General features: G+C 71.9%; 52 protein-coding genes and 3 pseudogenes (1 of these 55 only partly in view). 28 read left to right on the top strand and 27 right to left on the bottom strand.

Annotated features, from left to right (window positions below; all coding sequences use genetic code 11):
* The coding region annotated (locus tag GPJ59_RS03910) for an alpha-amylase family glycosyl hydrolase (RefSeq protein WP_219664932.1) crosses the window boundary (this coding region is incomplete at its 3' end): on the bottom strand, nt 1-693 show 693 of its 1,276 nt. The annotated region extends 583 nt beyond the left edge of the window.
* A gap of 244 nt (nt 694-937) precedes the next feature.
* On the opposite strand from GPJ59_RS03910, the gene GPJ59_RS03905 reads away from it, so the two are divergent.
* The 5 genes from GPJ59_RS03905 to GPJ59_RS03885 all read left to right on the top strand — a co-directional run bounded on the left by GPJ59_RS03905 (nt 938) and on the right by GPJ59_RS03885 (nt 6,974).
* Complete coding sequence (locus GPJ59_RS03905; RefSeq protein WP_219664931.1) at nt 938-2,212, top strand: extracellular solute-binding protein; 1,275 nt, start codon at nt 938-940, stop codon at nt 2,210-2,212.
* An 8-nt stretch (nt 2,213-2,220) separates the two neighbouring features.
* Complete coding sequence (locus GPJ59_RS03900) at nt 2,221-3,216, top strand: carbohydrate ABC transporter permease (RefSeq protein ID WP_219664930.1); 996 nt, start codon at nt 2,221-2,223, stop codon at nt 3,214-3,216.
* A 14-nt stretch (nt 3,217-3,230) separates the two neighbouring features.
* Nucleotides 3,231-4,118, top strand: coding sequence for a sugar ABC transporter permease (locus GPJ59_RS03895; RefSeq protein ID WP_219664939.1), 888 nt, complete (start codon nt 3,231-3,233; stop codon nt 4,116-4,118).
* 175 nt (nt 4,119-4,293) lie between these two features.
* On the top strand, nt 4,294-5,961 hold the full coding sequence (locus GPJ59_RS03890) for a glycoside hydrolase family 13 protein (protein ID WP_219664929.1): 1,668 nt from the start codon (nt 4,294-4,296) through the stop codon (nt 5,959-5,961).
* Complete coding sequence (locus GPJ59_RS03885; protein ID WP_308120113.1) at nt 5,958-6,974, top strand: LacI family DNA-binding transcriptional regulator; 1,017 nt, start codon at nt 5,958-5,960, stop codon at nt 6,972-6,974. The genes GPJ59_RS03890 and GPJ59_RS03885 overlap by 4 nt, the downstream gene beginning before the upstream one ends.
* 43 nt (nt 6,975-7,017) lie before the next feature.
* On the opposite strand, the gene GPJ59_RS03880 is transcribed toward GPJ59_RS03885, so the two are convergent.
* The 3 genes from GPJ59_RS03880 to GPJ59_RS03870 all read right to left on the bottom strand — a co-directional run bounded on the left by GPJ59_RS03880 (nt 7,018) and on the right by GPJ59_RS03870 (nt 8,720).
* Complete coding sequence (locus GPJ59_RS03880; RefSeq protein WP_219664927.1) at nt 7,018-7,716, bottom strand: DUF2278 family protein; 699 nt, start codon at nt 7,714-7,716, stop codon at nt 7,018-7,020.
* Between the two features lie 140 nt (nt 7,717-7,856).
* Nucleotides 7,857-8,183 carry a helix-turn-helix domain-containing protein gene (locus GPJ59_RS03875; protein ID WP_308120112.1) on the bottom strand — a complete coding sequence of 109 codons (327 nt, stop codon included), beginning with the start codon at nt 8,181-8,183 and terminating at the stop codon, nt 7,857-7,859.
* Between the two features lie 15 nt (nt 8,184-8,198).
* Nucleotides 8,199-8,720 carry a DUF6879 family protein gene (locus GPJ59_RS03870; RefSeq protein ID WP_219664926.1) on the bottom strand — a complete coding sequence of 174 codons (522 nt, stop codon included), beginning with the start codon at nt 8,718-8,720 and terminating at the stop codon, nt 8,199-8,201.
* A gap of 231 nt (nt 8,721-8,951) precedes the next feature.
* Between GPJ59_RS03870 and GPJ59_RS03865 the strand changes: the two genes are divergently transcribed.
* From GPJ59_RS03865 to GPJ59_RS03855, 3 genes are all read left to right on the top strand, one after another.
* Entirely contained in the window at nt 8,952-9,692 is a 741-nt protein-coding gene (locus GPJ59_RS03865) for a VOC family protein (protein WP_219664925.1), read from the top strand.
* 188 nt (nt 9,693-9,880) lie between these two features.
* On the top strand, nt 9,881-11,161 hold the full coding sequence (locus GPJ59_RS03860; RefSeq protein ID WP_219664924.1) for an MFS transporter: 1,281 nt from the start codon (nt 9,881-9,883) through the stop codon (nt 11,159-11,161).
* 186 nt (nt 11,162-11,347) lie between these two features.
* Entirely contained in the window at nt 11,348-11,689 is a 342-nt protein-coding gene (locus GPJ59_RS03855) for a hypothetical protein (protein WP_219664940.1), read from the top strand.
* Here GPJ59_RS03855 and GPJ59_RS03850 read toward each other — a convergent pair.
* From GPJ59_RS03850 to GPJ59_RS03840, 3 genes and pseudogenes are all read right to left on the bottom strand, one after another.
* A pseudogene (locus GPJ59_RS03850) lies at nt 11,680-12,021 on the bottom strand (transposase); the annotation flags it as partial. The gene GPJ59_RS03855 and the pseudogene GPJ59_RS03850 sit on opposite strands and share 10 nt — an antisense overlap.
* Before the next feature lie 522 nt (nt 12,022-12,543).
* Nucleotides 12,544-12,825, bottom strand: coding sequence for a hypothetical protein (locus GPJ59_RS03845; protein ID WP_219664923.1), 282 nt, complete (start codon nt 12,823-12,825; stop codon nt 12,544-12,546).
* Nucleotides 12,826-12,917: 92 nt separating this feature from the next.
* The gene (locus tag GPJ59_RS03840; RefSeq protein ID WP_219664922.1) at nt 12,918-13,508 is read right to left on the bottom strand and encodes a hypothetical protein; all 591 of its coding nucleotides are present in this window, start codon (nt 13,506-13,508) and stop codon (nt 12,918-12,920) included.
* A gap of 220 nt (nt 13,509-13,728) precedes the next feature.
* Between GPJ59_RS03840 and GPJ59_RS03835 the strand changes: the two genes are divergently transcribed.
* The 7 genes and pseudogenes from GPJ59_RS03835 to GPJ59_RS03805 all read left to right on the top strand — a co-directional run bounded on the left by GPJ59_RS03835 (nt 13,729) and on the right by GPJ59_RS03805 (nt 18,836).
* The gene (locus GPJ59_RS03835; protein ID WP_219664921.1) at nt 13,729-15,030 is read left to right on the top strand and encodes a M48 family metallopeptidase; all 1,302 of its coding nucleotides are present in this window, start codon (nt 13,729-13,731) and stop codon (nt 15,028-15,030) included.
* Nucleotides 15,031-15,320: 290 nt separating this feature from the next.
* Nucleotides 15,321-15,584: a hypothetical protein gene (locus GPJ59_RS03830; protein ID WP_219664920.1), complete on the top strand. Its 264-nt coding sequence runs from the start codon at nt 15,321-15,323 to the stop codon at nt 15,582-15,584.
* Nucleotides 15,556-16,083, top strand: a complete 528-nt coding sequence (locus GPJ59_RS03825; protein WP_219664919.1) for a DUF6879 family protein — start codon at nt 15,556-15,558, stop codon at nt 16,081-16,083. Before GPJ59_RS03830 ends, GPJ59_RS03825 begins: the two co-directional genes overlap by 29 nt.
* Nucleotides 16,084-16,107: 24 nt before the next feature.
* A pseudogene (locus tag GPJ59_RS03820) lies at nt 16,108-16,509 on the top strand (helix-turn-helix domain-containing protein); the annotation flags it as partial.
* 314 nt (nt 16,510-16,823) lie between these two features.
* Nucleotides 16,824-17,222: a hypothetical protein gene (locus GPJ59_RS03815; protein WP_219664918.1), complete on the top strand. Its 399-nt coding sequence runs from the start codon at nt 16,824-16,826 to the stop codon at nt 17,220-17,222.
* A 368-nt stretch (nt 17,223-17,590) separates the two neighbouring features.
* A complete protein-coding gene (locus tag GPJ59_RS03810) occupies nt 17,591-18,316 on the top strand; it encodes a protein kinase domain-containing protein (protein ID WP_258023812.1) in 726 nt (241 codons plus the stop codon).
* Nucleotides 18,317-18,347: 31 nt separating this feature from the next.
* Nucleotides 18,348-18,836, top strand: coding sequence for a GNAT family N-acetyltransferase (locus GPJ59_RS03805; protein WP_219664917.1), 489 nt, complete (start codon nt 18,348-18,350; stop codon nt 18,834-18,836).
* Nucleotides 18,837-18,898: 62 nt separating this feature from the next.
* Here GPJ59_RS03805 and GPJ59_RS03800 read toward each other — a convergent pair whose 3' ends face one another.
* Together GPJ59_RS03800 and GPJ59_RS03795 are read right to left on the bottom strand one after the other, a co-directional pair.
* The gene (locus GPJ59_RS03800; RefSeq protein WP_219664916.1) at nt 18,899-19,162 is read right to left on the bottom strand and encodes a DUF397 domain-containing protein; all 264 of its coding nucleotides are present in this window, start codon (nt 19,160-19,162) and stop codon (nt 18,899-18,901) included.
* Nucleotides 19,159-20,010, bottom strand: a complete 852-nt coding sequence (locus tag GPJ59_RS03795; RefSeq protein ID WP_219664938.1) for a helix-turn-helix domain-containing protein — start codon at nt 20,008-20,010, stop codon at nt 19,159-19,161. The genes GPJ59_RS03800 and GPJ59_RS03795 overlap by 4 nt, the downstream gene beginning before the upstream one ends.
* A 111-nt stretch (nt 20,011-20,121) precedes the next feature.
* Between GPJ59_RS03795 and GPJ59_RS03790 the strand changes: the two genes are divergently transcribed.
* A complete protein-coding gene (locus GPJ59_RS03790) occupies nt 20,122-20,586 on the top strand; it encodes an ATP-binding protein (protein ID WP_219664915.1) in 465 nt (154 codons plus the stop codon).
* Between the two features lie 207 nt (nt 20,587-20,793).
* Nucleotides 20,794-21,693, top strand: coding sequence for a zeta toxin family protein (locus GPJ59_RS03785; protein WP_219664914.1), 900 nt, complete (start codon nt 20,794-20,796; stop codon nt 21,691-21,693).
* 16 nt (nt 21,694-21,709) lie between these two features.
* Here GPJ59_RS03785 and GPJ59_RS03780 read toward each other — a convergent pair whose 3' ends face one another.
* A complete protein-coding gene (locus tag GPJ59_RS03780) occupies nt 21,710-22,360 on the bottom strand; it encodes a DUF11 domain-containing protein (protein WP_219664913.1) in 651 nt (216 codons plus the stop codon).
* Nucleotides 22,361-22,663: 303 nt separating this feature from the next.
* On the opposite strand from GPJ59_RS03780, the gene GPJ59_RS03775 reads away from it, so the two are divergent.
* On the top strand, nt 22,664-23,224 hold the full coding sequence (locus GPJ59_RS03775; protein ID WP_219664912.1) for a GNAT family N-acetyltransferase: 561 nt from the start codon (nt 22,664-22,666) through the stop codon (nt 23,222-23,224).
* A gap of 20 nt (nt 23,225-23,244) precedes the next feature.
* Here GPJ59_RS03775 and GPJ59_RS03770 read toward each other — a convergent pair whose 3' ends face one another.
* Nucleotides 23,245-24,594, bottom strand: a complete 1,350-nt coding sequence (locus tag GPJ59_RS03770) for an SMI1/KNR4 family protein (protein ID WP_219664911.1) — start codon at nt 24,592-24,594, stop codon at nt 23,245-23,247.
* A 260-nt stretch (nt 24,595-24,854) separates the two neighbouring features.
* Here GPJ59_RS03770 and GPJ59_RS03765 point away from each other — a divergent pair, with 260 nt between their 5' ends.
* The 3 genes from GPJ59_RS03765 (at nt 24,855) to pulA (ending at nt 32,790) form a co-directional block, all read left to right on the top strand.
* Complete coding sequence (locus tag GPJ59_RS03765; protein WP_219664910.1) at nt 24,855-25,322, top strand: hypothetical protein; 468 nt, start codon at nt 24,855-24,857, stop codon at nt 25,320-25,322.
* Nucleotides 25,323-25,507: 185 nt separating this feature from the next.
* Nucleotides 25,508-27,268, top strand: a complete 1,761-nt coding sequence (locus GPJ59_RS03760; protein ID WP_219664909.1) for a carbohydrate-binding module family 20 domain-containing protein — start codon at nt 25,508-25,510, stop codon at nt 27,266-27,268.
* A gap of 101 nt (nt 27,269-27,369) precedes the next feature.
* The gene (pulA, locus tag GPJ59_RS03755) at nt 27,370-32,790 is read left to right on the top strand and encodes a pullulanase-type alpha-1,6-glucosidase (protein ID WP_219664908.1); all 5,421 of its coding nucleotides are present in this window, start codon (nt 27,370-27,372) and stop codon (nt 32,788-32,790) included.
* A gap of 32 nt (nt 32,791-32,822) precedes the next feature.
* Here the strand turns inward: pulA and GPJ59_RS03750 are convergent, their stop codons facing one another.
* The gene (locus GPJ59_RS03750; protein WP_308120111.1) at nt 32,823-33,359 is read right to left on the bottom strand and encodes a GNAT family N-acetyltransferase; all 537 of its coding nucleotides are present in this window, start codon (nt 33,357-33,359) and stop codon (nt 32,823-32,825) included.
* Nucleotides 33,360-33,369: 10 nt separating this feature from the next.
* Nucleotides 33,370-34,131, bottom strand: a complete 762-nt coding sequence (locus tag GPJ59_RS03745) for a TetR/AcrR family transcriptional regulator (RefSeq protein ID WP_219664907.1) — start codon at nt 34,129-34,131, stop codon at nt 33,370-33,372.
* 235 nt (nt 34,132-34,366) lie between these two features.
* Here GPJ59_RS03745 and GPJ59_RS03740 point away from each other — a divergent pair, with 235 nt between their 5' ends.
* Nucleotides 34,367-34,705: a hypothetical protein gene (locus GPJ59_RS03740; protein ID WP_219664906.1), complete on the top strand. Its 339-nt coding sequence runs from the start codon at nt 34,367-34,369 to the stop codon at nt 34,703-34,705.
* 24 nt (nt 34,706-34,729) lie between these two features.
* Here the strand turns inward: GPJ59_RS03740 and GPJ59_RS03735 are convergent, their stop codons facing one another.
* The 5 genes from GPJ59_RS03735 to GPJ59_RS03715 form a co-directional block, all read right to left on the bottom strand.
* Complete coding sequence (locus tag GPJ59_RS03735; protein WP_374200778.1) at nt 34,730-35,794, bottom strand: PDR/VanB family oxidoreductase; 1,065 nt, start codon at nt 35,792-35,794, stop codon at nt 34,730-34,732.
* A gap of 41 nt (nt 35,795-35,835) precedes the next feature.
* A complete protein-coding gene (locus GPJ59_RS03730; protein ID WP_219664905.1) occupies nt 35,836-36,777 on the bottom strand; it encodes a metal-dependent hydrolase in 942 nt (313 codons plus the stop codon).
* A 157-nt stretch (nt 36,778-36,934) separates the two neighbouring features.
* The gene (locus tag GPJ59_RS03725; RefSeq protein WP_219664935.1) at nt 36,935-38,923 is read right to left on the bottom strand and encodes a hypothetical protein; all 1,989 of its coding nucleotides are present in this window, start codon (nt 38,921-38,923) and stop codon (nt 36,935-36,937) included.
* Nucleotides 38,924-39,076: 153 nt separating this feature from the next.
* The gene (locus tag GPJ59_RS03720) at nt 39,077-39,871 is read right to left on the bottom strand and encodes a tyrosine-protein phosphatase (RefSeq protein WP_219664904.1); all 795 of its coding nucleotides are present in this window, start codon (nt 39,869-39,871) and stop codon (nt 39,077-39,079) included.
* A gap of 53 nt (nt 39,872-39,924) precedes the next feature.
* Complete coding sequence (locus GPJ59_RS03715; protein WP_219664903.1) at nt 39,925-40,545, bottom strand: rhomboid-like protein; 621 nt, start codon at nt 40,543-40,545, stop codon at nt 39,925-39,927.
* A gap of 87 nt (nt 40,546-40,632) precedes the next feature.
* Here GPJ59_RS03715 and GPJ59_RS03710 point away from each other — a divergent pair, with 87 nt between their 5' ends.
* Together GPJ59_RS03710 and GPJ59_RS03705 are read left to right on the top strand one after the other, a co-directional pair.
* Complete coding sequence (locus GPJ59_RS03710; RefSeq protein ID WP_219664902.1) at nt 40,633-41,613, top strand: hypothetical protein; 981 nt, start codon at nt 40,633-40,635, stop codon at nt 41,611-41,613.
* A 63-nt stretch (nt 41,614-41,676) separates the two neighbouring features.
* Nucleotides 41,677-43,221, top strand: coding sequence for a PepSY-associated TM helix domain-containing protein (locus GPJ59_RS03705; RefSeq protein ID WP_219664901.1), 1,545 nt, complete (start codon nt 41,677-41,679; stop codon nt 43,219-43,221).
* 76 nt (nt 43,222-43,297) lie between these two features.
* Here the strand turns inward: GPJ59_RS03705 and GPJ59_RS03700 are convergent, their stop codons facing one another.
* Entirely contained in the window at nt 43,298-43,978 is a 681-nt protein-coding gene (locus GPJ59_RS03700) for a winged helix-turn-helix domain-containing protein (RefSeq protein WP_219664900.1), read from the bottom strand.
* 734 nt (nt 43,979-44,712) lie between these two features.
* Nucleotides 44,713-45,744, bottom strand: a complete 1,032-nt coding sequence (glnII, locus tag GPJ59_RS03695; protein ID WP_219664899.1) for a glutamine synthetase — start codon at nt 45,742-45,744, stop codon at nt 44,713-44,715.
* Nucleotides 45,745-45,994: 250 nt separating this feature from the next.
* On the opposite strand from glnII, the gene GPJ59_RS03690 reads away from it, so the two are divergent.
* Complete coding sequence (locus tag GPJ59_RS03690) at nt 45,995-47,005, top strand: Gfo/Idh/MocA family protein (protein WP_219664934.1); 1,011 nt, start codon at nt 45,995-45,997, stop codon at nt 47,003-47,005.
* Nucleotides 47,006-47,085: 80 nt separating this feature from the next.
* On the opposite strand, the gene GPJ59_RS03685 is transcribed toward GPJ59_RS03690, so the two are convergent.
* From GPJ59_RS03685 to GPJ59_RS37085, 4 genes are read right to left on the bottom strand one after another with little or no spacing between them, the layout of a single operon-like run.
* A complete protein-coding gene (locus GPJ59_RS03685; protein WP_219664898.1) occupies nt 47,086-47,940 on the bottom strand; it encodes a hypothetical protein in 855 nt (284 codons plus the stop codon).
* The gene (locus GPJ59_RS03680; protein ID WP_219664897.1) at nt 47,921-48,814 is read right to left on the bottom strand and encodes an aldo/keto reductase; all 894 of its coding nucleotides are present in this window, start codon (nt 48,812-48,814) and stop codon (nt 47,921-47,923) included. The genes GPJ59_RS03685 and GPJ59_RS03680 overlap by 20 nt, the downstream gene beginning before the upstream one ends.
* Nucleotides 48,811-49,995: a cupin domain-containing protein gene (locus GPJ59_RS03675; RefSeq protein ID WP_219664896.1), complete on the bottom strand. Its 1,185-nt coding sequence runs from the start codon at nt 49,993-49,995 to the stop codon at nt 48,811-48,813. The genes GPJ59_RS03680 and GPJ59_RS03675 overlap by 4 nt, the downstream gene beginning before the upstream one ends.
* 19 nt (nt 49,996-50,014) lie before the next feature.
* Nucleotides 50,015-50,146 carry a hypothetical protein gene (locus tag GPJ59_RS37085; protein WP_258023810.1) on the bottom strand — a complete coding sequence of 44 codons (132 nt, stop codon included), beginning with the start codon at nt 50,144-50,146 and terminating at the stop codon, nt 50,015-50,017.
* Between the two features lie 330 nt (nt 50,147-50,476).
* On the opposite strand from GPJ59_RS37085, the pseudogene GPJ59_RS37080 reads away from it, so the two are divergent.
* A pseudogene (locus GPJ59_RS37080) lies at nt 50,477-50,638 on the top strand (helix-turn-helix domain-containing protein); the annotation flags it as partial.
* 966 nt (nt 50,639-51,604) lie between these two features.
* Nucleotides 51,605-52,426, top strand: coding sequence for a class I SAM-dependent methyltransferase (locus tag GPJ59_RS03665; RefSeq protein ID WP_219664895.1), 822 nt, complete (start codon nt 51,605-51,607; stop codon nt 52,424-52,426).
* Nucleotides 52,427-52,587: 161 nt separating this feature from the next.
* Here GPJ59_RS03665 and GPJ59_RS03660 read toward each other — a convergent pair whose 3' ends face one another.
* Genes GPJ59_RS03660 through GPJ59_RS03650 form a run of 3 tightly spaced genes read right to left on the bottom strand, consistent with a single transcriptional unit; the run spans nt 52,588 to nt 55,369 of the window.
* Nucleotides 52,588-53,196: a hypothetical protein gene (locus tag GPJ59_RS03660; protein ID WP_308120109.1), complete on the bottom strand. Its 609-nt coding sequence runs from the start codon at nt 53,194-53,196 to the stop codon at nt 52,588-52,590.
* A gap of 51 nt (nt 53,197-53,247) precedes the next feature.
* Nucleotides 53,248-54,894, bottom strand: coding sequence for a MocR-like pyridoxine biosynthesis transcription factor PdxR (pdxR, locus tag GPJ59_RS03655; protein WP_219664894.1), 1,647 nt, complete (start codon nt 54,892-54,894; stop codon nt 53,248-53,250).
* Nucleotides 54,895-54,904: 10 nt separating this feature from the next.
* Nucleotides 54,905-55,369, bottom strand: a complete 465-nt coding sequence (locus tag GPJ59_RS03650; RefSeq protein ID WP_219664893.1) for a MarR family transcriptional regulator — start codon at nt 55,367-55,369, stop codon at nt 54,905-54,907.
* A 66-nt stretch (nt 55,370-55,435) separates the two neighbouring features.
* On the opposite strand from GPJ59_RS03650, the gene GPJ59_RS03645 reads away from it, so the two are divergent.
* A partial coding sequence (locus GPJ59_RS03645) for an alpha/beta fold hydrolase (protein ID WP_219664892.1) occupies nt 55,436-55,986 on the top strand: 551 nt, incomplete at its 3' end.

Below are 55,986 nucleotides of genomic sequence, written 5' to 3'. Positions count from 1 at the left end.
CGCCTTGACCATGCCGTGCGCCACGTCGATCCGGAAGCCGTCCACGCCCAGGTCCAGCCAGAACCGCAGCACGGAGGCGAACTCCTCGCGCACCTCCTCGTGCTCCCAGTTCAGGTCGGGCTGCTCGGGCGCGAACAGGTGCAGGTACCAGTCCCCGTCCGGGACCCGGGTCCAGGCCGGGCCGCCGAAGACCGACTCCCAGTCGTTGGGCGGGAGCGCCCCGCCGGCCCCGCGGCCCGGGCGGAAGTGGTAGCGGTCGCGCCGCCCCGGGTCGGCCAGCGCCTCCTGGAACCACGGGTGCCGGTCCGAGGTGTGGTTGGGCACCACGTCCACGATCACCCGCAGCCCCAGCGCGTGCGCGGCCCGGACCAGCTCGTCCGCGTCGGACAGGTCGCCGAAGACCGGGTCCACGGCCCGGTAGTCCGCGACGTCGTAGCCGCCGTCCGCCTGCGGGGAGACGTAGAAGGGGGTGAGCCAGACCGCGTCCACGCCGAGCCGGGCCAGGTGCGGCAGGCGCTCCCGGATGCCGCGCAGGTCCCCGATGCCGTCGCCGTCGCTGTCGGCGAAGGAGCGGACGTAGACCTGGTAGATGACGGCATCGCGCCACCAGCCGGCACCGTTTGCTGTCGTCTTGCTGGAAGCGCTTGCAAGACGGGAGGGGGTGGCCGGGGAGGCGGTCAGCTCATGGGTCATAACGGGGTCAACGCCGCTTCCCACCCCCGGGTTGCGGGCCTGACCACCCGAAGAAGGCTCGAACAGAGTCCGGGAAGCCGTTCCGGATGAAGCAAGCTGCGGCAACCTTACGGACACGTGGATGTAACGATCCCCCGTCCTTGCAGAAAATTGCCGCAAGGCCTTTCGGATGGCTTTCAGCCTTGTTACGTTCCTGGCAACTCGGGACCGCGAGGGCGCGGCCGGGATCGACGAAGGAGTTCATATGCGGCGTGGCATAGCGGCCACCGCGCTGGTCGCGGCCCTGGCGCTCGCGGCGACGGCTTGCGGCGGTGACAAGAACGACGGTGGCGGCAGCACTGACGCCGGCGGCGAGCTCTCCGGCACGGTCACCTGGTGGGACACCTCCAACGACACGGAGAAGGCGACCTTCCAGAAGATCGCCGAGTCGTTCCAGGCGAAGCACCCCAAGGTCACCGTCAAGTACGTCAACGTCCCGTACGGCGACGCGCAGAACAAGGTCAAGAACGCGTTCAGCAGCGGCGCCGACGCCCCCGACGTCATCCGCGCCGACGTCGGCTGGGTCGCCGACTTCGCCTCCCTCGGCTACCTGGACAAGGTCCCCGCCGAGACCGCGAAGAAGGTCGACGCCGAGTTCCTGCCCTCCGCGGCGGCCAGCGGCAAGTACGAGAACCAGATGTACGCCGTCCCGCAGGTCATCGACACCCTCGGCCTCTTCTACAACAAGAAGATGCTCGCCGACGCCGGTGTCCAGCCCCCCACCACCCTGGAGGAGCTGAAGACGGCCAGCGCCAAGATCAAGGAGAAGACCGGCAAGACCGGCCTGTACCTCCGCGGCGACGACTCCTACTGGTTCCTCCCGCTGATCTACGGCGAGGGCGGCGACCTGGTCGACGCCAAGAACAAGACCGTCACGGTCGACGGCCCGGCCGGCGTCAAGGCCTTCAAGGCCGCCCGTGACCTGGTCGCCTCCGGCGCCGCCGTCACCAACTCCACCGACGGCTACCAGAACATGCAGACCGCCTTCAAGACCGGCCAGGTCGCGATGATGATCAACGGTCCGTGGGCGATCAAGGACACCTACGCCGGCGAGCAGTTCGCCGACAAGGCCAACCTGGGCGTCGCCCCGGTCCCGGCCGGCTCCGCCAAGGCCGGCGGCCCGCAGGGCGGCCACGACCTCGCCGTCTACGCCGGTTCCAAGAACCGCGCCGCCGCGCACGCCTTCGTCGAGTACCTGTCCTCGCAGGAGGTCCAGGTGCAGGCCGCCAAGGAGCTCAGCCTGCTCCCGACCCGGACCGCCGCCTACGAGCAGCCCGACGTCAAGTCGAACCAGATGGTCCAGTTCTTCAAGCCGGCCGTCGACAAGGCCGTCGAGCGGGCCTGGATCCCGGAGAACGGCTCCCTCTTCGACCCGCTGAAGGTCGAGTACACCAAGGCGGTCACCGGCGCGGCGACCCCTGAGGACGCCGCCAAGTCCGCCGGCGTCGAGTTCCGCAAGATCCTCAAGGGCTGGAAGTAATCACACCGATGGCTGTCCACACCAGCCGGACAGCGGCACAGGCCGCGGGCGACACCAACGTCGCCCGCGGCCGCGGCCGCGGCGGCCTCAAGCACGCGCTCGCCACCCACTGGTACGCCTGGACGATGGTCGCGCCCGTCGCGCTCGTCCTCGGCGTGATCATCGGGTGGCCGCTGGTCCGCGGCATCTACCTGTCGCTGACCGATGCCAACGAGCGCAACGTCGCCCGTACGATCGGCGCCAACACCATCGAGGCGTCGTACGAGTTCGTCGGGCTGGACAACTACACGGCCGTCCTCTCCGACCCCGTGTTCTGGCAGCGGCTGGTGTGGACGGTCGTCTGGACCGTCGTGTGCGTGTCCGTCACCTTCGCCCTCGGGCTCGCGCTGGCGAACATGCTCAACCGCAACTTCCGCGGCCGCGGCTTCTACCGGATGGCCCTCATCCTGCCCTGGGCCGTCCCCGGCTTCGTCTCCGTCTTCGCCTGGCGGTTCCTCTTCAACCGCGACAACGGCATCCTCAACAAGGTCCTCGAAGGCGGCGGCATCGCGGCGGTCCCGTGGCTCGACGACCCGACCTGGGCCAAGCTGTCGGTGATCACCGTCAACGTGTGGCTGGGCGTGCCGTTCATGATGGTCGCCCTGCTCGGCGGCCTGCAGTCCATCCCCGGCGAGCTGTACGAGGCCGCCGAGATGGACGGCGCCGGCGCCTGGCAGCGCTTCCGGCACATCACCCTGCCCGGACTGCGCTCGGTGAGCATGACGGTGATCCTGCTCTCCACCATCTGGACCTTCAACATGTTCCCGGTGATCTTCCTGCTCACCCGGGGCGGACCGGGCGACTCCACCGAGATCCTGGTGACCCAGGCCTTCCGCGAGGCCTTCGTCTCCAGCCCGCGTGACTTCGCCGGCTCCGCGACCTGGGGCGTGCTCATCCTCGCCCTGCTCATGATCTTCGCGCTGGTCTACCGGCGTTCGCTGCGCAAGCAGGGAGAGGTGTGGTGACCGTGGCCACCTCCGTGACCGAGCCCGCCGCCGCGACCGAGCGGGCCGCCGTACGCAAGCCGGGCGCCGTACGCGGGCGGGGCGAGCGCTCCCCGCTGGCCTCCGTCGCCCTGCACGCGACCCTGATCGGCGCCTCCGTGATCGCCGTCTTCCCGGTGCTGTGGGTGCTGCTGACCTCCATCAAGCCCGCGAAGGACGCCATCTCCACGGACTTCGTGAAGGACCCGACCCTGGAGAACTACCGCTACCTGGTGGAGTCGACCTCCTTCTTCACCTGGTTCGCGAACTCCGTGCTGGTCGCCGGCGTCACCACCGTCCTCGGCGTCTTCATCGCCGCCACCACCGGCTACGCCGTCAGCCGGTTCCGGTTCCCCGGCATGAAGCCGCTGATGTGGACGCTGCTGGTGACGCAGATGTTCCCCATGGCCATCCTGATCGTCCCGCTCTACAACCTGATGGGACAGCTCGGGCTGCTCAACCAGCCCGTCGGCCTGATCATCACGTACCTGACCATCGCCGTGCCGTTCTGCGCCTGGATGATGAAGGGCTTCTTCGACACCATCCCGGTCGAGATCGACGAGTCCGGCCGGGTCGACGGCCTGAACCCCTTCGGCACCTTCTGGCGGCTGATCCTGCCCCTGGCCCGCCCGGGCCTGGCGGTCACCGCCTTCTACTCCTTCATCACCGCCTGGGGCGAGGTCGCGTACGCCTCCGCCTTCATGGTCGGTGACGACAACCTGACGCTGGCCGGCGGCCTGCAGACCTTCGTCACGCAGTACACCGCCAACTGGGGTCCGATGACGGCCGCCTCGGTCCTCATCGCGATCCCCGCCGCCATCGTCTTCGTCTTCGCCCAGCGCCACCTGGTCGCCGGGATGACGGCGGGCGCGACCAAGGGCTGACCACCCGCGGCCGCGCCCGCGTACCGCACCTGCGTACCGCTCCCGCGGCCGCGCCCGCGTACCGCACCTGCGCACCGCGCCCGCGTACCGCACCTGCGCACCGCACCCGCGTACCGCTCCCGCGATCTGACCGACGTACGTACGAACCGGTTCGACCGACCTCTTCAAGGACGACATGACCCAGCACCTCACCGACCGCCTCCACACCCCGACCGGGACCCAGCCGGGGGGCTGGTGGAGAGACGCGGTGATCTACCAGGTCTACCCGCGCAGTTTCGCCGACTCCAACGGCGACGGCATGGGCGACCTCGAAGGCATACGGAGTCGGCTGCCCTACCTGAAGGACCTGGGCGTCGACGCTGTCTGGCTCAGCCCGTTCTACGCCTCCCCACAGGCCGACGCGGGCTACGACGTCGCCGACTACCGGGCCATCGACCCCATGTTCGGCACCCTGCACGACGCCGACGCCGTCATCCGCGAGGCGCACGAGCTGGGCCTGCGGATCATCGTCGACCTCGTCCCCAACCACTGCTCCGACCAGCACGAATGGTTCAAGCAGGCACTGCGCGAGGGCCCCGGCACGCCGCTGCGCGAGCGCTTCCACTTCCGCCCCGGCAAGGGCGAGAACGGCGAGCTGCCGCCCAACGACTGGGAGTCGATCTTCGGCGGCCCGGCCTGGACCCGGGTCGAGGACGGCGAGTGGTACCTGCACCTCTTCGCCCCCGAGCAGCCCGACTTCAACTGGGAGCACCCGGCCGTCCAGGACGAGTTCCGCTCGATCCTGCGCTTCTGGCTGGACCTCGGCGCCGACGGCTTCCGCGTCGACGTGGCCCACGGCCTGGTCAAGGCCGCCGGCCTGCCCGACATCGGCGGCAAGGACCAGCTGAAGCTGCTCGGCAACGACGTCATGCCCTTCTTCGACCAGGACGGGGTCCACGAGATCTACCGCGCCTGGCGCCGCATCCTCGACGAGTACGAGGGCCGGCGCGTCCTGGTCGCCGAGGCCTGGACCCCGACCGTCGAGCGCACGGCCAACTACGTGCGCCCCGACGAGATGCACCAGGCCTTCAACTTCCAGTACCTGACCACCGACTGGAACGCGGCCGACCTGCGCGAGGTCATCGACAGCTCGCTGGCCGCGATGCGCCCCGTCGGCGCCCCCACCACCTGGGTGCTGTCCAACCACGACGTCACCCGGCACGCCACCCGCTTCGCCAACCCCGCCGGCCTGGGCACCCAGCTGCGCGAGCAGGGCGACCGCGAGCTGGGCCTGCGGCGGGCCCGGGCGGCGACGATGCTGATGCTCGCGCTGCCCGGATCGGCGTACGTCTACCAGGGCGAGGAGCTCGGCCTGCCCGACGTGACCGACCTGCCGGACGAGGTGCGCCAGGACCCGTCGTTCTTCCGCGCGGCGGGCCAGGACGGCTTCCGCGACGGCTGCCGCGTACCGATCCCGTGGTCCGGCACCGAGGCCCCGTACGGCTTCGGCGACGGCGGCAGCTGGCTGCCGCAGCCCGACTCCTGGGCCGGGCTGAGCGTCGAGGCGCAGACGGGCGACCCGGCCTCCACGCTGGAGATGTACCGCGCGGCGCTGAAGCTGCGGCGCGCCCACCCGGCGCTGGGCGCGGGCGACTCGGTGGAGTGGCTGGAGGCCCCGGAGGGCGTCCTGGCCTTCCGCCGCGGAGACTTCGTCTGCACCGCCAACACGACGGGTGCGCCGGTGGCGTTCCCGGCCGCGGGCGCCCCGGGCACGCCCCTGCTGACGAGCGCGGCCGACGGGCTGGCTGATCTGGGTGTCCTCCCGGCGGACACCACGGTGTGGTGGCAGGTGACGTCGGGGTGACCTCCCCTCTCCGGCTGACGGACATCGCCGCGCAGGCCCAGGTCAGCGAGGCGACGGTCAGCCGTGTGCTCAACGGCAAGTCGGGCGTGGCGGCCGGCACCCGGCACAAGGTGCTGGCCGCCATGGACCTGCTCGGCTACGAGCGCCCGGTCCGGCTGCGCCGCCGCAGCAACGGCCTGGTCGGCCTGCTCATACCGGAGCTGACCAACCCGATCTTCCCGGCGTTCGCCCAGGTCATAGAGCAGGCCCTGGCAGGCCACGGCTACACGCCGGTGCTCTGCACGCAGACCCCGGGCGGCGCCACGGAGGACGAACTGGTCGAGCAGCTGGAGGAGCGGGGCGTCACCGGCATCGTCTTCCTCTCCGGCCTGCACGCCGACGCGGCCGCCGACCCGGCGCGCTACCAGCGCCTGGCGGCCCGTGGGGTTCCGTTCGTCATGATCAACGGCTTCAACGAACACGTGAACGCCCCGTTCGTCTCCCCGGACGACCGCGCGGCGGCCCGCATGGCGGTCCGCCACCTGGCCGACCTCGGCCACGAGCGGATCGGCCTGGCCATCGGCCCGACCCGGTACGTGCCTTCGGCCCGCAAGGCGGAGGGCTTCAAGGCGGCGCTGGCCGAACTGGGTCTGCCCTCCGACGACTCGGACATCCAGCGCACCCTCTTCACGGTCGAGGGCGGCCATGCGGCGGGCGGCGCGCTGGTGGACCGCGGCGTCACCGGCATCGTGTGCGGCAGCGACCCGATGGCGCTGGGCGTCATCCGCGCCGCCCGCGAGCGTGGCCTGCGCGTCCCCGAGGACGTCTCGGTGATCGGCTTCGACGACTCGCCGCTGATCCCGTTCACCGACCCGCCGCTGACGACGGTCCGTCAGCCGGTCCGCGCGATGGCGACGGCGGCGGTCGGCGCCCTGCTGGAGGCGGTGGCCGGCCACCCGGTCCAGCGCACGGAGTTCGTCTTCCAACCGGAACTGGTCGTCCGCGGCTCGACCTCGCACCCTCCGGTCGTCTGAGCTCGGGGATCCCCCGAGACCCCGCCACGGCGCCGGGGCCCTGTCACGGGGCCCCGGCGCCGCCCTGTGTCTCCGAGACGGGATGCCCGGCGGTGTCGGTGTGCCCGGCCTGACTGGAGAACTTGCTCAGGAACACGTCGTAGCGGCCGTCGGGGCGCTGCGTGAGCGTGGCGCCGTCCTGCCAGATCCCGTTCTCCGGCCACCACTGCGAACCGTGCGGGTCGCCCTGGTTCTGGTGGATGTTGTGCATCCCGAGATCGCCCTCGGGGTCGTTGTCGAACGGCTCGCCGAAGACGAGGATGCGCCGCCCCCGCTCCAGGATCGGCTCGAACGCGTGGGCGGCATCGAGGTTGGACCCGGCGTGCCAGGGCCGCGAACCGAACAGATCGAGCAGCCCCTGCAGCCAGGACGGCGGCCGGCGCTGGAACAGCACACCGGACCGGTCCACCAGCGCCGGATGACGCAGATAGTCCAGCGCCCCGGACTCCGGCGCGGCCGCGAGATCGTGGTAGCCGGGCCCGAACGCGACGACCGGCCCGAGATCCACGGGGTCCAGGGTGAACACCTTCCACTGCACGCCCACGTTCGACTTGTGACTGTCGACGTCGACGGCACAGTCGTAGCGCCCCTCGGGCGCATCCACCTCCAGGTTCACGTGGAACCAGCGCCCCTGGTCGTCCGGGTCGTCGCGGTAGTGGCCGTAGAGGGTCCCGGAGAGCACGCCGTAGCGGTCGAAAGGCATGCCTTCAGTGAACCACCGAGCCCCCCGCCAACCCCGTCACACCGCCGACGACGAGGTCCCCCGTCCACAACTCGTACCGATTGCAGTACAAGCCCCCGAACCGCACCCTCCGCCCCCCACCCGCCAGCTCCCACCCCTCCTCACTGAACTGCGCGACCAGCCCACTCCCACACACGAACGCCCGGTTCGCCTGCACGAGAATCCACCGGGCGAGCGTCGATGCCGTGTGCGACCGCACGAAGGTCCTCGTACGCCTCCGGCACTCCGCAGATGGTGACGTACGCGAGGAGGTCCCTGTCGGACTTCGTAGTCTTGCCGTTCTCGATGCGGGATGCCTTGGACTCGCTCCAGCCGGCGCGCGCCGCAAGCGCCCGCGCTGTCAGGCCGGTCGGCTTGCGAAGGTCTCGCAGCCGCCTGCCGAGGGCAGCGCGGGCGTCCTGGACGGCGGATGAAGGGAACGTCTTCACGGGCGGTGGAGGGGTTTACGACGGGTGGTACTCCGCGTGGGGGGTCGCCCGTTCCCAGACCGCTTCGAAGGCGTCGAGGCAGAGCTTGAGGATCGCCGGGTCCTCGGACAGCTCGATCGGGTCCTCGGGGGCCAGCTCGCCGTTTCCGGCGAAGTGCAGGATCAGGGCGAGCTTGCCGTCGAAGACCCAGTAGTCGTTCGCCGGGAGGGGGATGTCGGCCGCGCGGCGGCGAGGGAGCCACCTGATCTCCTCGCCGGCCAGGACGTTCGCGTCGGAGACGTGGTGCTCGAACTTCAGGTAGTCCGACTCGGGTACGGAGAAGACCCGGGCCCGGCGGACGGACGCGCCCCGGGCGGTGGCCTCGCGCACCCAGCGGAGCCAGGGGCGCAGTGCCGGGTCGTTGTCCTCGGGGAGGTCGCGACGGCCCTTCTGCCACTCGATGAAGCTGGGGTCCGACTCCATGTAGCCGTCCCGCATCTCCAGATGGACTGCGCTGTGCTCGGTCGCGGCGAGCAGCTCCTCAAACGACGGGACCATCGGCGCCCTTCACCTCCAGGAAGAATTCGATCGCTGAGGGACAGCCTGCGCCGCAGCTGCCTGCGGGCGCACCGAACTTGCGCAAACTTGCACGCTGAATAGCGCCCTCGGGCACGCTCGCCCGGTGACGTACTTCAGGCCGCCGACGAGGGCGACCATGGCCCGTACCAGGTAGAGCGCGTGTTTAATCGCAGTGGCCCGGGTCGGCGGGCGGCTTTTATGATCTTCGGCATGGCGACACGACTCGTGCAGATCAACATGAAGGCCCACGACGACTCCGCGCTCGGCCGGTTCTGGGCGGAGGTGCTCGGTTGGGGCGTCGACAGCGAGGGACCCGGGGTGACCAACCTCGAACCCGTGGGCTTCGCCTACCCCGACCCCGCGGCCGTCTGCATCGACATCATCGCCCGCCCGGAGCCCAAAACGGTGAAGAACCGGGTGCACGTCGATCTGGCCACCACCTCGACCGCCCATCAGGAGGAGTTGGTCGCGCGCCTGAAGGATCTCGGCGCGACGCTCGCCGACGTGGGGCAGGGCGACGTCCCCTGGACGGTCATGGCCGACCCGGAGGGCAACGAGTTCTGCGTCCTGGAGCCCCGCCCGGTCTACGGGGACACCGGGCCGATCGCCGCGGTGGTGGTCGACTGCGCCGACCCACGGGAGATGGCCCGGTTCTGGGGCGAGGCGATGGACTGGACGCTGCACGAGGTCACCGACGACCACGCGACCATGCGCTCCGCCCAAGGCGTCGGCCCCTACCTGGAGTTCGTCCGCACCCCCGACACCAAGAGCGGGTGGAACCGCGTCCACCTCGACGTCAGCCCCTACCGCGGTGACGACCTGGCCGCAGAGGCAGCCCGACTGCGCGCCCTGGGCGCCACCGACCCCGGTGGTTTCGACCAGTCCGCCATCCACTGGACGATCCTGGCCGACCCCGAGGGCAACGAGTTCTGCCTGCTCAGCCCCCGCTGACCGACCCCGGGGCTGCGGCTCCGCCCGCTCACCGGTCACCGACGAAGACCGGACACGACGTCAGCGCATGCCGCCCCCGGGCCACGAGCGGGTCGCCGTAGGCGCCGGTGCCGCTGCCCATACAGCCCCGGCGCCTACGGCGGCGCTACGGCACTACGGCACTGCAAGCTCGCCATGGAAGAAAGACGATGTCAGACGCGACCCACGACCAAGCAGCCTGGCGCAGGTTCCGACAGTTGTGGGCGTCCACGGCCACGTCGAACCTCGCCGACGGCATGCTGCTGTCCGCCACCCCACTGGTCGCCCTGACCCTCACCCGCGACCCCCTGGCCATCACCACCGTCACCGCCATGCAGTACCTGCCGTGGCTGCTGTTCTCGGTGCCGCTGGGGACGCTGGCTGACCGCGTCGACCGCATGGTCCTGCTCCGCACCGCGAGCACCACCCGGGCCCTGGGCGCCGGGCTGCTGGCCCTGGCCCTGGCCACCGGGCACGTACACATCCTCATGCTGTACGCCTTGTCGTTCCTGTTCGGCCTGGCCGAAACCCTCTACGACAACACCTCCTCGGCCCTGGTGCCCACCCTCGTCAACGACCACCAGCTCGAACGGGCCAACGGCAGGCTCCACGCGACCTACACCGTCGCCAACAGCTTCGCCGGCCCCCCACTGGGCGGCAGCCTCTTCGCCCTCGCGGTCGCCGCCCCCTTCGCCCTGGGCGCAGCCGGCTACGCCGTGGCCGCACTGCTGTTGACCGTGCTCCCCCTCACGCACCGCAAGCGGCGGTCACCCGGCACGACCACGACCACGACCACGACCACGGCCACGACCACCTTCGTGGAAGACCTCAAGGCGGGAGTGCGCGGCTTCACCGGCAACCCCCTGCTCATCAGCCTGTGCGTCCTGTTCGGCATCGGCAACCTGGCGAGCGCGGCCGCCTACGGCCTCGTCTCCCTGACCGTGGTCGAACGTCTCGACGGAAGTCCCGCCACCTTCGGTCTCGCCCTCGCCGGCGGTGCGGTCGGAGCCATCCTCGGCGGCATGTACGGCGACCGCGTCGGCAAGCTCACCCGCACCGGTACGACCCTGCTGTGGACCACCGTGGTGTCCGGCGTGGCGATGGCTGCCCTGGGACTGGCCGACCACGTCGTCGTCCTCAGCGTCCTCATGGCGGTGGACGGGTTCGTCGTGGTGACCCAATCGGTCATTGCCGTGAGCATGCGGGCCCGGCTCATCCCGGACCACATGCTCGGTCGCGTCACCGCCGTCTTCCGCACGCTGTCGACCGGGGCCTCCGCCCTGGGCGCGGTCCTGGGCGGCCTCCTGGCCCGCGCACTCGGGCTGACCTGGCCCTTCCTGATCGTCGGCGCCGTCGTCGTCGCTCTCGGGCCGATCCTGTTCCGCTGGCTCAGCAACGAACGCATCGAGGCAGCGCTCGCCACCAAGGCGCCGGCCTTGGAGAAGGTCTGACGTTCGCGGCGCGCCACCACGCACGCACATACATATGCTCGCCGATGCCACGCGCCTGACCGCGTTCCACAACGCCCTCAGCCTGCCGTTTAACCGTTCTTCCCGCGCCTGCTCGCAGTGCGATGATGTGCTGTGGTCAGTGATGTCGAGTGGGGCCGAATCCGCGCCCAGTTGCGATTTGGGCAGGTGTTCACGGGAACGGTCGTCCTCGTTCCCCGGCCGGGGACGATCGGTGTCGTCGTAGACATCGGGCTTGAGGTGGAGGGCTTCGTCGACGCAATTCTCCTGCCTGAAGAGACAGAGGGTTGGCCAACGGAAGGCGTCGTCACCCAGTTCGAGGTGTGGTGGACGGACCGGCCCCACCAAATACGTCTGAAGCCGCTGGATCCGAACTTCTTGCGTAAGGACTGGCCCGAGTTCCTGACCAGGTGGCGGCCTGGCTGGCCTGCGGAAATCGGCCAACCAGCCGGCCCCGGGCTTGCCGATGGCCTTGAGAGTCTCGGGGCGTTTGACGGTCTGAAGGAGTAGGGCCAGCCCGGAATGAACTGCGACGCCGTCTTCGCGCGGCCGTAGACGTGGCAGAACAGCCGCTCCGCCGAGCACGGCGAGTCCGGACGAAGCCACGGCGACACATCGACCGCCAGGACCAGGCGCCCGCCGTCGAAACGCGGCAGTGACAGCCCGGCCAGCACCGCCCGCAGTCGACCGACGTCGAGCCTGCCGTGGTTCAGGCCGCCATACATCGCTCCGTGCCCACGCCGATGCTCGGGCAACAGAGTCAAGTCCACCAGGGACTTCACCGCACCGTCCGCGCACAGCACCGCGTCCGCCAGCATGATCAGATGAAGGCCGCCCCCCACATCCGACGAATGCCCAGTCGAGCGATCTAGTTCGACGGACGATTCGAGCGCGGCAACATGACCTGCTGCATCCCTACACTGCCGGCTCAGGCTCCGTCCGCAGGTACCGACCCCAGACCTGGGCCTTGCGATAGGGGCCATCCCCGTTGCTGTCGTACTGCGGCGCGTCAAAGGTGACCCAGTACAGAAGCTCGCCACTGAGCGCCTGGGCATGTTCGTTGGGCACGGGTGCACCCATAGCATCGATCGTTCCGGGAAACTCGACCTGCCAAGGGCCGTCCCAGCACGGGTCCCGAACGACCGTGACTCGGGTACCCGGTGCCAATGCACCCGTCGGCCATGTCTGGCTCAAGGGACGACCGAGGATGTGCTCCATGGCCTGGCGATCATCCACATCCGCGGGAACAGAGTCAGAACGGTCTGTCATGCCGCCCACTCTGCCCGCACCACATCAGGAGCGCCAGAAGATAAAGAACAAGCTCAGGCCGTGTATCGAAAGTGGCTGGAGATGCGGAATGTCGTTCAGAGACCGTTGATGGCCTCGGCCAGGTCAGATCCGTAGGAGGCCCAGCAGATCACTGAGCCGTCATCGTCGAGCTGCCCTATGAACCACTCACCGTCGTCCCTCACGAGGCACAACTCGTGGAACGCAAGAATCACGTCGGGCCGGAGCGGTTCGTAGTCGTCCTGACCGGCAACCTCAAGGACTACGAGCCGATCGGAGGAGAGCGAGACGGCGCTGGGGTCTCCGGAGAGAGCGCGCACGCGCTCGATCGTCCATCCGGCGGGGAGTCCTGAGTTCACCGGGGCATGGTCCCAGGAGGCTGCCCGTCACAGCCACTCGTTGATCAAGGACTGCGGTCAGCACGGTTGCCTCGTAGCGGACGGCGAGCTTGTCATAGCGCGCGGCGGCGTTTCCAGTAGGCGACGGTCAGTACGGCGAGGAGCGGGCCCCACAGGACCAGCGGCGCGTAGCAGATGTGGAACCAGACCCCCTCCCAGCCGCCGGCCTCGCCCGGGAAGTCGTCAGGGAGGGCGTCGCCCCGGATCGTCGTGCCCATGAACTGGGTGACGGTAGTGAGGACGGTCCACAGGACGGTGAGGAGAGTGGCCCCGATCGCGGCGGGAACGACCGCCGCCATCGTCGGGACCCGGCGGCCTCCCACCAACGGGAGCCAGCGCGGGAACACCTCGCCCCACCGGGCGATCAGGCCGAACGCCGTGAACGCGAAAGCCTCCGACAGGACCGAGAGGGAGACGACGTACAGCCGCTCGCCGATTCCCCTCCCATGGTCGAAGGCGATGGGGAGCCTCCACAGACTGGACGGCAGGACGGCCAGCACCACGGCAAGGGCGGTGAGTCGCAGACGCCGGGAGACGCCGGCGACGGGCTCGTGGGCGGCCCGCCATGCGCCGCGTAACCGTCCGGGGCGGGCTGCGGGTTCGCCGACGCGCGGGAGTGGCGGGTGTGGCGGGAGTGGATGCATGTGGTCGTCCTCTGTCTCGTCTGTCCTGTCAGGGGCCTGCGTCCACGAAGATCGCAGCCAGGAGGGTTGCCGCACATCGAGCCGTGAGCGGACCCGGCTCCCCCGTACCGCGGAGGAGCCGTCCTACCGCAGGAGGACGGCCGGGCGGTGCCGGGTCCCGCACCGGGCCGGGTACGCTGCCCTGGCCGCGGCCCAGGGGGGACCGCGAGGGAGGGAGATCATGGAGCAGGACCTGGCTGTCCGAGCGCCGGGGGCACAGGCGTGTCCCGAGTGCGGGGAGGCCCTCACGGCCACCGACGAGCGGTTCGTCGTCTGGTGCGCGGCATGTGACTGGAACGTCGACCCCGGCGCCCCGGACCCCGAGCCCGGCCGGCTCGCCGCGGCCCGCCGCCGCCTGGCGCGCCGGCACGGAGAGCAGCTCGCCGCCGCGATGACCGGCGGAGACCCTGGCCGCCCGCGCCGCGCCGCGCCGGCGCTCCTCGCGCTCGGGCTCGCTCTGATCGTGCACGGCGTCACCTTGGCGCTGGTGGTGGCCGGGCTGTTGCTGATCGTGCTCGGCTGGGAGACCGGGATCCAGCCGGTCGAGGGCCTCGTTCTGCTCGTGGTGGCCGTCGGCCTGCGCCCGCGGCTGGGCCGGCTGCCGCAGGACGGGCCCGTGCTGTACCGGGCGGACGCGCCCCAGCTGTTCGAGCTGATCGACGAGGTGGCGGCCGTCACCGGCACCGCCGGCGTGCACGCCGTGGTGGTGTGCGGCGACGTCAACGCCGCTGTGACGGCGTACGGACTGCGCCAGCGCCGGGTGCTGATCCTGGGCCTCGGGCTGTGGGAGATCCTCGGCCCGCGGGAGCGGGTGGCGCTGCTCGGCCACGAGCTCGGGCACTTCGCCAACGGGGACACCCGGCACGGGCTGATCATCAGCGGGGCGCTGCGCTCCCTGGCCCTGTGGGTGAACACGCTGGCCCCGAGTCCCGCGCACACGATCTGGGACTCGCTGTTCAACGTCGTGGCGTATCTGCCGCGCTGCGCCGCGTACGGCTTGCTGGTCCTCCTCGACCAACTGACGCTGCGCGCTGCCCAGCGCGCCGAGTACCAGGCCGATATGAGCGCGGCGCGGGCCGGTTCGACCGAGGGCGCGACGGATCTGATGGACCGGCTGCTCGTCGCGGACTCGGTCCAAGCCCAGCTGCGCCGGGAGTCGGTGGCCGCCCAGATGACGGGCGGAAGCGCCGGCCGGGCCGCGCGGGAGGCCGCGGAGCAAGGCCTGTGGGAGCGGATCGCCGCGCATGCGGCGTCCGTACCCGGGCACGAGTACGAGCGGCTGCTCCGGGTCGCCGCGCGGCGCGGACACAGCGTGGACGACACGCACCCGCCGACGCACCTGCGGCGGCAGTGCCTGGCACTGGGCGAGCCCCGGCCCGCGCAGGTCGCCTACGACGAGGAACGGGCCGCCGCGGTCGCGGCCGAACTGGTTCCGGCCCGGGCGGCGGTGGCCCGCCAGCTCATCCGCGACCTCGCGGGCTGAGGCCGCCCGGGGCCCGGGCGCCCGCCCTGCGCTACCAGCCGCGCCGAGGCGCTCGACGCCCGGCGCGCTCACCATGACCGGCTCCGGGGGCCCGGTGCGGGCTGACCGAACCGCCGTACTACCTCCCGCCCGCGAAGCCGAGGAAGCCGGACCAGGCGGTGGGGACCTACCTCGCCCGGCCGAAGGTCTGCCCGAACATCACCGCCTTCATGTGCTCTTGACCGCCCTTCGGCCCTGCGATTGGTGAGGACGTGCAAAGGAGCGCAACCGGGTGGACAAGGGAGATCGTCATGGCGCCACGGTTCGTCGGGATGGACCCCAATACCCAGGGCGGCGGTTCGCCGACGGTGTGGGTGGACAGCGAGAAGCACGAGCTGGTGATCCAGGGGTGGAAGGCTGACGAGGCCCTCACCGCCGAGATCAGCAGTACGGCCTGGGTGGAGGGACACGACACCGGCATCCCGGACCACGAGACCCTGATCCGCATCCCGGCACGCATGGTGCCGATCCTGAGGAAGGCGTGCGATGACGCAGAACGTGCCGGACTTTGCTGAGCTGCTACGCGGTGCCGAGCACACTGCCGTTCACCTGGAGATGCGCGACGTCTACGCTGTCGGCGACGAAGCCACGGACTTCGAGCAGTTCAAGCACACGGGTACCCACCCCAACGCGGACCCCGCGACAGCAGACTGGAACGGCTGGGTGCCTCTGGTCCGGGAGACCGTCGGACGCGGGGTCGTGATGCGCCGGGCCCGCATCGTCTCCGAGCCGGTCACCGACTACATTCGGTTCGAGCACGCCGGCACCCCTGTGAACCTGGCGGCCGGCGAGCTGGTCCGCTGGCTTCCGCGAAGCCGAGCCTCGAACCTCATGCTGCCGGGAAACGACCTATGGCTGATCGACGACCGTCAGGTGCTGTTTCACTGGTTCACCGGTGACGGCGACTGGGCCGGACACGAATTCAACGAGGACCCCGACGTGGTCAAGATGGTCTCGGCCGCGTTTGAGGCAGTGTGGGAGCGCGGCATCCCTCACGACCAGTACACCGTCTGAGCCGCAGCACCGGACAGCCCGCCCATGCCCAAGTCGCCGTCCTCCAGCGCCCAGGCCGCCCGGGAGGCGGTTGCCGCCCGCCTGCGTGAGCTGATGCAGGACGCGGGGCTCAAAGGCAGTGAGCTGGCTGTCCGGTGCGGGTGGAACGCCGCCAAGACCTCCCGCATCATCAACGCCAAAACCCCGCCATCCGACTTCGACATCCGCCTCTGGTGCGCGGTGTGCGGCGCGGACGACCAAGCAGCCGACCTCATCGCCACCAACCGCGCCGTGGAGTCGATGTACCTGGAGTGGCGCCGTCTCCAGCGCAACGGAATGCGCAAGGTGCAGGAGGACTTCTACACCCTGCACGAGCAGGCACGCCTCTGCCGCACCTACGTCTCCAACGTGGTCCCCGGATTCCTGCAGACCGCCCCGTACATCACCAGAGATCAACATCACCCAGCCACGCGAACTCGCCGACTACGCACGGGCCTTTGCCGACCTGGCGAACATGGCCGTCCACGGCGAACACGCCGCCCGCTTGATCACGTCCGCGATCGAGGCCCTCGGGTGAATCCGTGCAAGGGCATGCAATCTCGTTGAGGGCAAGGCGCGGCGCTCCTTAGCGTGTTGGGTGCCGCTCGGGGCTGAAGGACCGCCGGGCGGGTCCCCCGAAGCAGCGGGCCCGCTGCTGTCGCCGGACCGGTGCGGATACACCACCAACCACCACTCGAAACACCGTCGAGAGGAGCACCACCATGTCCAGCACCACCATCGAGCGTCGCGAACTCGGCCGCTTCCTGGCCATTGCCGGGCGGCGGTTCGAGAACGGGAAGGCCCCGGCCGAGATGCTCTCGCCGGCTGTGGACGCCGCATGGCACCAGATGCTTGACACCCCCGAGTATGAGGCGTTCAGTACCGAGCACGCCGGGACCGTCCTGGGGCACAGCGAGATGAACGGCGCCGGCCCGATCGCCTGGGTCGCCGACTACGAGGAGGCGTACGGGCCGCTGCCCGAGGTCTGGTTCACCGACGCCAAGGGCAACGTGGACGACGCGGCCGTGGTCCGCTACAAGGAGACGGGCACCGTCGTGGCCGAATGGGACTGCGGCCCCACCACCGGAGACGGAGACGACGCCGCGCCGGCCACTCGGTGACCCTCACGCACACCGACGGAGTGTCCCGGCCGACCGCCGGGGCGCTCCGCCTCGTTGAGGCCAGCACCACCAGGCCGCGGTCCATCGACATCACCGCGTACGTCCAGCGGATGACCGCCCACTGTCCCTCCACGCGACCCCCGACCTGGCCGCCGCGCTCGCCGTGGCCGACGACGACGGCCGCGACGTCTTCGAGCACATCCCCAACGACTGGACGGAGATCCGCACATGGGCGAAGCTCTTCCTCCCCCCGATGAAGCCCTCAGCCGGATCAAGGGCCACGTCGGCGAGCCTGCACGGCACGGCTCTTGAGCGACCGGCGCGGCTCGCGCGCATGGAAGATCAAAGGCCCCCGGGGAGCCGTCGCGTTGAAGGCGAACAGCCCCGAGGACGAGACCGCACGCGACAAGACCGCCGAGATGGCACAGGAGGATGACCACCTCGTACGGCTCATTCACGGGGGCGTGCTGAGCCCCGGCTACCGAGTCGACGCCGGAACCTGGGAAGGCGGACGATGGCTCGCGGTGCGCTGGGTCAACGGCGAGCCGCTGTGGAAGGCGTTCGCCCCGGCCAGGGACGGCGACGGACACCACACGCGGCCGCGGCTCCTCGGCATCGCCCGCACGTGGGCCGATTGCCTGGCCCACATGCACGCCGCCGGATGGGCCCATGCCGACGTCCAGCCCACCAATACTCTCGTCATGCCCGACGGCCGCGCGGCGCTCATCGACTACGCCCTTGCCTGCGGCCCCGACGACGGGCCGCGTCTCCCGTACCGAGGAGCGCTCACCCACACCACCGCCCCCGAGATCGCCGCCATCGTCCTCGCCACCTCCGACGACGTGCACATTCAAGCTGAGCCGGCCGCGGATGTCTGGGGGCTGGGCGCGTCCCTGTTCTGGTGCTGGACCGGGCACCGCCCCGTCGACTACAAGGACGATGCGGACCGGATGGAGAAGCTGTGGGCCATCGCGCAGGGCACCACCATCTCCTTGCAAGACACCCGGCCTTGGCCGTTCCCCGAGTTCGAGGACACGATCACTGGTCGTGCCTCTCCCCGGTGCCGGAGGACCGCCCCACCGCCGAGGCCCTGACCGCGTTCCTCACCGCTGCGGACACCACATCGTGACCGCGCTCCGCGCCCTCGCCCTGGCCGACGCTCTGGCCGTCCGCCGGATCTACAGCGGGGCGTCCGTGACGTACCTGATGCGGCCCGAGATGACCGAGCCGGAAGCCGAGCAGTACGTGATCCGGATACAGGAATGGGCGGCAGCCGACCCGATCGTGCAGTACGTCCTTGGCGTGGACGTCGGCGGGGATCTGGTCGGCGTCGTCAAACTCGACCGCCGTCCCAACGCGCATGGAAGGGTGAGCTACGTCTTCCGCGAAGACACCTGGGGACGCGGCTACGCAACGGGGGCCGTGCAGCAGCTCATCACCTTCGCCTTCACCACCGCTGCCTTCGAATCCCTGGGTGCGAAACACCATCCGGACAACCCCGCCTCGGGCAGAGTGCTGACCAAGGCGGGGTTCACGCGCCTCAGGGCCGACGACGGGTTCGTCCACTATCAGCTCGAACATGCCTACCCAGCGGCGGAAGGAAATGTCCCGTGACGTGCCCCCCCCGCGACCGGCCTCGCAGGCCGGTCGCGGAGCGACCGAACCGCCCTACCTGCCTACTCCCGCCCGGCCGCGAAGCCGACGAAGCCGGACCAGGCGGTGGGGGTGAGGGTGAGGTGGGCGTGGGCGGGCCGCTTGGAGTCGCGGACGAGGACCGTTTCGGGGGTCGTAGCCACCTCTACGCAGGCAGGGCCGTCGTTGCTGCTGTAGCTGCTCTTGAACCAGGCGACCTCTACGCAATCGGGGCCGTCGTTGGTGCTGTGGCTGCTCTTGACCCACGCCAGTGCGGAAAGGTCCTCGACTGATGGCTTGATGCTCATGTCTCCCCTAGCACCTTCTCGATGAACGTCAGGGACTCCCGTGGCGTGAGAGCCTGCGCTCGGATCATGCCATAGCGCATCTCCAGGAGCTGAACGTGTTTTGGCTCCGTGATTACGCGGCTGACCAGCTGAACTTCGTTGTGCCCGACCGTTGTTCCATCGTTGAGCCGCATGAGCTGGAGCGACCCAGCAAGACCTGCGTGCTCCTCCACGTTGGTGGGCATGACCTGGATCTCGACGTGCCTTGCGTTTCTGCCGACGTCCAACAGGTGTTCCAACTGTCGGCGCAACACCATCTTGCCCCCGATGGGGCGCCGTAGCACTGCCTCTTCCTGCACTACGTTCAGCAGCGGCGCCGGATGCTGGCGGATAACGTCCTGGCGGGCCATCTGCGCGGAGACGAGCCGTTCGAGCTCGTCCTCCCCGTACGCAGGCCGACGTAGCGCGTACAGTGCGCGGGCGTACTCCTCCGTCTGAAGCAGGCCCGGCACGACGGCATCGGCGTACTCGCCGATCTCGAACGCCTTGGCCTCCAACTTGGCCAGATCCCTGACCTTCTTGGGGTAGCGGGCCTTTTGGACGTCCACCTTCATCGCGGAGATCTTCCCCTTGGCGCCCAAGATCTCGTCCGCCTTGTCCAGGAATTCGGGGCGGGGAATGCGTGTGCCGCGCTCGATCTTGTAGAGCAGTTCCGTGCTGTAACCCATGCGCGCCCCGAACTGTGCGCGGTCGAATCCGCCCGCCTCCCGCCACATTCTCAGCTGCCGTCCGACCGTGGCGATCACCGCCCCGGATTCGTCCTCCGGATCGAGTTCCCAGCTCGACTCGTCCGTGCCGTCTGTGCTCACTTCCACCTCCGAATGGGACCGGCGGGACAGGGCGGGACCGCCCTGGACAAGGGCCGTACACAGCGGCCCGGGCTCTTCTCAGGCTACGCACGGATCGCCACGCTGAGTGATGTGAATCAGGAAATCTCCTTCGTCGCAACTCTCCCCGCCACCCCGCGCGGTGCCCGCCTCGCGCGACAGATGGCGGTGGCCCAACTGGCAGAACGGAAGCTTCCGTTCGAAGACGCGGCGCAGGTCGTCGCCGAACTCGCCGGTAACGCCGTGACGCACGGCCGGGTCCGGGGGAGGGGGTTCCGGCTGGCGATGGGTATGCGGCCCGGCCCTACGCTCCGTATCGAGGTTACCGATACCCGGTCCGAGGCGCTTCCGTCCACGGTGGTGGCAGTTCCGGACGTGGGGGAGGAGTCGGGGCGGGGGTTGTGTCTGGTGTCGGCCCTTGCGGCGCGGTGGGGAACGGACCGAGGGCTTCCGCCTCTCAAAACCGTGTGGGCGGAAATCGACTTGGCATGCCCGATTTCGCCGGATCGAGGTTTCCGCGACCCGGTCGATCGCGTTCCGGTCCGGCGCGACGCATAAGGATTAGATAACCGGGGGAAATGACCTAGCCAACCACCCCCTCCCCTCCGTCACCCGGTCGGGTGAATAAGGGCAACCGGGCTGGCGCATATGACAATTCGGGGTGCAGGATCAGCCTCGACAAAACCCCAGACATGCGAACGGCCCTCGTACGGGACTGGCATCCCGAGCGAGGGCCTCGCCGCAGAGGAAGATCACCACTTCCCCATGGCTGACCAGCAGCTTAGCGCGCCCCGGCGCGCCTCGTACGGCATCCGGCACAACAACCGTGTCCTGCACGGCCGGTACGTCAAGATCAGCAACCTTCTGGCCCAGCACCGCGAGCTGAGCATCACCGCGATCGGGCTCGCCACGCACATCCAGTCGCTGCCGGAGGGCGCCAAGGTGACCATCAAGGTGCTGGCGGAGCGCTTCCCCGAGGGGGAGGTGCGGATCGCGGCCGCGTTGAAGGAGCTGGAGGAGCACGGCTACCTGGCCCGCTACCAGGAGCGGCTGCGCACGGGGCGGGTGGTCAGCCACATCGTCTCGTACAACATCCCGGCCGCCGCCGAGGCGCCTGTGGACGACGATCACCACGACGATGACGACCAGCCTCCGCCGGAGCCGCCGCCTGCGCCGAAGCCGCCCGTCGCGGAACCGCCCGTCGTGGAACCGCCGGCCCCGGATCCGGCCGTGCCTCCCGCGGCGGCGGAGCTGCCGGAGCCCTCCGACTCGGCCACCCCCGAAACGCACGCCGAAGCACAGGACTTGCTGGCCCGGCTGCGGCTGCGCGACCCCCGCCTCCTCCTCTCGGAACGGGACGTGAACCGTCTCGCTCCCGCCGTGGCCACCTGGCTGGAGCGCGGAATCCGGCCGTCCATCGTCAGCGCCACGCTGGCGGGCGGCCTGCCCGTGGAACCCATCCGCGCACCCGCCGCGCTGCTGGCGCACCGGTTGCGGGAGTGGCTGCCGCCGCGGCTCCTGCCTCCACCGGTAGTGGAGGCAGGGCCGTCGGGAGACCGCGTGATTCACCCGTTCGTGAACTGCGAGGGCTGCGAACTCGCTTTCCGCTCCCCGGAACCGGGCTACTGCCGCGACTGCGCGCCGGGCGACTCAGCCGTGGCGTGAGCGGCGCGGCGCTTGCTCAGGGCGTCGCGTTCACCCGGAAGGTCTGGCTGTTGGTGTTGCTGGCGCCGGGGCTCAGGACGTTGTTGTTCGTGTTGATGTTGTTGTAGATCGGGATCAGGCCGCTCAGGTTGATGGGGAGGATGGACGTGCCGTCCCCGTTGCCGCCGTTGCAGTTGGGGCCGGGGATGTCGACGGTGTCACTTGCCGAGTCGCTGAGGCTGCCGTCGTTCTCGCCCACGGTGGCGGTGTTGGTGACCGTGCAAGGAGCGTCCGTGGCCACGCTGACGACCACTTCGAGGGTGTATCCGCCTCCGGGAGGGATTTCGTCGGATTGGCAGTCAACGCTGGTGCCTGCGTTGAGAGAACAAATGATCGCGGCGCCGGTGGTGTTCTCGGTGACGTCTCGTGAGGTGGCTGTAAGCCCTGCGGGGAAAACATCCGTCATGCGTGTCCCGCTCATGAGGGTCGGCTCGTTGCCGGGGTTGCTCACCCTGATGGTGAAGGTCCCCTGTCCGCCCCGGGGGAAGTCCCCCGTGTGGGTCTTCGTGATCTCCAGCTGGGCCACCGCGTACGCCGGGGTGACCCCGACGGCGAACGGCATGGCGATGCCCAGCCCCAGGACGGTGCCGAGGGAGGCGAGGCGCCGCCTCAACGTGTGGATGGTCATGGTGGGTTGCTCCTGTGGTGTGTAGGTCCGCCGGGAGGCACGGCTCCGGCCCGGAAAGGGCGCGGAGCTCGGCTCGCGCAGGACGCCTGCACACACGGGTACGCGGCCGGGACGCTGTGATCACGACCGCCACGCCCATCTCACTCGTTCGCCACGCGCCCAGGTCGCCTTCGGGGACCGTCCGGGCGATCGGAGGCGGTCGTACCGGGCGGCACGGGCGTACGCCGCCCGGCGCACCGTGATCCTTTACGCTTCGACGGCTACGACCATGATCACGATCACGACTGCCAGGGGGACCCCACCATGCTCGAAGGCACCCACGTCCGGCTCCGCGCGCTGCGCGCCGAGGACGCCGAACACCATCTGCGGTGGCGCAACGACCCTGAGGTCGTCCACTGGGCCACCGCCGGTGACCCGTGCTTCGGCCCGGTGACCGCCGAGGCCCTCGGTATCGCCTTCGACTCGATGCTGCGCCTCGTACCGCTGGAGTCGGCCGTCTTCACGGTCGAGGACCGGGCCGACGGCCGTCCGATCGGTATGGCCGACTACCGCGACCTGGACCCGTTCGGCGGCGCGGCCACCGTCGGGATCACCATCGGTGAGCGGGAGTACTGGGGGCGCGGGCACGGCTCCGAGGCCATGCGGCTGCTCGTGGACCACCTCTTCGGCGCGTTCCCCCTGCGGCGGCTGGAACTGGACACGTGGAGCGGCAACGAGCGGGCCGTACGGGCGTTCAGCCGGCTCGGCTTCCGCGAAGAGGGCCGCCGGCGACAGGCCGTCCGGCAGGGGGACACCTTCCACGACCGGGTGCTCTTCGGTCTGCTGCGCGAGGAGTGGACGCACGGGGCCGAAGCCTCGTCCTGAGCGACCAGCACCCCACCGGGTCACCCCGTAGGAGGACCGAGGTCGCCTTCGACGACCGTCACCGTGATCGGGGGGCGGTCCCAGAGGGTGAGGAGTTCGTTGGCGAGGGCCACGACCGGGAGGGGGTCCGGGCGGCGGCCGTGGACGGTGACGGCGGCCGCCGACAGGGTGCGGGGGACGGCGTCGGCGTCGAGCAGGACGCGCCAGTCCTCCGGGCCGAGTGCGAGGTACTCCAAGCCCTTCAGCCGGGAGATCTCCCGGGGGTCGGCGAGCGTGCCGGGGTAGGCGGTGACGGTGCGCAGGCGGGGGAGGCCGAGGACCGGGGCGAGGCTCACCGGCTCGGCCTCCCACCCGCCGACGGACAGGACCTCCAGGTCCGGGTGGACGGCATCCTCGATGCTGTTCGGGCTGCGGATGCCGACGTGGGCCACGGCAGGCGGCTGCTCGCCGACGCGGTCGGAGCGCCATTCGCCGCGCCCGCCCACCACCAGGTCGGTGAGGGAGTCCGCGAGGAGCGCGGCACCGATGAAGTGCTCGTGGTCGATCACGATGATCTGCCCGGTGTGCCCGCCCGGACCCGGCGTCAGGTCGACCGCCAGCCGGTCGCCGCCGCCGTTGTCTCCGAAGACGATCCAGCCGGGCGAGCCGACCAGGCCTTGCACGGCGGCGTCGGGCGGGGTGGTGACGGCGTACATCGCCGCGAACCGCCAGGAGGCGGGCCGGGACGCCGCGTCGGCGACGTACAGGCCGTCCAGGGAGATGAGTTCGCAGCCGACTGCCGCGGACTCCCGTTGGACGGCGTCGTAGGTGTCGTCCCCCCGGTGGTCCCAGCGTGAGCGGGTCACCCGGTAGAGCGCCTTGAGCTCGCCGGGCAACGCGACGCCGAGGCGCGCTTCCGCGGCGGCGATCTCCGCCTCGGTGGCACCGACGGCGTCGGGGAGGCGCTCGCGGAGCGTCCGCTCCAGCAGCGCCGGGTCGGCGGAGGGCGCCGGAAGCGCCCCGGGCGTGGGGTCGGGGAGTCGGCGCCACGGCTCGGCGACCGCACCTTCGACCAGGGTGAGCGAACCCGGGTAGGGGTTGCCGATGCCCGGTTCCACGGCGGGGCTGGAACCGATCACGTGGAGCGCGGTTCTGCCGTCCGGTGCGATCTGCGCCGTGAACGAGACCTCGTCGGCGCCGTGGCTCACGAGCGCGTCCTGCACCCGCTGCACGGCGCGGCGCCCCGGGAGCGGGAGTCGCCCCCTCAGCGGCAGGCTGCACGACCCACGGCCGATCCGACCCGCCACATGCCCGCCCGGGCCGGTCAGGCTCTCCGTGTTGCCGGCCCGGAGGAGCCTCAGCAGCGGCTCCCAGGTCGCGAAGTCGTGCATCGAGGGCGGCGAGGGCGGCGAGGGCAGCGAGGGCAACGATGGCCTCCGGTCGTTCGGTTGATGGCGCCGAGTGCGGACGCGCGCGCCGACGCCGAGTGCGGACGGCGCGAGCGTACGCCGCCGGCACCACCCCGGGCGTGGGGACGGCGTCGACGGCGCCACGTTTCGGGGGAGGCCGAAACGATCGCGGGTGTGTGGGCGGCATTCGAGTATCGGCGTGGCGGGCCGGTCGGGTCCGCCGTCCACAGGAGGGGAACGTCATGCTCAAGAAGTTGCGCCGTGCCGCCACCGGGGCGCTGGCCGTCACCGCGCTCGTCACCGGCGGGCTGCTGGCAACCGCCGGTTCCGCGTCCGCCGCCCACTCGTACGACGACCGGCTCTACCGCGGGGAGAGCCTGTCGCCCGGCGAGTCCATCTCGCGCTTGTCCTGGGACCCGTACATCTCCGGCTACTACCGGTACCGGCTGGTCATGCAGACCGACGGGAACCTGGTGCAGTACAAGACCAACGTCAAGTACGGGTTCACCAAGGTGTGCTGGGCGTCCAACACCAACACCGGGGCGCAGAACCACGCGATCTACCAGGGCGACGGGAACTTCGTCGTCTACACGCCCTGGGGCCAGGCCGTGTGGGCGAGCAACACCATGGGGCTTCCCGGTGAGACCGTCGACATCAACTCCAGCGGTGTCACCTACGTCGGCCACACGCCCATCTCCGGTGCCTGCTGAGTCGATCCGTCCTGGTGCCCGCTGCAACGGCCGGGCCCCTCGCTTCCTCCTTCGGAGCGAGGGGCCCGGCTGCTTTCGCTTGCGGGTCGGAAACAATTCTGCAATCTCTTGCGCAAGGTCTTGCAACAGTTCGGGGTCCCCCCTACCGTCGCCACAATCCCCACCTCTCCGCCAGGAGGACCCCCATGAGCCTCGCTCGCACCACCCGCACCACCCGCACCACCCGCACCGCCCGATCCCCCCGATCCGCGGCCAGAGCCGGGCTCGCCGCCGCCACCCTCCTCGCCGGCACGATCGGTGCCACCGCGACCGCCGCCGCGCCCGCGCTCGCCGTCCCGCCCGGGGAGAAGGACGTCACCGCCGTTCTCTTCGAGTGGAAGTTCGACTCCGTCGCCAGGGCCTGCACCGACACCCTCGGGCCCGCCGGGTACGGGTACGTGCAGGTGTCGCCGCCGCAGGAGCACATACAGGGCTCGCAGTGGTGGACCTCGTACCAGCCCGTCAGCTACAAGATCGCCGGGCGGCTCGGGGACCGGGCCGCCTTCAAGGCCATGATCGACACCTGTCATGCGGCAGGCGTCAAGGTCGTCGCCGACTCCGTCATCAACCACATGGCCGCCGGCGACGGCGTCGGGACCGGCGGGTCCTCGTACACGAAGTACAACTACCCCGGCACCTACTCCGGCGCCGACATGGACGACTGCCGCGCCGAGATCTCCAACTACCAGGACCGTGTCAACGTCCAGAGCTGCGAGCTCGTCCAGCTCGCCGACCTCGACACCGGCGAGGACTACGTGCGCGGGCGGATCGCCGCGTACCTCAACGACCTGCTCTCCCTCGGCGTCGACGGCTTCCGCGTCGACGCCGCCAAGCACATGCCGGCCGCCGACCTCGCCGCCATCAAGTCCCGGCTGACCAAACCCGACGCCTACTGGAAGCAGGAGGCCATCCACGGCGCCGGCGAGGCCGTCGACCCCGCCGAGTACCTCGGCAACGGCGACGTCCAGGAGTTCCGCTACGCCCGCGACCTCAAGCGCGTCTTCCAGAACGAGAACCTCGCCTACCTGAAGAACTTCGGCGAGGGCTGGGGGTACATGGCGTCCGGCAAGTCCGCCGTCTTCGTCGACAACCACGACACCGAGCGCGTCGGCGACACCCTCAACTACAAGAACGGCTCCGCCTACACCCTCGCCGGCGTCTTCATGCTGGCCTGGCCCTACGGCTCGCCCGACGTCCACTCCGGCTACGAGTGGAGCGAGAAGGACGCCGGCCCGCCGAACGGCGGTGCCGTGAACGCCTGCTACAGCGACGGGTGGAAGTGCCAGCACGCCTGGCGCGAGATCTCCTCGATGGTCGCCTTCCGGAACGTGGCCCACGGTCAGGGCGTCACGAACTGGTGGGACAACGGGGCGGACCAGATCGCGTTCGGGCGCGGCGACAAGGCGTACGTCGTGATCAACCACGAGGGCGGGACCCTCAGCCGCACCTTCCAGACCTCCCTCGCCGCCGGCGACTACTGCGACGTACAGAGCGGGCGGGCCGTCTCGGTCAACTCCTCCGGGCAGTTCACGGCGACCGTCGCGCCCGGCACGGCGCTCGCGCTGCACACCGGCGCCCGCACCTGCTCCGGCCCGGCCACCCCGCCCGACACGGCAGCCGGCGCCTCCTTCGCCGTGAACGCCACCACCAGCCTCGGCCAGAACATCCACGTCGTCGGCGACCAGCCCGCCCTCGGCAACTGGAACCCCGCCTCCGCCCCCAAGCTCGACCCGGCCGCCTACCCCGTCTGGAAGCTCGACGTCGCCCTCCCGGCCGGCACCTCCTTCGCCTACAAGTACGTACGCAAGGACGCGGCCGGCAACGTCACCTGGGAGAGCGGCGCCAACCGCACCGCCACCGTCCCCGCGAGCGGCAAGGCCACGCTGAACGACACCTGGCGCAACTGACCCGCGCCCCCCACGACCAGGGCCGCCCGGCACACCCGACCCACGCCGACCGCCGGGCGGCCCTCGCATCTGCATCAACTCTGGCAAGGAGAAGACCTGCCGTGAAACGCCCAGCCCTGCACAGAGCCGCGGGCACCGCCGTCGCCGCCGCACTGGCCGTGACGCTGCTGCCCGCCCTCCCCGCGGCGGCCGCCGACTCCGCGACGCGGCCGCCCGCGCCGCCCTCGGACGCCAAGCTCGCGGCGCAGCCCGCCCGGCACGACTCGACCCGGGAGCAGTTCTACTTCGTGCTCCCGGACCGGTTCGCCAACGGCGATCCGGCCAACGACCGGGGCGGGCTCACCGGCGACCGCCTCGCCACCGGCCTGGACCCCGCCGACAAGGGCTTCTACCAGGGCGGCGACCTCAAGGGGCTGACCGACCGGCTCGACTACATCAAGGGGCTGGGCACCACCGCGATCTGGCTGGCGCCGGTCTTCAAGAACCAGCCCGTGCAGGGCGCCGGGGACCAGGCCTCGGCCGGCTACCACGGCTACTGGATCACCGACTTCACCCAGGTCGACCCGCACTTCGGCAGCAACGCCGACCTGACCCGGCTGATCGACAAGGCCCACGCCAAGGGCATGAAGGTCTTCTTCGACGTCATCACCAACCACACCGCCGATGTGGTGCAGTACCAAGAGAAGTCCTCCGCCTATCTCTCGCAGGGGGCGTTCCCCTACCTGACCAAGGACGGCGTCGCCTTCAGCGACAAGGACTACGCCGACGGCCGCCGGCCCTTCCCCGCCGTCGACCGGGACTCCTTCCCGCGCACCCCCGTCGTGCCCGAGGACAAGAAGAACCTCAAGGTCCCCGCCTGGCTCAACGACCCGACGATGTACCACAACCGCGGCGACTCCACCTTCGCGGGCGAGTCGGGCGAGCAGGGCGACTTCGTCGGCCTGGACGACCTGTGGACCGAGCGTCCCGAGGTCGTCGGCGGGATGGAGAAGATCTACGAGAAGTGGGTCCGGGACTTCCAGATCGACGGCTTCCGGATCGACACCGTCAAGCACGTCAATACCGAGTTCTGGACGCAGTGGGCCACCGCCCTCGACCGGTACGCCGCGCAGCGCGGGCGCCCCGACTTCTTCATGTTCGGCGAGGTGTACTCGGCCGACACCGCCGTCACCTCGCCGTACGTCACCCGCGGCCGGCTCGACGCCACCCTGGACTTCCCGTTCCAGGACGCGATCCGCGCGTACGCCTCCCAGGGCGCCGACGCCTCCCGCCTGGGACGGGTGCTCGCCGACGACTACAAGTACAGCTCCGACCGGGCCAACGCCTACGAGCAGGTGACCTTCCTCGGCAACCACGACATGGGCCGCTTCGGGACCTTCCTGAAGCAGGACCGGTCCGGCGCCCCGGAGGCCGAGCTGCTCGCCCGCTACCGGCTGGCCAACGAGCTGATGTTCCTCACCCGGGGCAACCCGGTCGTCTACTACGGTGACGAGCAGGGCTTCACCGGCGCCGGCGGCGACAAGGACGCCCGCCAGTCCCTCTTCGCCTCCCGCACCGCCGACTACCTCGACGACGACCAGCTGGGCACCGACCGCACCCACGCGAGCGATGCTTACGATCCGGGACACCCGCTCTACCAGCAGATCGCTGCTCTCTCGAAGCTGACCAAGGAACACCCGGCGCTGCGCGACGGCGTCCAGACCGAGCGGCTCGCCGAGGGCTCCGTCTACGCCTTCACCCGCACCGACGCCCCCACCCGCACCGGCGCCCCCACGCGCACCAACAGCCGCTCCCGCACCGAGTACGCGGTCGCCGTCAACAACTCCACCGAGCCCGTCACCGTCGACATCCCCGTCGACAGCGCCACCACCACCGAGTTCCGCCACCTCTACGGCGGCACCGGCGGGGTCCGCGTCACCGGCTCCGGCAAGGTCCGCGTCACCGTCCCCGCCCTCGGCTCCGCCGTGCTGCGCGCCGCCCAGCCGCTGCCCCGCCCCGCCACCGCCCCGGCCCTGACCCTCAAGGCCCCGGCCGCCGGCGCCGCCGGCACCGTCGAGGTCTCCGCGGACGTCACCGGCGGCGGCCTGAACCGGGTCGTCTTCGCCGCCCAGGCCGGCAACGGCCCGTGGCAGGTGCTCGGTTCCGCCGACCACGCCCCGTACAAGGTGACGCAGCACATCACCGCCCCGGCGGGCACCCCGCTGCGCTACAAGGCCGTCGTCGTGGACTCCGCGGGCCGCACCGCCTCCGCGCTCGCCGCCTCCACCGCCGGCCAGGCACCGCCGCCCGACGTACCCACCGCCACCCAGCGGGACTACGCGGTCGTGCACTACCACCGCCCCGACGGCGACTACACCGACTGGCGCCTGTACGCCTGGGGCGACATCGCCGACGGCGAGGCCACCCCGTGGCCGGCCGGCCACGACTTCGTCGGCCGCGACGCCTACGGCGCCTTCGCCTACGTACGCCTCAAGCCCGGCGCGAGCTCCGTCGGCTACCTCGTCATCGACAAGAACGGCACCAAGGACGTCCCCGCCGACCGGACGATCGACGTGACCCGCACCGGCGAGATCTGGCTGGAGCAGGGCCAGGAGGCCGCCCGCACCGAGCGCCCCGCACACCCGCCGCAGGACACCTCCAAGGCCGTCATCCACCACCGGCGCGCGGACGGCGCGTACGACGGCTGGGGCCTGCACGTGTGGACCGGCGCGGCGCAGCCCACCGACTGGTCCAAGCCGCTGATGCCCGCCCGCTTCGACGCGTACGGCGCCGTGTACGAGGTCCCGCTCGCCGCCGGGGCCACCTCGCTGAGCTACATCCTGCACAAGGGCGACCAGAAGGACCTGCCCGCCGACCAGTCCCTCGACCTCAAGGCCGCCGGCCACGAGGTCTGGCTGCTCGCCGGCCAGGACAAGCACCTGCTGCCGCAGCCCGCCGGCTCCGCCGCCGCCCTCGACCTCACCACGTCCAAGGCGGTCTGGCTCGACCGCGACACCGTGGCCTGGAACGCCCCCGAGGCCGCCGCCTCCGTGCAGCTGCTGGCGTCCCGGACCGGTTCGATCACCGCGCAGGACGGCCGGCTCGCCGACGCCGGGGCGACCTGGCTCAGGCTGTCGCCGACCGCGCTGACCGACGCGCAGAAGCAGAAGTTCCCGCACCTGGCCGGCTACCGGGCCTTCACCGTCGACCCGCGCGACCGCGACCGGGTCCGCGAGGCCCTGCGCGGCCAGCTCGTCGCCAGTGCCCGTACCGCCCAGGGCGCCGTCCTGGCCGCCACCGGCGTCCAGCTGGCCGGCGTGCTCGACGACCTGTACCGCACGGACGCCCCGCTCGGACCCGTCTTCGACCGCGGCCGGGTCACCCTGTCCCTCTGGGCGCCCACCGCGCAGAAGGTCGCCCTCGAACTCGACGGCAAGGCCGTGCCCATGCGCCGCGACGACGCGACCGGCGTCTGGTCGGCGCGCGGCGACCGCTCCTGGGCCGGCAAGCCCTACCGCTACGCCGTCACCGTCTGGGCGCCCACCGTCCGGCAGGTGGTCACCAACCTGGTCACCGACCCGTACTCCACCGCCCTGACCACCGATTCGCAGCGCAGCCTCGCCGTGGACCTGTCCGCGCCCGCCCTCCAGCCGCCCGGCTGGCGGGAGCTGAAGAAGCCCGCGGCCGTCCCCTTCACCGCGGCCCAGATCCAGGAGCTGCACGTCCGCGACTTCTCGATCGCGGACCCCACCAGCAAGCACCCCGGCGGGTACCTGGCCTTCACCGACACCGACTCGGCCGGCATGCGCCACCTGCGCTCCCTGGCCGCGAACGGCACCTCGTACGTCCACCTGCTGCCCGCCTTCGACTTCGGCACCGTCCCGGAGAACCCGGCGGACCGCACCGAACCCGCCTGCGACCTGAAGGTCTACGCCCCCGACTCCGAGCAGCAGCAGGCCTGCGTGGCCGCCGCCGCGGCGAAGGACGGCTACAACTGGGGCTACGACCCGCTGCACTACACCGTCCCCGAGGGCTCGTACGCGAGCGACCCGAACGGCACCGCCCGCACGGTCGAGTTCCGCAGGATGGTCCAGTCCCTCAACGGGGCCGGCCTGCGCACCGTCATGGACGTCGTCTACAACCACACCGTCGCCGCCGGCCAGTCGGACAAGTCCGTCCTCGACCGGATCGTGCCCGGCTACTACCAGCGCCTGCTGCCCGACGGCAGCGTCGCCACCTCCACCTGCTGCTCCAACACCGCGCCCGAGAACGCCATGATGGGCCGGCTCGTGGTCGACTCCCTGGTCACCTGGGCCAAGGAGTACAAGGTCGACGGCTTCCGCTTCGACCTGATGGGCCACCACCCCAAGGCCAACATCCTGGCCGTCCGCCAGGCCCTCGACGCGCTCACCCCGGAGAAGGACGGGGTCGACGGGAAGAAGATCATCCTCTACGGCGAGGGCTGGAACTTCGGCGAGGTCGCGAACGACGCCCGCTTCGTCCAGGCCACGCAGGCGAACATGGCCGGCACCGGCATCGCCACCTTCTCCGACCGGGCCCGCGACGCCGTCCGCGGCGGCGGCCCCTTCGACGAGGACCCCCGCGTCCAGGGCTTCGCCTCGGGCCTGTACACCGCGCCCAACGCCAGCCCGGCGAACGGCACCCCCGAGCAGCAGAAGGCCCGCCTCCTGCACGCCCAGGACCTGATCAAGGTGGGCCTGAGCGGCAACCTCGCCGGGTACACGTTCACCGACACCGCCGGCCGGACCGTCAAGGGCTCCGAGGTCGACTACAACGGCGCCCCCGCCGGCTACGCGGCCGCCCCCGGCGACGCGCTCGCCTACGTCGACGCCCACGACAACGAGACCCTCGCCGACGCCCTGGCCTACAAGCTGCCGGCGGGCACCCCGGCCGCCGACCGGGCCCGGATGCAGGTGCTCGCCATGGCCGTCGCCGCCCTCTCGCAGGGCCCGGCCCTGTCCCAGGCGGGCACGGACCTGCTGCGCTCGAAGTCCCTGGACCGCAACTCCTACGACAGCGGCGACTGGTTCAACGCGATCCACTGGGACTGCCGCGCCGGCAACGGCTTCGGCCGGGGCCTGCCGCCCGCCGCCGACAACCGGTCGAAGTGGCCGTACGCCTCGCCGCTGCTCAAGGCCCCCGGCCCGGGCTGCGCCGAGATCACCGCCGCCTCGGCCGCCTACCGCGACCTGCTGCGCATCCGCACCACCGAGCCGGCCTTCTCGCTGGCGACGACGGCCCAGGTGCAGCAGCAGCTGGCCTTCCCGCTGTCCGGGCGGGACGAGACCCTCGGGGTGATCACCATGACCCTGGGCGACCTGGTCGTCGTCTTCAACGCCGGCCCGGCCGCGCAGCAGCAGCGGGTGCCGTCGCTCGCCGGACGGCCGTACGCCCTGCACCCGGTGCAGGCCGGCGGCTCCGACCCGGTCGCGCGGGAGGCGACGTACGAGGCGACCTCCGGCACCTTCACGGTCCCGGCGCGCACGGTGGCGGTCTTCACCGGCCGGCCGGCGGGGAGGTGAGCCTCACACCGGGCCTCGCACCGGGCTGAGCCTTATACGAGGCTGAGCTGGTCCAGCCGCTTCTCCAGCAGGATCACCCCGTAGACCTGCCCGTCCTTCCCCACCTTGTGGGGGAACTCCCCGACCACCCGGTAGCCCGCGTCCTGGTAGTACGCGAGCAACCGGGGGTTGGTGGAGACGCAGTCCAGTCGCGCCCGCTCGCGGCCGGTCCTGGCGATCCGCCGCTCGGCGTGTTCGAGCAGCCGCCGGCCGGCCCCGGCGGGCGCGACGTTGCGTTCGACCATCAGCCGGTGCACGTAGCCGGCCACGGGCGGCTGCACGCCCCAGGCCTCCTCGTCGTTCCACCACAGCTCGTACGCCCCCAGGACGCGACCGTCCTCGTCCGCGGCGAGCCAGACCTCGCCCTCGCGCATCATGCGCCGGAAGTGGCCGGCGTCCTTGTCCCCGGGCTTCCACTGCTCGATCCCGTTGTCGTGCATCCAGCGCGCGGCCCGGTCGAACACCTTCGCCAGCGTCCCGGCGTCCTTGTCCTCGGCCTGCCGGAACACGATCCCCTCGTCAATGATCACGCGGGCATTATCACCGGGCGTCGGCCGCTGTCCCGGGGGCGGGGGCGGGGGCGGGTGCGGGTGCGGGGGCTGGGGCGGGGGCTGGGGCGAACACCGCCAGCCGGGCCACGAGTTCCCCGAACGGGCCGTCGGCGGGCTCCCCGGCGAGCATCCGCGCCACGATCGCCGCCATCTCCTCGTCGTACACGGCGCTCACGGCCGCCAGCGCCGCGAAGTCGTGCACGAGCTGCAACTCCAGCTCGGCGCGCGGAATCCGCCGGCCGTCCAGCCAGATCAGGGCCGTCGACTCGGCCAGCGACACCCACGAGCGCACCACGAGCTCCAGCCGGGCCGGCGGCTTCCCCTCGATGCCCAGGTGCGAGAGGAGCTGCTCGTACGCCGCCTGCCGGACCTCGTCGATCATCGCGTTGGCCCGGCTGGACCCGCCCGCGGGCCCGCCCCGCATCAGCGCGGAGAAACCGGGCCCGTGGTCGTCGACGAACGCGAAGAACCGCCCCATGACCCGCAACAGCCGGGCCCCGAGGGGACCTTCGTGCGGCTCGACGAAACGTTTGGCCAACTCATCGGCGGCCCGCCGCAGCGCGGCCTCGTACAGGCTGAGCTTGCCGGGGAAGTAGTGGTAGACCAGCGGCCGCGATATCCCGGCGGCCGCCGCGATCTCGTCGATCGACACGTCGTCGGGCGACCGCTGGCTGAACAGCTCCAGCGCCACCCTGATCAGCTGCTGGCGCCGTTCCTCGACACCCATCCTGCGCCGCACCCCGGTTGTCATGGCGACACCCTACTTGCAGGTCCGGGATGCGAAGGCGCGGCCGACCGGGCTGGGCTGCGCATATGGCGCACCGTGCGGAACCGGTCACCTTCCGCAGCGTGACGGGCGTGTCAAGCCCCGGGATTCCGTGCGGTGACCGTCGGCGCCCGCCCGGGGCGTAATGGAGTCACCCGGCCGGCGCAGCACGCATGAAGCCCGGCCACCGACCCCACCACAGGAACCAGGAGCCCCACTCATGGCCATGACCAGGAGCATTCGCCTCGTCCCCCTCCTGATCGCCCCGATGGTTGCCGCTGCAGGCGCCTCCCTGTCCACCCCGGCACACGCCGCGCCCAGCACGCCACCCGCCGTCACCGCGGATGAGAACCCCCGTCCCGTGAAGGCCATCGGCAAGGCCAAATTCAAGCCGGTCAAGGCGATCAAGCGCGCCGACACCTTCAGCAGCAAGCTGAAGGGTGCCGAATCGCGCAGCGACTGGGCCCGCTCGTGTCTGCCCGAGCCGCCCCTTGCGCCCGGTGAGCTCGTGGGCGGTGGCGGCGGTAGCGGCGGTGGCAAGAGCGATCCGTGCAAGTGACCCCCGAAGGCCGAAGGCCGGAGGTCAAAGGTCCAGGACCAGGTGGTCCTCCTTCGCTCGGGAGACGCACAGGAGCATGGAGTCCGCGCGTTCGTCGTCGGTCAGCAGGGTGTCGCGGTGGTCCACCTCGCCCGCCAGCACCCGGTGCCGGCACGTGCCGCAGAAGCCCTGTTCGCAGGAGTACGGCGTGTCCGGGAGTGCCGCCCGGACCGCGGCCAGGGTGGTGGTGTCCGCCGGGACCGTGAGGGTGGTGCCGGTGCGTTCGAGCGTGACCGTGAAGGGGCGGGCGGCCGAGGCCGGGGCCGTCGCGATGAAGCGCTCCAGGCGGACCGCCGCCGGGTCCGGGGCGGCCTCGGCGACTGCCGCCATGAGGGGCTCCGGGCCGCAGCAGTAGACCAGGGTGCCCGGGCGGACACCGGACAGGGCCGCCGCCAGGTCGGGCAGGCCGGCCTCGTCCTCCGGGACGAGCGTGACCCGGTCGCCGTACGCCGAGAGTTCGGGGAGGAAGGGCATCGAGGCGCGCGAGCGGCCGCCGTAGAGGAGGGTCCAGTCGGCGCCCGCCGTCGTGGCCGCGCGGAGCATCGGCAGGATCGGGGTGATGCCGATGCCGCCGGCGACGAAGGCGTACGAGGGCGCCGGGCGCAGCTCGAAGCGGTTGCGCGGGGGCCGGATGCGCACCTCCGCGCCCTCGACCAGGTGCTCGTGCACCTCCCGCGAGCCGCCGCGGCCGTCGTCGACGAGCCGGACGGCGATCGTGTAGACCCCGGCCCGGGCCGGGTCGCCGCACAGCGAGTACTGCCGGGTCAGACCCGAGGGGAGCACGACGTCGATGTGGGCGCCCGGGGTCCACGCCGGCAGGTCGCCCGCCTCCAGGGTGAGCTGGACGACGCCGTCGGCCGGTTCGGTGCGCGAGACGATCAGGGCGCGGAGGAGCCGGCGGGGGGAGTAGCCGGAGATCGGGGTTTCGAGGGCGGGCAGCGGCCACAGCGGGGAGGTGCGGATGCGGCGGCGCAGGGCGCGGCGCGCCAGCCAGGCCGCGCCCGCGACCGCCGTCACCTTCAAGGTCGTGGTCGTCAGCGCCCCGGTCAGGGTCCCGGTCAGCGTCCCGTTCAGGGTCGTGGTCGTCCGGGTCACCGGGCCGCGCCTCCGTCCGCGGGGACGACCCCGCCGTTCGCGCCCGGCGAGGTGGCCAGGTACGCCGCCGCCTGCGCCGTCGAACCCTCCTGGGAGGGGTGGTAGGTGCGGGCGAGGTAGGTGGGGATCGACTTCAGCATCGCCGGGGTGGAGGGGAGCACGCCCCGCCGGCCCGCCCGTACGAACTGGCCCACCGACGCCCGGCCGTTCACCAGCGTCGGGTCGTTCTCCATGAAGAAGCGGGCGCCCCGCTGCCACAGGAAGACCAGCGCGGCGAAGGCGGTCGCCCAGGTCCGCGCCCGGCGCCGGTAGCTGCCGTCCACGTGCATGAACAGGTCGAAGGCCACCGACCGGTGCTCGACCTCCTCCGCCCCGTGCCAGCGCAGCAGGTCCAGCATCACCGGGTCGGCGCCCCGCCGGTCCAGCTCCTCGGCGTTCAGCACCCAGTTGCCCAGGAACGCCGTGTAGTGCTCGATCGCCGCGATCATCGCGACCCGCTCCTTGAGCCACCACACCCGGGCCCGGCCCGGCGGCAGGGTGCGGTCGCCCAGCAGCTTCTCGAACAGCCAGTCCACCTGCGCCGTGTACGGGGTCGGGTCCAGGCCGAGCCGCTTCAGGTGCGGCAGGACGTCGTCGTGGGCGGCCGCGTGCATGGCCTCCTGGCCGATGAAGCCGACCACGTCGGCCCGCAGCTGCTCGTCCTTGATGTACGGCAGCACCTGCTTGTACACGTGCACGAACCAGCGCTCACCCGCCGGCAGCAGCAGGTGCAGCACGTTGATGGTGTGCGTGGCGAACGGATCGCCGGGCAGCCAGTGCAGAGGGGTGTCCTCCCAGCCGAAGGACACGTTGCGGGCGTGGAGGGCTGTGTGTTCCGACACCACGGCGGCCGGGGCGGTGCCCTGGGCCGGGGCAGCGGCGGGCGGCTTATTAGACATGGCGTCAATGTACTGAGGGGTACGGCCGTGCAACAGCCCCGTGCAGCAGGCAATGGCAATGGCAATGACTCCCGCTGTGACGTTGCTGGTGCGGCTGCCTCAGCGCAGTACGCCCCGCCTCAGCGCAGAACGCCCCGCCTCAGCGCAGAACGCCGCCTCAGCGCAGAACCCCCGCCTTGCTCCCGTCCGTCAAGGTGCCCGACAGTTCCACCTGGGCGCCCGCCTGGGACTTGACCGCCAGGCGGTGGCCCGGGGCCGAGCCGGTCGCGCCGCCCGTCACCGCCAGTGCCGTGAACTGCGGGCTGCCCCCGGCCAGTACGTACCACTGGCCGCCGCGCGACTTCCACAGCACACCCGCCAGGGCCCGCGGCTCCCGTACGCCGCACGCCGCCGAGCCCTCCGCGCCCGCGGCCTGGGCCGCCACCGCCGCGCCCGGGGCGAGGAACTGTGCCTGCACCCGGTCCGCCGTGCCCCGCCAGGTCTCGGCCCGGGCGCACAGCCAGGACGCCGTGCCGTTGTTCTCCGGCAGCTGCTGCTTCGCGTACGCCCACAGGTTGACGCTGCGCACGCCGTGCGAACGGGCCGACGCCAGCAGGCAGGCGCTCTTCGACCAGTCGCCCAGGGCCGGTTCCGCCACCGCGTCCGGTGCGCCCGAGGTCAGCCGGGCCGGGGTCAGCTCGCCCAGGTCCGTCACGAGCCGGGTGCCGGAGGCGGAGCTGAGCGCCAGCGCGTTCCAGCTCGTGCAGGAGCCGGTGGGGGCCGGGCTCGGGACGGGCGGGGTGAGCCCGTCCGCGGTGAGCTTCAGGGCGGCCGGGCTCTCCGCGGGCGCCAGCAGGTCCCGTACGGCGACGCCCGTCACCCAGGGCGCGGTCAGGTAGCGCACGTTGCCGTCGACCCGGCCGAGCACCAGCGCGCCGGCCGTGTCCGCCGAAGCCCCGTCGGTCCGGGCGAAGTCGAGGGCCGCGCCCCGGGTGCCGGCGGCCGGCTCGGCGTAGCGCACGACCCGCAGGCCGTCGTGCAGGAGCACCACGACCGCCTGGTCGACCCGGCCGGCGTACAGCAGCTGCGGCGGGCCCATCGGCGGGCCGGACGGGGTGCCGGGCGTGGCCGAGACCATCACCGAGGTGCCCGGCCGGGCCCAGACCGCGAGTGCCCGGCGCAGCAGCGCGGTGTCGCCGGCCCGCTCGCCCCGGGTCGGCCAGACGGAGAAGTCGGTACGCGAGGACGTGCGCCAGGCGGCGGGCTCCACCCGGAGCAGCCGTCCGGGATCGAGGGCCTGTTCGGCGGCGGGGTTACGGGCGTACGGCGGGGCCGCGGCGCCGTCGGAGCCCCAGCCCCCGCCGGGCAGTCCCAGCAGCGCCCCGCACACCAGCAGCGCCACCCCCGCGGTCAGGCCGGCCCGGACGTGGCGGCGCCGGCGCAGCAGGTCGGTGGGCCGGGCCTGGAGCACGCACGGGTCGAACTCGGGCGAGCCGAAGAGCGCGTCGTGCGCCGGGTCCCCGGACCCGGCGACGGCCGCCTCGGGGTCCGCCACGCCGGCCTCGGCCAGCACCCTCAGCACCTCGGCCGCGGGCAGCCGTTCCAGGGCGCGCAGCACGCATGCCGCGCGGGCGGGCCCGTCGAGGGTGGCCAGCCACTGGTCCAGGGCGAGCTCCTCGGCCCCGCCGGCCCGGGGGAACAGCCGCAGCCCCCACACCTGCGGCAGGAGCGACGGCAGCTGGGCGCGCCGCGGCAGGGCCCGGAAGGTCAGGGGGACCCCGGCCTCCAGGGCGGAGCGCAGCACGCGCAGCCGGACGTACGCGTACCCGGGATCGGCGCCGCCGCGCGGGGCGGGGACCGGGGGCGACACATGGGCGTCCCGGGTGCTCCGGGTGCCCTTCGGGTCCCGTGTGTCCCGGCTGCCCCGGGTGTCCCGGCCCCCGCGGCCGGCCCGGGCCGCCGGGGGCTGCCCGGACTCGCGGCCGCGGGGGAGGGCCCGCTGGGCCAGCGCGTGCGCGGTGAGCACGCGGCGGTGGCGGCCGAGGGAGGGCGGCAGCACCAGGTAGGCGATCCGCACCAGCCGGGGGTAGTGCTCGACGATCGCGGCCTCGGCCTGTTCGACGTCGAGAGGACGGGTGGCGGTGTCCGGAGCAGTCACGTTCAGCAGAACGAGCGAATGGTCGGATGGTCACCGCCCGGCCGTCACCCGACCGGGCGAACCGGGCGAACCGGGGGCCGGGCGAGTGGGTCGGGTGGGGCGGGTCGGGTGGGGCGGGTCGGTCAGGCGGTCAGGCGGTCGGGCGATCAGGTGGTCGGGCGATCAGGCGATCAGGTGGTCGCGGAGGGCCTCGACCGTCTCGTCGGGGACTCCGAGGCCCTCGCGGACGTACTTCTCCATCGAGCCGAACCGTACGCCGACCTCGTCCAGCGCCGCCCCGAGGTAGTCCGGGAACACGCCCACCAGGGAGAGCGCGATCTCCGGGTCGCCGCCGGACGCGGCGAAGCCCTCGATCAGCGGGGCGAAGGCCTGCCGGACGGCCGGTCCGACCGAGAGGTACTCGGCCGTCAGGGTCTCCTCGTCGGCCCCGAGCAGTGCCAGGACCACGGTCGCGGCCCAGCCCGTGCGGTCCTTGCCCGCAGTGCAGTGGAACAGCACCGGGCCCGACGCCGGATCGGCCAGCTCGGTGAGCAGGGTGCGGTACGCGGCCTGGCCGGAGGCGGAGCTGACGAAGGAGCGGTACGTCTGGCGGAACAGCTCCCGCACCCGCCCGCCGCCCAGCTCCCGCTGAGCCACCACCGGGTCCGCGAGCAGGTCCTTGAGCTGCGCGGCCGCCGGCACCCCGGCCGAGCGCACCCGGTCCGCCAGGACGTCGGACACCAGCACCCGCACGCCCTCCGGGATCCGGTCGGGGTGGTCGGCGCGCTCCGCGGCCGTGCGGAAGTCGATGACCGTCCGTATGCCGAACGCGGCCACGGCGGGGTCCACGGCGAGGTCGAGCCGGTCGAGCTGGCCGGACCGCAGGGCCAGGCCGGGGCGCACGGTCCGCCCGCCCGGGAGCGGGGTGCCGCCGAGGTCGCGGAAATTGGCGACGGTGGTGGAGGGGGTGGCGGTCATCGTGGCGGCTCCAGCGGTGCAGTGTGGTGCGGTTTCGGTGCGTTCGGTACGTATCAGGTGATTTTCCGACGGATCGGGCGGGAAGGGTAATCGGCGGCCGGCCGATCTGCCGCCAGCCGGTCCGCCACCAGCGACAGCCCTACCCCGATGCCCAGGGCCACCAGGTGCCCGGCATCCGTGAAGGTCCGCTCGCGCCGCAGCACCGGCCGCACGGCCAGCGCCAGCAGCCCCACCCGGGCCGCGTTCCGCACCGCCCCGCGCGGCAGGACCGAGGTCAGGGCGCCCAGCACCGCGTTGAACCCGTAGCTGGTGCCCACGTCCAGCGCCCGCCGCGTCTGCGGCCCGGGCCGGCTCGCGCGCAGCGCCCCGTACACGAGCAGCGTGGCGGCGGTGTGCCCCAGCAGGAAGACCCCGGCGGTCCACCAGGCGCCGTACGCGTACTCCGCGTAGCCGAGGACGGCGAGCAGCAGCAGGGCGTAGGGCAGCGGCATGGGCTCCTCGACGACGAAGGCGCTGCTGATCAGCGTCTCCCAGCGGCCGGCCGCGAGATTGTCGACGTTCGTCGAGCAGCTGCGCAGCACCCGCTCGCGCTCCTGCGCGTCCATCCGCTCCAGCGCGTACGCCCCGAGCTGCACCCCGCCGGCATAGGCCGGAGCCAGTAGCAAAGGATTCACCCGATCATGATCGGCCATGGGTTTCGGGCGTGCCGGGAGGGGGTCCGCTCGGGAGGCGGGCGGGGTGGTGCGAACATGGCCGTGGACATGACTACCGCCCCCCGCTCCGCCACCGCCGCCGGCCCTGCCGCGGTCACCGCCATCAGCGCCTCCGCCGCGGCGGCGCCGCTGCGCTGTGCGCGGGCGGCGATGTTCGCGGCTGTGTGCACCGCGCTGGGGGCGTTCGGGCACGCGTACATGTCGGGCCGGGACGTCCCGGCCGGCGGCCTGCTGGCCGCCTTCGGCCTGACCGCGGGGGCCGCCTGGCTGGCGGCCGGCCGGCGACGCGGGACCGCGTCCATCGCCGGGGCGCTGCTGGCCGTCCAAGGGGTGCTGCACCTGGTCTTCGCGGACAGTCAGGGCGCGGGTGTGGGCGTAAGCGCGGGTACGGGTGCCGGCGCGGGTGCCGCGGGCGGTCACGGGGGCGGCGGTCAGGGCGCTCACGGTGGCCACGCGGTGGCCGCCGCCAACCCGTCCGCGTCCGCGGCCCACGCCGGACACCACCCGCACGCGGCCCCAGAGGCCGCGTCGGCGGCCGGGCCCGCGGAAACGGCCGGCGTGGCCGGCCCGGGCGGTGGAGTTGACCTCGGTGGTGCGGCGGCTCCGGGTGGGTCGGCCGACGCCGCCGGCCTCGCGGACCTGGGCGGAACGGCCGATTTCGGCGACCTGGGCGGTTTCGCCGATCTGGCCGGCCTGGCCGATCTCGGGATGGCCGGGCACGGCGGGTTCGGCATGGTCGGGGTGCACCTCCTCGCCGCGCTGTTCTGCGCCTTCTGGCTCGCCCGGGGCGAGAGCGCCGTCTTCCGCCTGGCCCGCGCCCTGCGGGCGCTCGGCGTACGGGTCGTGGGCCGCGTACGGATCCGAGTGGTCGCGGTCCGCCCCGCCCCGCCGCGGGTGCGCCGGAGCCGGCGGTACGAGCCGCCGCGTGCGTTGCGCGGGGCGGTGCACGCCCATGCCGTGGTGCGGCGGGGACCACCGGCCCGGGCGACCGCCCGAGCCACGGCCCCCGGCCGTCCTGCCTGCGCCTGAAAAGGCGAACCGGCGCGACCTGGGGTCGACTTCCCCATGTCTACGCCAACACATAGGACCACCATGGCCATTGACGAAGTACCGGACGCCCGCGTCCCGGACACCGCAGAATCCGGCAATCCCGACACGCCCAGCACCGACACGTCCGGCTCCGACACGCCCAGCTCCGCCGTGGCTTCACCCTCCGCCGCGCCGTCGTCGGCACGCGCCGGCGGCTGGGCCGCGTTGCGCCCCCTGCTGCTGCGGATGCACTTCTACGCGGGCCTCCTCATAGCCCCGCTGCTCTTCCTCGCCGCGGCGACCGGCTTCCTGTACGCCCTGTCGTTCCAGGCGGAGAAGATCCTCTACGCGCACGAGCTGACCGTGGACCGGGTGGGCGGCACGGCCCTGCCGCTCGGCAAGCAGGTCGAGGCCGCCCAGCACGCGGCCCCGGCCGGCGGCAAGGTCGTCGGCGTGTGGCCCGCTCCCGAGGCGGACGCCACCACCCGGGTGATCCTGCAGAGCCCGACCGTCGGGGAGGACGAGAACCTCACCGTCTTCGTCGACCCGTACACCGCCGAGGTGCGCGGGCAGCTCACCACCTCCGGCGACGCCCTGCCGCTGCGGGCCTGGCTGAGCGAGTTCCACGCCAGCCTCCAGCTCGGCGAGTTCGGCCGGATCTACAGCGAGCTCGCCGCCAGCTGGCTGTGGATCGTCGCACTCGGCGGCCTCGCCCTGTGGATCGGGCGCCGGCGCGCCCGCAAGGCCCAGCTGGTCCTGCCCGAGCGCAAGGGCCGGGCCTCCGGGCGGCGCCGGACCCTGTCCTGGCACGGCTCCGTCGGCCTCTGGTCCGCGGCCGGCCTGGTCGTGCTGTCCGCGACCGGCCTGACCTGGTCGACGTACGCCGGCGAGAACATCGGCCGGCTCCAGGACCGGGTCGGCGGGGCCACCCCGTCGGTGTCCGCCACCCTCGGGGGCGGGGCCGGCCACGGCGCCGGAGGCGACGAGCACGCCGGGCACACCATGCCCGACGGCACACAGATGCCGGGCATGCCCGCCACCGCCGACGTCGGCGTGGACAAGGCGGTCGAGGCCGCCCGCGCGGCCGGGGTCACCGACCATGTGCAGGTGACGCTGCCCGCCAAGGGCAAGGGGTACGTGATCAAGGAGCGGGACCGGCAGGTCCCGGTGCACCTGGACTCGGTCGCCGTCGATCCGGCCGACGGGCGGGTCATGGACGAACTCCGCTTCGCCGACTACCCGGTGCTGGCCAAGCTCACCCGCTTCGGTATCGACGTGCACATGGGGCTGATGTTCGGCCTGGTCAACCAGCTGGCCCTGGCCCTGCTGGCGGTCGCGGTGATGTTCCTCGTCGTCTGGGGCTACCGGATGTGGTGGCTGCGCCGGCCGACCAAGGACCGCCTGCTGTCCTTCGGGCGGCCGCAGCCGCGCGGGGCCTGGCGGAAGCTGCCGGTGACGGTGCTGCTGCCGCTGGCCGCGGTGGTGGCCGTGGTGGGCTGGTTCGTGCCGCTGCTCGGCATCAGCCTGCTGGCGTTCGTCGCCGTCGACGTGGTGCTGGGCGCGGTGGCGGTCCGGCGCGGCCGCGGCGCGACTGCTGAGGCGCGTTAGCCGGCGTACGAGGCGTAGGCGTCACAGGTGCGGGTGGGCCCGCGCTCCGTTCCCGGAGCGCGGGCCCGCTTGTTCGTCAGGGGGCGTACTTGTAACCCACCCTGCGCACGGTCTGGATGGTGCCGCGGTGGCGGGCGCCGAGCTTGCGGCGCAGCCGGGCGATGTGGACGTCCACGGTTCGGCCGTCGCCGACGTGGCCGTAGCCCCAGACGGTGGTGACCAGCTGGTCCCGGCTGTGCACCCGGTGCGGGTGGGCCACGAGGTGGGCCAGCAGCTCGAACTCCAGGTAGGTCAGGTCCAGGGCCTCGCCGTCCACCTGGGCGGTGCGCTGCGCCGCGTCGATCCGCACGACCCCGTCGCCGACGCCCCCGTCGCCCCCGCCCTCGGCGGCGGGCGCCGTCGACCGGGTCCGCGCCGGCGGCCGGGCCTGCGGCGGGATCTGCTGCGTGTGGGTCTGGGTGTGGGCCTGGGGCTGGGTCCGGTCCTGCGGATGGTGGTGCGGCAGGGTGATCGGCGGCTGCTGGTCCGCCGGTACGAGGACCAGGTAGCCGATCATCGGCGGCTGGCCCGGCAGCGCGGGCAGGGAGTGCTGGGGGGCCGGGTACCAAGTGGCGCCCGGTGGCAGGAAGTCCACCACCCGGGCCACCTCCTCCCGGTCCACGGCGCGCAGCCGGTGGCGGGGAGGGGCCGGGAAGGGGAGCGGGGCGTTCGCGGTCGCAGCGGTGGCGGCAGAAGCGATGGAGCGGGTGTTCGCCATGAGTGGTCAGCTCTTTCACACGGAGTCGGCAGAAGACGAGAGAGACGGGAACCCAGACGGGAATCCAGTCGTCGTGCCGCGCAGACCGAAGGCCTTCGGGAAGGTCGGGAGGAGGGTTCCGGAAGGCGTCAGAGGGCCGGCGCGTTCGTCGCGCGGCAACACACCCGGTCGAAATCGTGATCCTGACGGGACGGCCAGAACGGCTCCAGGTCGCTGCGACCTGTCGTGGTGTACGAGTGGCTGGCCATGGCGTCATTGAAGCAGATCTACGGGGCCGACGGCAGGGCGCGTCTCATCCACTGGAGCGGAATCCCAAACTCCGCGCCCGAACCAGGACAAACCATCAGCCGCCCAGCCGCTTGCACCACTCCAGACCGGTCACCCGTATCGCATCCCGAACAGTTCCGTCCCACCGCCACGCACGGCGAGGTACCGCCGAACGGCAATGAAGGCTGCGCGGCCGGCGCTGACAGGTCGAACAGGGCCATCGGCGGAGCCTGACCGTCGGATAGGCCCCGGGCGTTTCCCGGGCCACCCCCGGACAAGGTCAGGGATGCAACCGCTCTGCAGAGCTGGACACCTCGGAAGCCGGCCGCGCGCGCCCACCCTCGCACCCGCCACTGACAACGACGCCCGCCGCGCTCGGAGGCGCGGCGGGCGTCGTTGTCAGGCAGTGGCTCGTCCCCGGCTCGTCCCGGCGGTCGGCTCGTCCCGGCGGGCGGCGGGGTGCGGGCTCAGATCAGGCCGTTCTTCTCCAGGCCCGTGCAGCAAGTGTCCACGATCAGGCGGGTGACCACGTACGGGTCGACGTTGGCGTTCGGGCGGCGGTCCTCGATGTAGCCCTTGCCGTCCTTCTCCACCTGCCACGGGATGCGCACCGAGGCGCCGCGGTCGGAGACGCCGTAGCTGAACTCGTTCCACGGGGCCGTCTCGTGCAGGCCCGTCAGGCGCTCGTCGATGCCCGCGCCGTAGTTCTTGACGTGGTCCAGCGGCTTGCTGCCCTCGCCCAGTGCCTCGCACGCGGCGATGATGGCGGCGTAGTCCTCGCGCATGGCGCGGGTGGAGAAGTTGGTGTGCGCGCCCGCGCCGTTCCAGTCACCCTTGACCGGCTTGGGGTTGAGGGTGGCGGAGACGTTGAAGTCCTCGGCGGTGCGGTAGAGCAGCCAGCGCGCGATCCACAGCTGGTCGGCGACCTCCAGCGGCCCCAGCGGGCCGACCTGGAACTCCCACTGCCCGGGCATGACCTCGGCGTTGATGCCGGAGATGTCCAGGCCCGCGGTGAGGCAGTGGTCGAGGTGCTTCTCGACGATGTCGCGGCCGAAGATCTCGTCCGCGCCGACACCGCAGTAGTAGCCGCCCTGCGCGGCCGGGAAGCCGCCCACCGGGAAGCCGAGCGGACGGGTGCCGTCGAAGAAGGTGTACTCCTGCTCGATGCCGAAGATCGGCTCCTGCGCGGCGAACTTCTCCGCGACCGGCCGCAGCAGCGCCCGGGTGTTCGACTCGTGCGGGGTCATGTCGATGTTGAGGACCTCGCACAGGACGAGGACGTCGTTCCCGCCGCGGATCGGGTCCGGGCAGGAGAAGACCGGCTGGAGCACGCGGTCGGAGGCGTGGCCCTCGGCCTGGTTGGTGCTGGAGCCGTCGAAGCCCCAGATCGGCAGCTCCGCGCCGTCGGAGGGGACCCCGGGAAGGATCTTCGTCTTCGAGCGAAGCTTCGCCGTCGGCTCCGTGCCGTCGATCCAGATGTACTCAGCCTTGTAGCTCACGGGCCCCATCCTCAGACTCTGCGGGTACTGCGACTGCTGCGGTGATGACCGCAGCGTGCCCGCCCGCGATTTCCCTTCCGTTGCCCATGTGTGAACCGCGTGTTACCGGCGGTTCCGCCCCAGGTGGGCCCGGTCGTGCGGGTCGCGAGGCCGTGCGCCCGGCCGGGTGGGGCACACTGAGCACGTGAGCATTTCGTATGATTTGGCCTCTGGTCCGGTATCTGGTCCGGCCTCTGGTCGGGCCTTTGATCTGGCCCCTGACTCGGCCTCCCGTCCGGTCGGCCGTCCGGCAGCCCGTCCGCGGGTCGGGCTGCTCGGGACGGGGCCCTGGGCGCACCGCACCCACGCCCCCGCCCTCGCCGCACACGCGGGATCCGACTTCGCCGGCGTGTGGGGCCGCCGCCCCGAGGCGGCGGCCGAGCTGGCGCGCACGTACGGCGTGAAGGTGTACGAAGACCCCGACGCGCTGTTCGCGGACTGTGACGTCGCGGCCTTCGCCCTGCCGCCCGACGTCCAGGCCCCGCTCGCCGTCCGGGCCGCCGCGGCCGGCTGCCACCTGCTGCTGGACAAGCCGGTCGCGACGACGGTCGCGGACGCCCGGGCGGTGGCCGACGCGGCGGAGCGCGCCGGCGTCGCCTCCGTCGTCTTCCTGACGCTGCGCTTCGCCGAGCCCACCGCCGGCTGGGTCGAGGAACAGGCCGGGCGCGGCGGGTGGTTCACGGCCGCCGCGCACTGGCTCGGCGCGGTCTTCCCGCCCGACGGCGCGCCCAGCGCCTACGCCGAGTCGCCGTGGCGCCGCGCCAAGGGCGGCCTGTGGGACGTAGGCCCGCACGCGCTGTCGGTGCTGATCCCGGTCCTGGGCGACGTGGTCGGCGTGACCGCTGCCCGGGGCCCCTCGGACGTGGTCCAGCTGGCCCTGCGGCACAGCTCCGGCGCCGCCAGCACGGCCGTGCTCTCCCTGGGTGCGCCGCGGGCCGCCGCCGGAGTGGGGCTGGAGCTGCGCGGGGCGGAGGGCGTGTTCGGGCTGCCCGGCTGGAGCGACGTACCGGGCGCGTACGGCCGCGCCGTCGACGCCCTGCTGGAGTCGGCCCGCACACGGAAGCCCGACCCGCGGGGGGCGGCCTTCGGGCTGCGGCTGACGGAGATCCTGGCGGAGGCGGAGGAGCAGTTGGCGGGGGCGGGCGCCGGGGCCGGGGCGGGGGCCGTGGCGGGGGCCGGGTCTGGGTCTGGGGCGGGAGCGGAGGCTTACGTGGCTACTTGAGGACCGCTCGTTGAAGTTGAACCGCGGTCGGCGTCGGCGTCGTGGTCGTCGCTCTGCTCAGGGACTTCCTGGGGCCGTAACTACTTGGCCTCGGGCCTTGCAAGCAGTGTCGGTCGCATCCCCGTCAGCCCTTCGGCGCGGTCGAGGAGGTACGGGGCCAGCTCGACGTACCAGCCACGGCCCACAGCCTGGAGCATCTCGGCAAGGGCGATCTGCTCGCCGATCCGGCCGGCAGGGGTGTCGAGGACGTGGGTGAACTCGGCACGGATGCGGTCAGCGACGGCGGGGACGCGGAGGCTGTTCACGTAGAGCATCGCGGGGTCGTAGCCAACGGGTACGGCGCCCCATCGCTCCCAGTCCAGGATGACGAGCGGGTCATGCGTGAGGTTGGCCCACTGGAGGTCGGCGTGCCCGGTGACCCGTTCGGTGATGGCCGGGGCGGGGATCCCCAGGAACTCGGGGAACACCCGGTCGGCCCAGGACTGGCGGATGGTCTCGCGGGGCGGTTCGGCGGTGCTGAGGGCGTCCAGACTCTCCCGCAGGGTCGTCCACCAGGAGTCCGGCAGGCCCGGATCCTCGGTGAGGTCGGGCGTTTCCGGCGAGATGACGGGCTGGGCGATGTAGTCGATCAGCTCCGCTTCGAAGACGTACTCGCCTCCGTCCCAGCGGTACAGGTCGTGGAGGTGCGGGCGGGACACCTTGCCGGACACCCGTTCCTCGGCAAGGGCGATTCCCTCGTTCCGGACGGTAGGGGTCTTGGCTGCCTCGCCGCAGTGGACGCGGAGCCAGTGGCCGCCCCCGGTGCGACTGCCGATGGTGCGGCCGAGCCATCCCCAGGCCGGCGCCCCCGTCGCCGTGGTGGAGAGGTGGGCAGCAGCGTGGGCCAGGGCGTCCTCCATGCGTGCCCTGGTGGTCTCATCCTTGGGCGAGTACATCGGTGACCTTCCTGAGGTGGCCCGGATCGAGCGGGGCGGCAACGGTGGCCTTGGCAGCGGCCCAATGGGGCGCGTTGCCCGCAGACAGCAGTACCACGTCCAGGCTCGGGCAGGAGGCCGCAGCGAGGAGACAGGCGGTGCCCGGCGAGGCCCCCGGGCGGATGAACTCGGCGAGTTCAGGCGTGACGAGACCGGGCAGTTCGCCGCCGTGCAGAGGCGAGGAGCCGAAGGTGATCAGGCCCGCCGCACGCGCCAGGACCAGGGGGCCCCGGCCGTCGAGGGCTAGGGCGATCGGCCTTGCCATGACGAGGCTGACCGGCTGTTGGACGGCCCGCAGATGATGTTCACCCGAACCAGCAGCCTCGATTGCCAGGCCCAGGAGTTCGGACACGGAGAAGGCGTCGTGCTGAAACCCCGACCAGGTGGCCACACCGTACCCGCCGATCCGGTCCGCGGCGGCGAACTCCTCCAGCACCGCGAACACATCACGAAGCACCGGATGAAGCTCCGAGGGACAGAGGCCGGCGTGCTCCGGGTTGTGTACGAACACGAGGTCGATCCGGCCGAGAGCAGCCAGGGACCTTTCCGTCTGCCAGCGGACGAAGCCGGGGTCGAGGCTGTGTCCGGCCCGTACCTGGGCGGCAGTGAGGAGCCCGGCTCGAAGAGCAGCAGCGCCCTCATCCGGGCCGAAGAAGCCTGTCTTCGTCGCCACCATGGCGCGCGGATGGTCGGCGATGACGGGGCCGAGCGCCTGGTGGGCGCTGCCGTAATTGGGGGCGGTGTCGATCCACACGAGCCCGTCGGCGCACGCGGTGCGAGCCGCCTGTTCAACGGCGCGCACCCGGTACGTTCCCAGTCCCAGGGAAGCGGTCACGAGGAGCCCCCGACCACGGCGACGGCCTGACCGGCAACCAGCGCGGAGACGACCTCCGCCACCTGGACGAGGGTGAGATCGGACTCGGCGGCCAGGTCCGCGAGGGTGGCCGGCGGTCCACCAGCGAGGAGGCGGAGGACCGGAGCGACGGGGAGGGCGAAGGTCCACTCGTTCCCCGCCCCGGCGAAGGTCACGGCCCGGTCGTCCTGGTCGATCCGGGCACGGGGCACCGTGGCCTGCACCGTGATGCCCGGTTCGGCAGGCACGGCGGTGAGGTGTGGCAGTGACAGGCGCGGGCGCCCGGGGTGCGTCGCGTCCAGAGACCTTTCCCAGCGGTCCAGAACCGCAGGGTCGTCCAGGGCGGCCAGTACGTCCTTCCGTACGGCAGCCAGGTAGTCCGCCCGCTCCTCCGAAGTGCTGAAACGCGGTACGTCCGCCCGGACAGTCACGCTCGCCCGGAGGTCGTCGCACAGCCAACCCAGGAACTCGGCGCCGGTCTGCGTGGCGAGCCCGAAGGTGAGGTGGAGGGATGTGGTGCCCTGGTCGGCGCTCACGGCGTGCCACCAACCGCGCGGCAGATAGAGCACGTCGCCGGGCGTCAGGACGAAGTCCGCGATCGGCTCACCCGTCGGCGCCTCCGGAGCTTCCACGTCGCGCCAGGCGGGCGCCTGCCGGGTGGGGCCGTAGATCTTCCACCGCTTGGAGCCTTCGAGCTGGAGCACCACCACGTCGTGGTCATCCCAGTGCATGCCGAAGCCTTCCTCGGCGGTCCACGAGGCGTACGCGTTGACCTGCACGGGGGTGCGGAAGAACCGTTCGAGGCCGGCCGCGGCTTGCCGGACGGGCGGGTGGATCTGGTCGATCGCGTCGATGACCAGGGACGCGCCCTCGGCGAGCCGGGCGTGGAACTCGGCAGGCTGGGGCTGGTACCAGGACACTCCGCGTCGGTTCGTACGGAGGATGGAGTACGCCGTGGCGGGGACGGCTTCCCCGGCGCGGGAGAGCCGCATCCGGGGCGGTTCGAGCCGGTGAGCGGCCACGATCTCGTTGAGGTCGTCCCAGGTCAGAGGCGCGGGAAAGATGGTGCCGTTGGAACGGATCACTGTGTGGGCACGGAAGCACGTCTGGGCGAGGAACGTGTCCCCGCCCAGACGCTCCGCCCACGATGCGGAATCAATCACCGTGGGTCTCCTCGGTCGATCAGGTGTCGTTCATGTCCGACTTGCCGCCCGTGTTGTCCGAGGCTTCCTCGGCACGCGAGCGGGCCGCGGTGATGCGGCGGACACCGAGCAGCAGACCGCTGTTCTGCTCGGTGGGAGCGTTCTCGTTCATCCCGTACTCCTTCCTGACCTTGATGGGTCCCACCGGGGTTCCGGCGGGAAATCTGTGGATCAGCTCCCGGGGTCGCCGGCCACGGCCAGAGTGACCACCAGGACGCTGACGGCGACGACGTACAGGAGGACGGCGAGCTGCTGGCGCCAGCCCCACCGGGCGCGGCCCTACGGCCCGCTGCGAGGGGGAGGCCGCCTCTCCGGGCGGCTGAGATCAGTCAACTCCGCTGGCCAGACCCCGAACAGGGCATTCCGCTAGGCAGGTTGTAGGCACTCAGTAGGCGGATTGCGGCTACGCTTTCGGCGCCCAACTCGACCAGCGGACGGCGGGATGATGGCGAACGAAGCTCTTCGCAGACGCAGAAACGCTCATCGGTGGACTCAGACCCAGGTTGCGGAGCGCGTGTGCGCTCAGGTCCAGGTCGCCACCGGGCGCAATCCGGAGCTCGATGCGAACTGGGTGTCCCGCCTTGAGCGTGGAGCCATCACGTGGCCCTCCGGCGACTACAGGGCAGCCCTGTGCGCGGTGTTCCAGGTCACCAGCGAGGCGGAGCTGGGCCTCTATCCGAAGGGGTCCGCCGCACCGGGAGAGAAGGTGACCGCAGAGGCACCGGCCGATGATGTCCGATCCCTGGCCGCCGATACGGAGCTGTCTGCCCGGCTGGCTCGGTACGCGGCGGAGACCAACGTCAACGCCCTCGTACTGGAGCAGTTCGACGCTGACGTTGAACGACTCGCTCGGGACTTCGTCAGCCGGCCTCTGCCTCTTCTGGTCCCGGAGATTCGCACGGCTCGTACTGAGGTGTTCCGGTTACTGGAGGGCCGACAGCACCCCAGTCAGACCCGTCACCTGTACGTGGTCGCGGGGTGGCTATCCGGTCTCGCGGCGCATGTGTCGCTCGACCTGGGGGACCGCTCCGCCGCAGCTACGCATGCCCGCACTGTGGTGCAGTGCGCGGAGATCTCGGAGCACTCACAGTTACGCGCATGGGCACGGTCGTTCCAGTCACTGGCCGCTTACTGGGCGGGGGACTACCGGCGGGCAGGAGACCTTGCGCAGGCCGGGCAGAGCGAGGGTCGAGGCCCCGGTCCGGGAACGATCAAGGCCCGGCTGCTGAGCTTGGAGGCACGTGCCCGCGCAGCCGACGGGGACAAGCACAGTGCGCTGCGGATACTTGCACTGGCCCATGAGGCACGGGGTGCTGCGGGACCCGACGAGTTGCCCGGGGTCTTCTCGTTTCCCGAGGCCAAGCAGTGGGCCTACGCCGGCACCACCCTGCTGGCCGGAGGTGTTCACCGCCGAGGGATACACGGCGAGCATCACCATCAGGCTTCGCAATCTGGCCGCGCTCCTCGGAAGCGAGCCGTACCGTGGCGCACAGTCGGCGGTCGATCTCCGCGCGCACATTCACGAGGTGACCGTCCGGCCCGCTCTCGCCAGCAACCCCACGGAGCCCCCATGACCACCCAGCCCACGCATGACCATTTGGTCACCGACCGCAGCCTTCTTTCGACCAAGGCATATGGCACGGGTCAGCACCTGGCCGCCCGCCAGTCCCTCTACCAGTGGCAGACCCCGCGCCACGACCTTCCGGGCATTGTCGTGAACGAACTGGCCGGCATACGCGGCGCGGTCGCGGACGTGGGTTGTGGCAACGGGAAGTTCGTCGCCCGGGTGCGGGAGGACCGTCCCGACCTGGCCGTGCTCCCCATGGACGTCTCTCACGGCATCCTCGGCGCCATCCCGGGAGCCGTCGTCGCGGACGTCCAACAGCTTCCCATCGCCGATGGCGCCCTCAGCGCGGTCCTCGCGCTGCACATGCTGTACCACGTCGAGGACCAGGCCCAGGCCGTGCGGGAGCTGGGCCGCGTACTGGCACCCGGCGGCATCGCGATCGTCTCCACGAACAGTCAGACCGACAAGCGGGAACTGGAGCACCTTTGGCGCCAGGCCGCGGGCGATGTGCTGGGCATCCAGGAGGGCCCGGCCCGAGTGCAGTTGTCTGCCCGCTTTACCCTGGAGGACGCGCCGGCGATCCTCAGTACGGTCTTCGGCGAGATCCGCACGATCCCGCTTCCCGGGGTGATCGAGGTGACCGACGCTGAACCGGTCGTCGCGCACTTGGCCTCGTACGAAGCCTGGGCCGACAAGATGGGCGTTCCGTTCCGGGAGACGATCGAGCGCGCTCGAGAGCGAGTCAACGAGACCATTCAAGCGGAGGGTGCATTCCGTGTCACCTGCCTGGGCGGAATACTCTTCTGCCAAGGGCCACAGCGGTAGAACCCATGTTTCGGGCCCAGCGGACCAGGTGTGGACCGCCATCGGAGGCGAGGAGCCCCGGGGATGGGAAACGAGCAGGTCAGCCACGGTGAAGGCGCTTCCCACAGCACTCTCTTGAGGACCGTGCTTGCTTGAGGACCGCGCTTGCTCGGGGGCCGCGGCTACTTGAGGACCGCGTTGGCCACGATGATCGCGAGGCCGATCGTCGCGTCCGCGGCGCCGATCAGCAGGGCCCGCCCGGGCCGGTAGCCGAGCCGCCGGGCCACCAGGGTGCCCCAGCCGAAGAGCAGGGCCGTGTTGAGGCCCAGCCCCACGGCGGTCACCGCGGACTCCTTCCACCCCGCGAACCCGGACAGGACGAGCAGCAGGACCGAGGGCGCGGTGGCCGCGATCACCGGCCACTCGTGCCACACGGCCCGCAGCAGTACCAGCCAGCGGTGGCCGGCGGACCCGTGCTCATGGGTGGCCATGTGGTGCGCGTAGCCGTGCGCCAGCCCGGCCGCCACCGCCGTCACCAGGACCCAGGCGGCGTCGTAGAAGGGGGTGTACTCCCCGCCCTCCTGTTCGAGCGCGGCCAGCAGGGCGCTGGCCAGCACGGTGCCGTAGACCCCGCCGAACATCCAGTCGGCCCGGCCCCGGCGGTGCCGGTGCGCCGACGGGGGCGCGGGGGTGGTGGGGGGCGTGCCGGGGCTGGTGTCGGGGTCGGGGCCGGGGCCGGGGCCGGGATCGGGGCGGGGCGAAGAGGCGGCCGGCGGCTGCTGGGCGTTCACGGCGTGTCGCGTCCTTACCTGTCGATTACATCCCTTTTGCCCCGTTCCACCCTACGGGGTCGCCGGCGGAACCGGGCCGGCGGGGACGGGCCGGCGGGGACGGGCCGCGCGGCGGACCGCGCGAACCAGGAGCGGCAGGGCCCGGTCGAAGGCGCGGTCCGGGAGGGCGGCGTACCCCACCACGAGTCCCTCGCGCACCGGCCCGTCCGCCCCCGGATGCCGGTAGCCGGACAGCCCGTCCAGCGCCAGTCCCGCCGCGCGCGCCTCGGCCAGCGCGGCGGACTCGGTGCCCGGCGGCAGTTCGACGACGGCGTGCAGCCCCGCCGAGATGCCGGTGACGGACGCGCCGGCGGGCGCGGTGGTGGCGAGGGCGGCGACCAGGCGGTCCCGGCGGTCGTGGTAGTTACGTCGCATGCGGCGTACGTGCCGGTCGTACGCGCCGCTGTCCAGGAACTCGGCCAGCGTCAGCTGGTCCACGGCACTCGCCCACGACTCGCGCTCGCCCTTCGCCGTGAGGACCTGCTCGACCAGGGCGTCGTCCGGCAGGACCAGCCAGCCCAGGCGCAGCGCGGGGGACAGGCTCTTGCTGACCGAGCCCGCGTACGCGACCTGGCCCGGGGCCAGGCCTTGCAACGCCCCCACCGGCTTGCGGTCGTAGCGGAACTCGCCGTCGTAGTCGTCCTCCACCAGCAGCCGACCCGATGACGCGCGGGCCCACTCGACGGCCGCCATGCGCCGGGCCGCGAGCATCGGGCCGCCCAGCGGGAACTGGTGCGCGGGGGTCAGCAGGGCCGTCCTCGCCCGCCGCCCGGCGTCGCCCGCCAGGGCCTCCGTACGGGCGCCGCCGCCGTCGACGGGCAGCAGGTGCGGGCGGACGCCGGCCGCGGCGAGGAGGGAGTGGTGGAAGGGGAGGCCGTACTCCTCCACCGCCCAGTCGCGCGGCCGGACCGAGGCCAGCAACCGCAGGGCGTTGGCGAAGCCGGAGCAGACCACGATGCGCGCCGGGGTGGTACGGACCCCGCGCGCCCGGGCCAGGTACTCGGCCAGCGCCCGGCGCAACTCGGGCCGCCCGTGCGGGCCCTGAGGCCCGAAGGCCTCGGCCGGGGCGGCCGCGAGGGCCCGGCGGGTGGCGGCGGCCCAGGCGGTACGGGGGAAGGCGGCGGCGTCGGGCTTGCCTTGGGTGAGGTCGAGGTCGAAGTCGAGGTCGAGGCCTGGGCGGGGCGGGGTGGCGCTCGCCGGGGCGGGCCGTGCGGATGCGGGGCGTTCCGGTCCGGGCCGGGCGGGTGCGGCGGCGTTGGCGTGCGCCCTGGCGAGGCCCTCGGCGACCCGGGTTCCGGAGCCTTGGCGGGCGGTGAACCAGCCCTCCGCGACCAGTTCGCCGTACGCGTGGGCGACCACGTTGCGGGCCACGCCGAGGTCGGCGGCGAGCGCGCGGTAGGGCGGCAGCCGGGTCCCCCCGGCCAACCGCCCGCTGCGGACCGCTTCCCGCAGCGCCTGGGCGAGGGCCGTACGGCGGGCGCCGTGCGCGGGGAGGATTAGATGCAGGTCGAGACCGGGGGAGGCGGCGGCCGGGGCGGCACGGCCTGCCGTGGGGGCGGGTGCGGAGCCGGAGCCGGAGCCGGAGTCGGAGCCCGAGTCGCAGCTGGAGCCGGAGTCGCAGCTGGAGTCGGAGCTGGTCGGGGTCTCGGAAGGGGTCATGCGGGGGACCCTATGCCCGGGGTCCGGCCGGGGGCTTCCGGGTCTCGAAGACGGTGCGCGCACCCGTCAGGAAACGGTGGACGGTGGCCCGTTCGGCCGCGTCGAGGGTGTCGGCGAGGTCCAGCAGGCCGTCGATCAGCGGACCGAAGAAGTCCCGGCCCAGCCGCACCGCCTCCGGCGTCACGCGCAGCAGCACGCGCCGCCGGTCGCGTTCGTCGCGCACGCGCGCCACATGGCCCAGGCGTTCCAGGCGGTCGATGACGGCGGTGGTCCCGGCGGAGTTGAGCGCGAGCCGGCTCCCCAGCAGACCGGCGGTGGCCGCCTCGCCCGCGCGGTCCGCGTCGAGCAGGCAGATCAGGGCCCGTACGTCGGTGGGGTGCATGCCGTTGCGGGCAGCGAACTCGCTCTGCCGCAGCCCGAATTCCACCGTCACCGCACGCAGCAGGTGCACCAGCTGCTCCCGGTTGTCGTCCATACCGCCTCCCTCTAGTATCTCTCGCTGAGCGAGATTATCGCCCAGCGAGGTATTGGGGGACCAGCCATGGCACACCACCACACCGAGACCCGCGCAGAACTCCGTACGGCGTCGACCGATGCGGCGCCGCCGACCCGTACGGCGTTCCGCACGGCGTACGACGCGGTGCTGGCCGACTGGCCCGGCCCCGTCGAGCGCACCGAACTCCCCACCCCCTACGGCCTGACCCACGTCAACAGCGCCGGTCCCGCCGACGCCCCGCCGCTCGTCCTGCTGCCCGGCGGCGGGGCGACCTCCACGGTCTGGGGCGCGGCGGTCGCCGCCGGGCTCGCGCACACGCACCGGGTGCACGCGGTGGACCTGGTGGGGGACCCGGGGCTCAGCGTGCCGGCCGAGGGTGCGCCGATCCGGACCGTCGCCGACCTGATGGGCTGGCTGGACGCACTCCTCGACGGGTTGGCCGCCGGCCCGGTGGAACTTGCCGGCCACTCGTACGGCGCGTGGATCGCGGCCCATTACGCCGCCTACGACGGCACGCGTGCCAGGCCGCGCGCCGCCGAGCCCGATGGCGACCCGGCCGCCGACCCGGCCGCGAACCCGGCCGCCGACCCGGCCGC

The sequence above is a fragment of the Streptomyces bambusae genome (genome assembly GCF_019400985.1).
Classification (GTDB): domain Bacteria; phylum Actinomycetota; class Actinomycetes; order Streptomycetales; family Streptomycetaceae; genus Streptomyces; species Streptomyces bambusae_A.
This window is presented reverse-complemented; position numbering and strand designations above follow the sequence as displayed.

Excerpts from the sequence above, each read along its gene's own strand:
- GPJ59_RS03785 (WP_219664914.1), top strand. The coding sequence starts at position 20,794 with ATGGCTGACCAGCAGCTTAGCGCGCCCCGGCGCGCCTCGTACGGCATC.
- GPJ59_RS03890 (WP_219664929.1), top strand. The coding sequence starts at position 4,294 with ATGACCCAGCACCTCACCGACCGCCTCCACACCCCGACCGGGACCCAG.
- GPJ59_RS03840 (WP_219664922.1), bottom strand. The coding sequence starts at position 13,508 with ATGCATCCACTCCCGCCACACCCGCCACTCCCGCGCGTCGGCGAACCC.
- GPJ59_RS03720 (WP_219664904.1), bottom strand. The coding sequence starts at position 39,871 with ATGACCGCCACCCCCTCCACCACCGTCGCCAATTTCCGCGACCTCGGC.
- GPJ59_RS03765 (WP_219664910.1), top strand. The coding sequence starts at position 24,855 with ATGCTCAAGAAGTTGCGCCGTGCCGCCACCGGGGCGCTGGCCGTCACC.
- GPJ59_RS03740 (WP_219664906.1), top strand. The coding sequence starts at position 34,367 with ATGGCCATGACCAGGAGCATTCGCCTCGTCCCCCTCCTGATCGCCCCG.
- GPJ59_RS03730 (WP_219664905.1), bottom strand. The coding sequence starts at position 36,777 with ATGTCTAATAAGCCGCCCGCCGCTGCCCCGGCCCAGGGCACCGCCCCG.
- GPJ59_RS37085 (WP_258023810.1), bottom strand. The coding sequence starts at position 50,146 with ATGAACGAGAACGCTCCCACCGAGCAGAACAGCGGTCTGCTGCTCGGT.
- GPJ59_RS03870 (WP_219664926.1), bottom strand. The coding sequence starts at position 8,720 with ATGGTCCCGTCGTTTGAGGAGCTGCTCGCCGCGACCGAGCACAGCGCA.
- GPJ59_RS03865 (WP_219664925.1), top strand. The coding sequence starts at position 8,952 with ATGGCGACACGACTCGTGCAGATCAACATGAAGGCCCACGACGACTCC.
- GPJ59_RS03705 (WP_219664901.1), top strand. The coding sequence starts at position 41,677 with ATGGCCATTGACGAAGTACCGGACGCCCGCGTCCCGGACACCGCAGAA.
- GPJ59_RS03800 (WP_219664916.1), bottom strand. The coding sequence starts at position 19,162 with ATGAGCATCAAGCCATCAGTCGAGGACCTTTCCGCACTGGCGTGGGTC.
- GPJ59_RS03745 (WP_219664907.1), bottom strand. The coding sequence starts at position 34,131 with ATGACAACCGGGGTGCGGCGCAGGATGGGTGTCGAGGAACGGCGCCAG.
- GPJ59_RS03905 (WP_219664931.1), top strand. The coding sequence starts at position 938 with ATGCGGCGTGGCATAGCGGCCACCGCGCTGGTCGCGGCCCTGGCGCTC.
- GPJ59_RS03710 (WP_219664902.1), top strand. The coding sequence starts at position 40,633 with ATGACTACCGCCCCCCGCTCCGCCACCGCCGCCGGCCCTGCCGCGGTC.
- GPJ59_RS03815 (WP_219664918.1), top strand. The coding sequence starts at position 16,824 with ATGTCCAGCACCACCATCGAGCGTCGCGAACTCGGCCGCTTCCTGGCC.
- GPJ59_RS03835 (WP_219664921.1), top strand. The coding sequence starts at position 13,729 with ATGGAGCAGGACCTGGCTGTCCGAGCGCCGGGGGCACAGGCGTGTCCC.
- GPJ59_RS03780 (WP_219664913.1), bottom strand. The coding sequence starts at position 22,360 with ATGACCATCCACACGTTGAGGCGGCGCCTCGCCTCCCTCGGCACCGTC.
- GPJ59_RS03900 (WP_219664930.1), top strand. The coding sequence starts at position 2,221 with ATGGCTGTCCACACCAGCCGGACAGCGGCACAGGCCGCGGGCGACACC.
- GPJ59_RS03860 (WP_219664924.1), top strand. The coding sequence starts at position 9,881 with ATGTCAGACGCGACCCACGACCAAGCAGCCTGGCGCAGGTTCCGACAG.
- GPJ59_RS03770 (WP_219664911.1), bottom strand. The coding sequence starts at position 24,594 with ATGCACGACTTCGCGACCTGGGAGCCGCTGCTGAGGCTCCTCCGGGCC.
- pdxR (WP_219664894.1), bottom strand. The coding sequence starts at position 54,894 with ATGACCCCTTCCGAGACCCCGACCAGCTCCGACTCCAGCTGCGACTCC.
- GPJ59_RS03830 (WP_219664920.1), top strand. The coding sequence starts at position 15,321 with ATGGCGCCACGGTTCGTCGGGATGGACCCCAATACCCAGGGCGGCGGT.
- GPJ59_RS03700 (WP_219664900.1), bottom strand. The coding sequence starts at position 43,978 with ATGGCGAACACCCGCTCCATCGCTTCTGCCGCCACCGCTGCGACCGCG.
- GPJ59_RS03665 (WP_219664895.1), top strand. The coding sequence starts at position 51,605 with ATGACCACCCAGCCCACGCATGACCATTTGGTCACCGACCGCAGCCTT.
- GPJ59_RS03650 (WP_219664893.1), bottom strand. The coding sequence starts at position 55,369 with ATGGACGACAACCGGGAGCAGCTGGTGCACCTGCTGCGTGCGGTGACG.
- GPJ59_RS03775 (WP_219664912.1), top strand. The coding sequence starts at position 22,664 with ATGCTCGAAGGCACCCACGTCCGGCTCCGCGCGCTGCGCGCCGAGGAC.
- GPJ59_RS03760 (WP_219664909.1), top strand. The coding sequence starts at position 25,508 with ATGAGCCTCGCTCGCACCACCCGCACCACCCGCACCACCCGCACCGCC.
- GPJ59_RS03880 (WP_219664927.1), bottom strand. The coding sequence starts at position 7,716 with ATGCCTTTCGACCGCTACGGCGTGCTCTCCGGGACCCTCTACGGCCAC.
- GPJ59_RS03685 (WP_219664898.1), bottom strand. The coding sequence starts at position 47,940 with ATGTACTCGCCCAAGGATGAGACCACCAGGGCACGCATGGAGGACGCC.
- GPJ59_RS03825 (WP_219664919.1), top strand. The coding sequence starts at position 15,556 with ATGACGCAGAACGTGCCGGACTTTGCTGAGCTGCTACGCGGTGCCGAG.